This is a genomic window from Streptomyces sp. NPDC005805 (assembly GCF_040630445.1).
In the GTDB taxonomy this organism is placed as follows: domain Bacteria; phylum Actinomycetota; class Actinomycetes; order Streptomycetales; family Streptomycetaceae; genus Streptomyces.
This window is the reverse complement of sequence record NZ_JBEXXN010000008.1, coordinates 1-55,481: the sequence shown is the minus strand read 5'-3', so window position 1 is coordinate 55,481 and position 55,481 is coordinate 1. Positions and strand designations below refer to the sequence as shown.

The 55,481-nt window shown below is 73.9% G+C and carries 53 protein-coding genes (1 of these 53 running past the window's edge); 27 read left to right on the top strand and 26 right to left on the bottom strand.

Translation table 11 applies throughout. The features are described 5' to 3' along the window. On the bottom strand, positions 1 to 1,152 hold the 5' portion of the coding sequence (locus ABZ457_RS07125; protein ID WP_359154793.1) for an ROK family transcriptional regulator. Its footprint begins 30 nt before the window's first position; only the first 1,152 of its 1,182 coding nucleotides appear in the window; its start codon is at positions 1,150 to 1,152; its stop codon lies off the left edge, out of view. 370 nt (positions 1,153 to 1,522) lie between these two features. On the opposite strand from ABZ457_RS07125, the gene ABZ457_RS07120 reads away from it, so the two are divergent. Further along, positions 1,523 to 2,410, top strand: coding sequence for an AraC family transcriptional regulator (locus ABZ457_RS07120; RefSeq protein WP_359154791.1), 888 nt, complete (start codon positions 1,523 to 1,525; stop codon positions 2,408 to 2,410). A gap of 25 nt (positions 2,411 to 2,435) precedes the next feature. Here ABZ457_RS07120 and ABZ457_RS07115 read toward each other — a convergent pair whose 3' ends face one another. Together ABZ457_RS07115 and ABZ457_RS07110 are read right to left on the bottom strand one after the other, a co-directional pair. Then, on the bottom strand, positions 2,436 to 2,906 hold the full coding sequence (locus ABZ457_RS07115) for an NUDIX domain-containing protein (RefSeq protein WP_359154789.1): 471 nt from the start codon (positions 2,904 to 2,906) through the stop codon (positions 2,436 to 2,438). A 98-nt stretch (positions 2,907 to 3,004) separates the two neighbouring features. Then, positions 3,005 to 3,952: a beta-ketoacyl-ACP synthase III gene (locus ABZ457_RS07110; RefSeq protein ID WP_359154787.1), complete on the bottom strand. Its 948-nt coding sequence runs from the start codon at positions 3,950 to 3,952 to the stop codon at positions 3,005 to 3,007. A gap of 239 nt (positions 3,953 to 4,191) precedes the next feature. Between ABZ457_RS07110 and fdhD the strand changes: the two genes are divergently transcribed. After that, complete coding sequence (fdhD, locus tag ABZ457_RS07105; protein WP_359154927.1) at positions 4,192 to 5,031, top strand: formate dehydrogenase accessory sulfurtransferase FdhD; 840 nt, start codon at positions 4,192 to 4,194, stop codon at positions 5,029 to 5,031. Between the two features lie 24 nt (positions 5,032 to 5,055). On the opposite strand, the gene ABZ457_RS07100 is transcribed toward fdhD, so the two are convergent. Together ABZ457_RS07100 and ABZ457_RS07095 are read right to left on the bottom strand one after the other, a co-directional pair. Further along, positions 5,056 to 5,460: a (2Fe-2S) ferredoxin domain-containing protein gene (locus ABZ457_RS07100; protein ID WP_359154785.1), complete on the bottom strand. Its 405-nt coding sequence runs from the start codon at positions 5,458 to 5,460 to the stop codon at positions 5,056 to 5,058. A 467-nt stretch (positions 5,461 to 5,927) separates the two neighbouring features. Next, positions 5,928 to 7,103, bottom strand: coding sequence for a bile acid:sodium symporter family protein (locus ABZ457_RS07095; protein ID WP_359154783.1), 1,176 nt, complete (start codon positions 7,101 to 7,103; stop codon positions 5,928 to 5,930). Positions 7,104 to 7,174: 71 nt separating this feature from the next. Here ABZ457_RS07095 and ABZ457_RS07090 point away from each other — a divergent pair, with 71 nt between their 5' ends. The 4 genes from ABZ457_RS07090 (at position 7,175) to ABZ457_RS07075 (ending at position 11,836) form a co-directional block, all read left to right on the top strand. Then, complete coding sequence (locus tag ABZ457_RS07090; protein ID WP_359154781.1) at positions 7,175 to 8,068, top strand: LysR substrate-binding domain-containing protein; 894 nt, start codon at positions 7,175 to 7,177, stop codon at positions 8,066 to 8,068. Between the two features lie 310 nt (positions 8,069 to 8,378). Continuing rightward, on the top strand, positions 8,379 to 10,178 hold the full coding sequence (locus ABZ457_RS07085; protein WP_359154779.1) for a long-chain fatty acid--CoA ligase: 1,800 nt from the start codon (positions 8,379 to 8,381) through the stop codon (positions 10,176 to 10,178). Between the two features lie 166 nt (positions 10,179 to 10,344). Further along, positions 10,345 to 11,178: an aldo/keto reductase gene (locus ABZ457_RS07080; RefSeq protein ID WP_359154777.1), complete on the top strand. Its 834-nt coding sequence runs from the start codon at positions 10,345 to 10,347 to the stop codon at positions 11,176 to 11,178. Between the two features lie 202 nt (positions 11,179 to 11,380). Continuing rightward, positions 11,381 to 11,836 carry an RICIN domain-containing protein gene (locus tag ABZ457_RS07075; RefSeq protein WP_359154775.1) on the top strand — a complete coding sequence of 152 codons (456 nt, stop codon included), beginning with the start codon at positions 11,381 to 11,383 and terminating at the stop codon, positions 11,834 to 11,836. Between the two features lie 18 nt (positions 11,837 to 11,854). On the opposite strand, the gene ABZ457_RS07070 is transcribed toward ABZ457_RS07075, so the two are convergent. Both ABZ457_RS07070 and ABZ457_RS07065 read right to left on the bottom strand, forming a co-directional pair. Then, positions 11,855 to 12,157 (bottom strand): 4a-hydroxytetrahydrobiopterin dehydratase, encoded by a 303-nt coding sequence (locus ABZ457_RS07070; protein ID WP_359154773.1) that lies wholly within the window; start codon positions 12,155 to 12,157, stop codon positions 11,855 to 11,857. Between the two features lie 192 nt (positions 12,158 to 12,349). Further along, positions 12,350 to 13,891, bottom strand: a complete 1,542-nt coding sequence (locus ABZ457_RS07065; RefSeq protein ID WP_359154771.1) for an ATP-dependent DNA ligase — start codon at positions 13,889 to 13,891, stop codon at positions 12,350 to 12,352. Between the two features lie 206 nt (positions 13,892 to 14,097). Between ABZ457_RS07065 and ABZ457_RS07060 the strand changes: the two genes are divergently transcribed. From ABZ457_RS07060 to ABZ457_RS07050, 3 genes are all read left to right on the top strand, one after another. Beyond that, positions 14,098 to 15,159, top strand: coding sequence for a phosphatidylinositol-specific phospholipase C domain-containing protein (locus ABZ457_RS07060; RefSeq protein WP_359154769.1), 1,062 nt, complete (start codon positions 14,098 to 14,100; stop codon positions 15,157 to 15,159). 409 nt (positions 15,160 to 15,568) lie between these two features. Further along, positions 15,569 to 16,000, top strand: a complete 432-nt coding sequence (locus ABZ457_RS07055) for an SsgA family sporulation/cell division regulator (RefSeq protein WP_359154766.1) — start codon at positions 15,569 to 15,571, stop codon at positions 15,998 to 16,000. 67 nt (positions 16,001 to 16,067) lie between these two features. Continuing rightward, positions 16,068 to 16,892, top strand: a complete 825-nt coding sequence (locus ABZ457_RS07050; protein WP_359154764.1) for a helix-turn-helix transcriptional regulator — start codon at positions 16,068 to 16,070, stop codon at positions 16,890 to 16,892. Here the strand turns inward: ABZ457_RS07050 and ABZ457_RS07045 are convergent. Next, entirely contained in the window at positions 16,882 to 17,307 is a 426-nt protein-coding gene (locus tag ABZ457_RS07045; RefSeq protein ID WP_359154762.1) for a hypothetical protein, read from the bottom strand. The genes ABZ457_RS07050 and ABZ457_RS07045 overlap by 11 nt on opposite strands. A gap of 237 nt (positions 17,308 to 17,544) precedes the next feature. Beyond that, positions 17,545 to 19,656, bottom strand: a complete 2,112-nt coding sequence (locus ABZ457_RS07040; protein ID WP_359154760.1) for an alkaline phosphatase family protein — start codon at positions 19,654 to 19,656, stop codon at positions 17,545 to 17,547. A gap of 240 nt (positions 19,657 to 19,896) precedes the next feature. Here ABZ457_RS07040 and ABZ457_RS07035 point away from each other — a divergent pair, with 240 nt between their 5' ends. Together ABZ457_RS07035 and ABZ457_RS07030 are read left to right on the top strand one after the other, a co-directional pair. Continuing rightward, entirely contained in the window at positions 19,897 to 20,679 is a 783-nt protein-coding gene (locus tag ABZ457_RS07035) for an MBL fold metallo-hydrolase (RefSeq protein ID WP_359154758.1), read from the top strand. Beyond that, on the top strand, positions 20,676 to 21,329 hold the full coding sequence (locus ABZ457_RS07030) for a VTT domain-containing protein (RefSeq protein ID WP_359154756.1): 654 nt from the start codon (positions 20,676 to 20,678) through the stop codon (positions 21,327 to 21,329). The genes ABZ457_RS07035 and ABZ457_RS07030 overlap by 4 nt, the downstream gene beginning before the upstream one ends. 703 nt (positions 21,330 to 22,032) lie before the next feature. Here ABZ457_RS07030 and ABZ457_RS07025 read toward each other — a convergent pair. Next, positions 22,033 to 23,280 carry an aminotransferase class I/II-fold pyridoxal phosphate-dependent enzyme gene (locus ABZ457_RS07025; RefSeq protein ID WP_359154754.1) on the bottom strand — a complete coding sequence of 416 codons (1,248 nt, stop codon included), beginning with the start codon at positions 23,278 to 23,280 and terminating at the stop codon, positions 22,033 to 22,035. A 526-nt stretch (positions 23,281 to 23,806) separates the two neighbouring features. Between ABZ457_RS07025 and ABZ457_RS07020 the strand changes: the two genes are divergently transcribed. After that, a complete protein-coding gene (locus ABZ457_RS07020) occupies positions 23,807 to 25,315 on the top strand; it encodes a phosphatase PAP2 family protein (protein ID WP_359154752.1) in 1,509 nt (502 codons plus the stop codon). A gap of 226 nt (positions 25,316 to 25,541) precedes the next feature. Here the strand turns inward: ABZ457_RS07020 and ABZ457_RS07015 are convergent, their stop codons facing one another. Further along, complete coding sequence (locus ABZ457_RS07015; protein WP_359154750.1) at positions 25,542 to 26,009, bottom strand: protein phosphatase; 468 nt, start codon at positions 26,007 to 26,009, stop codon at positions 25,542 to 25,544. A 119-nt stretch (positions 26,010 to 26,128) separates the two neighbouring features. Here ABZ457_RS07015 and ABZ457_RS07010 point away from each other — a divergent pair, with 119 nt between their 5' ends. The 3 genes from ABZ457_RS07010 to ABZ457_RS07000 all read left to right on the top strand — a co-directional run bounded on the left by ABZ457_RS07010 (position 26,129) and on the right by ABZ457_RS07000 (position 27,927). Next, a complete protein-coding gene (locus tag ABZ457_RS07010; RefSeq protein ID WP_359154748.1) occupies positions 26,129 to 26,962 on the top strand; it encodes a methyltransferase domain-containing protein in 834 nt (277 codons plus the stop codon). 125 nt (positions 26,963 to 27,087) lie between these two features. Next, complete coding sequence (locus tag ABZ457_RS07005) at positions 27,088 to 27,510, top strand: hypothetical protein (protein ID WP_359154746.1); 423 nt, start codon at positions 27,088 to 27,090, stop codon at positions 27,508 to 27,510. 66 nt (positions 27,511 to 27,576) lie between these two features. Beyond that, complete coding sequence (locus ABZ457_RS07000; protein ID WP_359154744.1) at positions 27,577 to 27,927, top strand: VOC family protein; 351 nt, start codon at positions 27,577 to 27,579, stop codon at positions 27,925 to 27,927. A 19-nt stretch (positions 27,928 to 27,946) separates the two neighbouring features. Here the strand turns inward: ABZ457_RS07000 and ABZ457_RS06995 are convergent, their stop codons facing one another. The 11 genes from ABZ457_RS06995 to ABZ457_RS06945 form a co-directional block, all read right to left on the bottom strand. Next, positions 27,947 to 28,492: a GNAT family protein gene (locus tag ABZ457_RS06995; protein WP_359154742.1), complete on the bottom strand. Its 546-nt coding sequence runs from the start codon at positions 28,490 to 28,492 to the stop codon at positions 27,947 to 27,949. Continuing rightward, the gene (locus ABZ457_RS06990) at positions 28,489 to 28,698 is read right to left on the bottom strand and encodes a DUF397 domain-containing protein (protein ID WP_359154740.1); all 210 of its coding nucleotides are present in this window, start codon (positions 28,696 to 28,698) and stop codon (positions 28,489 to 28,491) included. Before ABZ457_RS06990 ends, ABZ457_RS06995 begins: the two co-directional genes overlap by 4 nt. Beyond that, positions 28,695 to 29,549: a helix-turn-helix transcriptional regulator gene (locus tag ABZ457_RS06985; protein WP_359154738.1), complete on the bottom strand. Its 855-nt coding sequence runs from the start codon at positions 29,547 to 29,549 to the stop codon at positions 28,695 to 28,697. Before ABZ457_RS06985 ends, ABZ457_RS06990 begins: the two co-directional genes overlap by 4 nt. Positions 29,550 to 29,696: 147 nt before the next feature. Further along, positions 29,697 to 30,668 (bottom strand): LD-carboxypeptidase, encoded by a 972-nt coding sequence (locus tag ABZ457_RS06980; RefSeq protein WP_359154736.1) that lies wholly within the window; start codon positions 30,666 to 30,668, stop codon positions 29,697 to 29,699. Then, positions 30,665 to 32,662 (bottom strand): prolyl oligopeptidase family serine peptidase, encoded by a 1,998-nt coding sequence (locus tag ABZ457_RS06975; protein ID WP_359154734.1) that lies wholly within the window; start codon positions 32,660 to 32,662, stop codon positions 30,665 to 30,667. The genes ABZ457_RS06980 and ABZ457_RS06975 overlap by 4 nt, the downstream gene beginning before the upstream one ends. Positions 32,663 to 32,672: 10 nt before the next feature. Beyond that, positions 32,673 to 34,034 (bottom strand): M20/M25/M40 family metallo-hydrolase, encoded by a 1,362-nt coding sequence (locus tag ABZ457_RS06970; protein WP_359154733.1) that lies wholly within the window; start codon positions 34,032 to 34,034, stop codon positions 32,673 to 32,675. Next, complete coding sequence (locus tag ABZ457_RS06965; RefSeq protein WP_359154731.1) at positions 34,027 to 34,863, bottom strand: M55 family metallopeptidase; 837 nt, start codon at positions 34,861 to 34,863, stop codon at positions 34,027 to 34,029. Before ABZ457_RS06965 ends, ABZ457_RS06970 begins: the two co-directional genes overlap by 8 nt. Before the next feature lie 116 nt (positions 34,864 to 34,979). After that, a complete protein-coding gene (gene rocD / locus ABZ457_RS06960; protein ID WP_359154729.1) occupies positions 34,980 to 36,203 on the bottom strand; it encodes an ornithine--oxo-acid transaminase in 1,224 nt (407 codons plus the stop codon). Continuing rightward, positions 36,200 to 37,030, bottom strand: a complete 831-nt coding sequence (ddaH, locus tag ABZ457_RS06955) for a dimethylargininase (protein WP_359154727.1) — start codon at positions 37,028 to 37,030, stop codon at positions 36,200 to 36,202. The genes rocD and ddaH overlap by 4 nt, the downstream gene beginning before the upstream one ends. Positions 37,031 to 37,192: 162 nt before the next feature. Continuing rightward, positions 37,193 to 37,714, bottom strand: a complete 522-nt coding sequence (locus ABZ457_RS06950; protein ID WP_359154725.1) for an Lrp/AsnC family transcriptional regulator — start codon at positions 37,712 to 37,714, stop codon at positions 37,193 to 37,195. A 713-nt stretch (positions 37,715 to 38,427) separates the two neighbouring features. Then, positions 38,428 to 38,874, bottom strand: coding sequence for an SRPBCC family protein (locus ABZ457_RS06945; protein ID WP_359154723.1), 447 nt, complete (start codon positions 38,872 to 38,874; stop codon positions 38,428 to 38,430). Positions 38,875 to 39,010: 136 nt separating this feature from the next. Here ABZ457_RS06945 and ABZ457_RS06940 point away from each other — a divergent pair, with 136 nt between their 5' ends. From ABZ457_RS06940 to ABZ457_RS06930, 3 genes are all read left to right on the top strand, one after another. After that, positions 39,011 to 40,057, top strand: coding sequence for an Rv2578c family radical SAM protein (locus tag ABZ457_RS06940; protein ID WP_359154721.1), 1,047 nt, complete (start codon positions 39,011 to 39,013; stop codon positions 40,055 to 40,057). 129 nt (positions 40,058 to 40,186) lie between these two features. After that, positions 40,187 to 40,702 (top strand): GNAT family N-acetyltransferase, encoded by a 516-nt coding sequence (locus ABZ457_RS06935; protein ID WP_359154719.1) that lies wholly within the window; start codon positions 40,187 to 40,189, stop codon positions 40,700 to 40,702. Positions 40,703 to 40,739: 37 nt separating this feature from the next. Next, a complete protein-coding gene (locus tag ABZ457_RS06930) occupies positions 40,740 to 41,126 on the top strand; it encodes a metalloregulator ArsR/SmtB family transcription factor (RefSeq protein ID WP_359154717.1) in 387 nt (128 codons plus the stop codon). Between the two features lie 24 nt (positions 41,127 to 41,150). Here the strand turns inward: ABZ457_RS06930 and ABZ457_RS06925 are convergent, their stop codons facing one another. The 4 genes from ABZ457_RS06925 to ABZ457_RS06910 all read right to left on the bottom strand — a co-directional run bounded on the left by ABZ457_RS06925 (position 41,151) and on the right by ABZ457_RS06910 (position 44,161). After that, positions 41,151 to 41,324: a DUF6126 family protein gene (locus ABZ457_RS06925; RefSeq protein WP_359154715.1), complete on the bottom strand. Its 174-nt coding sequence runs from the start codon at positions 41,322 to 41,324 to the stop codon at positions 41,151 to 41,153. Positions 41,325 to 41,332: 8 nt separating this feature from the next. Then, positions 41,333 to 43,054, bottom strand: coding sequence for a SulP family inorganic anion transporter (locus tag ABZ457_RS06920; RefSeq protein ID WP_359154713.1), 1,722 nt, complete (start codon positions 43,052 to 43,054; stop codon positions 41,333 to 41,335). After that, positions 43,051 to 43,437 carry a metalloregulator ArsR/SmtB family transcription factor gene (locus tag ABZ457_RS06915; RefSeq protein WP_359154711.1) on the bottom strand — a complete coding sequence of 129 codons (387 nt, stop codon included), beginning with the start codon at positions 43,435 to 43,437 and terminating at the stop codon, positions 43,051 to 43,053. The genes ABZ457_RS06920 and ABZ457_RS06915 overlap by 4 nt, the downstream gene beginning before the upstream one ends. Positions 43,438 to 43,591: 154 nt before the next feature. Then, positions 43,592 to 44,161, bottom strand: a complete 570-nt coding sequence (locus tag ABZ457_RS06910) for an adenylosuccinate lyase (protein ID WP_359154709.1) — start codon at positions 44,159 to 44,161, stop codon at positions 43,592 to 43,594. 336 nt (positions 44,162 to 44,497) lie between these two features. Between ABZ457_RS06910 and ABZ457_RS06905 the strand changes: the two genes are divergently transcribed. From ABZ457_RS06905 to pssA, 9 genes are all read left to right on the top strand, one after another. Then, a complete protein-coding gene (locus ABZ457_RS06905; protein WP_359154707.1) occupies positions 44,498 to 46,282 on the top strand; it encodes a 3-hydroxybutyryl-CoA dehydrogenase in 1,785 nt (594 codons plus the stop codon). A 97-nt stretch (positions 46,283 to 46,379) separates the two neighbouring features. Then, complete coding sequence (locus ABZ457_RS06900; RefSeq protein ID WP_359154704.1) at positions 46,380 to 47,243, top strand: TetR family transcriptional regulator; 864 nt, start codon at positions 46,380 to 46,382, stop codon at positions 47,241 to 47,243. Between the two features lie 442 nt (positions 47,244 to 47,685). Next, positions 47,686 to 49,023 (top strand): crotonyl-CoA carboxylase/reductase, encoded by a 1,338-nt coding sequence (gene ccrA / locus ABZ457_RS06895; protein WP_359154702.1) that lies wholly within the window; start codon positions 47,686 to 47,688, stop codon positions 49,021 to 49,023. A gap of 9 nt (positions 49,024 to 49,032) precedes the next feature. Further along, on the top strand, positions 49,033 to 51,054 hold the full coding sequence (locus tag ABZ457_RS06890; RefSeq protein WP_359154700.1) for a protein meaA: 2,022 nt from the start codon (positions 49,033 to 49,035) through the stop codon (positions 51,052 to 51,054). Then, a complete protein-coding gene (locus ABZ457_RS06885; protein ID WP_359154698.1) occupies positions 51,051 to 52,025 on the top strand; it encodes a CoA ester lyase in 975 nt (324 codons plus the stop codon). Before ABZ457_RS06890 ends, ABZ457_RS06885 begins: the two co-directional genes overlap by 4 nt. A 3-nt stretch (positions 52,026 to 52,028) precedes the next feature. Then, positions 52,029 to 52,553 carry a MaoC family dehydratase gene (locus ABZ457_RS06880; protein ID WP_359154696.1) on the top strand — a complete coding sequence of 175 codons (525 nt, stop codon included), beginning with the start codon at positions 52,029 to 52,031 and terminating at the stop codon, positions 52,551 to 52,553. 2 nt (positions 52,554 to 52,555) lie between these two features. Next, positions 52,556 to 53,761: an acyl-CoA dehydrogenase family protein gene (locus tag ABZ457_RS06875; RefSeq protein WP_359154694.1), complete on the top strand. Its 1,206-nt coding sequence runs from the start codon at positions 52,556 to 52,558 to the stop codon at positions 53,759 to 53,761. Positions 53,762 to 53,931: 170 nt separating this feature from the next. Next, positions 53,932 to 54,588, top strand: a complete 657-nt coding sequence (locus tag ABZ457_RS06870) for a phosphatidylserine decarboxylase (protein ID WP_359154692.1) — start codon at positions 53,932 to 53,934, stop codon at positions 54,586 to 54,588. After that, positions 54,581 to 55,429: a CDP-diacylglycerol--serine O-phosphatidyltransferase gene (gene pssA / locus ABZ457_RS06865; protein ID WP_359154925.1), complete on the top strand. Its 849-nt coding sequence runs from the start codon at positions 54,581 to 54,583 to the stop codon at positions 55,427 to 55,429. The genes ABZ457_RS06870 and pssA overlap by 8 nt, the downstream gene beginning before the upstream one ends. Positions 55,430 to 55,481 lie beyond the last annotated feature (52 nt).

Below are 55,481 nucleotides of genomic sequence, written 5' to 3'. Positions count from 1 at the left end.
CAGGCGGGACGCGCCGATGACTCCGGCCGTCGGGCCCAACTCCCCCAGGACGATGGGAAGATTACCCGTGGCCAGCGGCAGCGAGCGCCGGTAGACCTGGGTGCGGACGCTCGCCAGCAGGGTGTGCCCGAGGCCGGTGACGCCGCCGCCGATCACGACGAGTCCCGGGTTGAAGAAGCTCACCAGCCCGGCGATCACCTGGCCGACCCGGTTGCCTCCCTCCCGGATCAGGTCGAGCGAGGCGGCGTCCCCGGCGGCCGCGGCCGCGGACACGTCCGCCGCCGTCAGCACCCCGGCCGCCTCCAGCCGGGCCGCCAGTTCGGCCGACCGGCCCCCGCGCGCCGCGTCCTCGGCGTCGCGGGCGAGGGCGGCGCCGCTGAAGTGGGCCTCCAGACAGCCCCGGTTGCCGCAGGCGCAGTGCCGGCCGTCCGGGTCGACCTGGATGTGCCCGATGTCCCCGGCGCTGCCCGTCGTCCCCCGGTGGACCTCCCCGGAGACGACGATGCCGCAGCCGATGCCCGTGCCGATCTTGACGCAGAGGAAGTCGCCCACCGAACGTGCGACGCCCGCGTGCTGCTCCCCCATCGCCATCAGGTTCACGTCGTTGTCGACCATCACGGGGCAGCCCAGGTCCTGGCTGAGCGCCTCGCGGACCGGGAAGCCGTCCCAGCCCGGCATGATCGGCGGCGCGACCGGCACGCCCTCGGGGAACCGGACCGGGCCCGGCACTCCGATACCCGCGCCGTCGAACCCCTCGGCCAGCCCGGAGGCCTTGAGCTTCGCGGCCATCGCGAGGACCTGCTCGAAGACCGCGACCGGGCCCTCACGCACGTCCATCGGCTGGTTGAGGTGCCCCAGGACCTCCAGTTCGGCGTTGGTCACGGCGACATCCACGGAGGTCGCGCCGATGTCCACGCCGAGGAAGCGCAGGGCGGGGGCGAGCCGGATGTTGTGGGAGCGGCGGCCGCCGCGCGAGGCGGCGAGCCCGTCGGCGACCACGAGTCCGGTCTCCAGCAGCCGGTCCACCTCGACCGCGAGCTTGGAACGGGACAGGTCCACCAGGTCCCCGAGCTGTGCCCGGGAGTTGGGGCCGCCGTCGCGCAGCAGCCGGAGCAGCCGCGCCTGGTGCGCGTTCGCGGGTCGAGCTGTCATCCGTCTCACGTACCCCTCCCCTCCCCTGCGGTCTGTTCCGCGGCCCCGTTGGTCCCGGTGCCGTGTCGGCCGGGGTCGGTCCGGTGGAACAGGCCCTCGCCCGCCGGCTTGCGGCCTTCGGCGTGGGGAACCCCGGCCTTGTCCGTCGCTTTCGAGGGGGAACCTAGCAGCGCTTTGCCCGGCGGGGAAGAACTTGCGCAGAGTTCCGACCCCACTTTTTCCACACTCGGGACAAAGGGCGGTGGGGGGCCGGGGCCGGCACGCCGGCGGCCCCCGGCGGGCGCCGGAGGCGACCGGAGCGGGCAGGGACGGTCGGGTCCGGAAGGCCTGCCCCTCCCTAACGTGAAGGGCACACAGGAAGGAGACCGGAGTGCTGGACCGGCTGAACGAGGCCATGGAGCTCGTCGAGCGGAACCTCGCCGACCCCGGCGGGACCGTCGACGTGGCCGAACTGGCGCGGGTCACGCTGACCTCGGAGTACCACTTCCGGCGGCTGTTCTCGGCGCTGGCGGGCATACCCCTCTCCGCGTACGTACGGCGGCGCCGGCTCACGCTGGCGGGCGCCGAGGTGCTGGAGGGCCGGCGGGGCCTGCTGGAGATCGCCGTGCGGTACGGCTACGGCTCCCACGAGGCGTTCGCGCGGGCGTTCCGCGCGATGCACGGCGTCGGCCCGGCCGAGGCGCGCCGCGAGGGCGCGCCGCTGAGCGCCCAGTCCCGGTTGTCCTTCCGTCTCGTCGTCGAAGGGAGCAGCAGTATGCGGTACCGCGTCGTGGAGAAGGACGCGTTCTCGGTGGTGGGCAGGGTGGCACGGGTGCCCCTGGTGCACGAAGGGATGAACCCGGCGATCGTCTCGTTCGTCCGGGGTCTGCCGAAGGAGACCGTCCAGCGGATCGAGGCACTGTCCGACCAGGAGCCGCGCGGGACGGTGAACATCAGCGTGAACCTGGACGAGAGCCGCGTCGAGGGGACCGAACTCGACTACTGGCTCGGGGCGGTGACGGGGGCCCAGGCCCCGGCGGACCCGGATCTGGACCGGCTGCCGGTGGCGGCGGGCACGTGGGCGGTATTCTCGGGCTCGGGCCCGTTCCCGGAGACCGTGCAATACCTGTGGCGGGACGTGTTCACGCAGTGGTTCCCGTCCAACCCGTACCGGAGCCGGCCGGGGCCGGAGATGCTCGCGGCCCGTGTCTCGGCGGACGGCACGGAGGCGGAGGCCGAGCTGTGGATCCCGGTGGAACGGGACCCCGGCCGGGAGTGAACCGGGGCGGGCCCGCCCCCGGGGGTCAGTCGCCCAGCAACCGTTCCAGCCGGTCCAGGAACTCCCGCTGCCCCGCGACCAGCCGGGGCCGGGCCGCCTCCGGGGTCAGCCACTCGGCCCGGTCGATCTCCGGGAACTCGCGCCGGACGCCCGAACCGCGCGGCCACTCCATGGTGAAGGTCCCGGGCACCACCAGGGAGGTGTCCAGGTCGCCCTCCAGCGCCCAGACCACGACGAGCTTGCCGTTCGCCTGCCGGATCTCGCCCAGCGGGGACCACTGACCGGCGGGCGGCTGGAGCCCGAGTTCCTCCTCGAACTCCCGCCGCGCGGCCGCCGCCGGCTCCTCGTCCTCGGTGTACTCGCCCTTGGGGATCGACCAGGCGGCCTCGTCCCGGGAGGCCCAGAGCGGGCCGCCCATGTGCCCGATCAGCACCTCCCGGGTGCCGTCGTCCCGGCGGCGGTGGAGCAGGAGCCCGGCGCTTCGCTTCGTCGTCATGCCGCCCAGTGTGGCCGCGCCCGCCGGCCCCGTCAGGACGGCGCGGCGGGGCGCGCCGGGGCGGGCGGGGGCGGGCAGGGGCGACGCGGCGGGGTGCGTCAGGGGCAGCGGATGACCTGTCCCGCGTACGAGAGGTTCCCGCCGAAGCCGAAGAGGAGCACCGGATCGCCGGAGGAGATCTCGCCGCGCTCGACCAGCTTGGACAGGGCCATCGGGATGGACGCGGCGGAGGTGTTGCCGGACTCCACGACGTCCCGGGCGACGACCGCGTTCACCGCGCCGATCCGCTGCGCCACCGGTTCGATGATCCGCAGGTTGGCCTGGTGGAGCACGACGGCCGCCAGGTCCTCGGGGGTGAGCCCGGCCCGCGCGCACACCTCCCGGGCGATCGGCGGGAGCTGCGTGGTGGCCCAGCGGTAGACGGACTGGCCCTCCTGGGCGAAGCGCGGCGGGGTGCCCTCGATGCGCACCGCGTTGCCCATCTCGGGCACCGAGCCCCACAGCACGGGGCCGATCCCGGCCTCCTGGCCCTCCTCGACGGCCTCCACCACGGCCGCCCCGGCGCCGTCGCCGACCAGGACGCAGGTGGTGCGGTCGCTCCAGTCGGCGATGTCGCCCATCTTGTCCGCCCCGATGACCAGCGCACGGCGCGCGGCCCCGGCACGCAGGGTGTGGTCGGCGGTGGCCAGGGCGTGGGTGAACCCGGCGCAGACGACGTTGAGGTCCATCACGGCCGGGGAGCCCATGCCGAGCCGGGCGGCCACCCGGGCGGCCATATTGGGCGAGCGGTGCTCGGCGGTGGAGGTGGCGACGAGGACCAGGTCGATGTCGGCCGGAGTGAGGCCCGCGGAGGCGAGGGCCTTGGCCGCCGCGTGCGCGGCCAGCTCGTCCACCGGCTCGTCGGGACCGCCGATGTGGCGGGTCACGATGCCCACCCGGCTGCGGATCCACTCGTCGCTGGTGTCGACCAGGCCCGCCAGGTCGTCGTTGGTCAGCACCTTGGACGGCTGATAGTGGCCGACGGCGACGACGCGGGAGCCGGTCATGGTGGTTCTCCTCGGTACTGCGGGTGACATGCCAGGAACCAAACAGTCTTGGCTGCTACCACCGGGTACGGGGGCATGTGATCCCACAGCTTCGCGGCGCGCCTTTTGGAGGCTTCCCCTCCGCCCCCTGTGCCGCACCGGCCCCGGACGCGCCGGGGCCCGCACTCGCCGGCCCCGCTGGTGCTGGACAATGGCGGGACCGCCTGCACCGCCCCCGTTCAGAATCGGATGTGATCACCATGGGCCGGGTCACCGAGCGCCGCCGCACCGTCCGGATCCGGGGCGGGGCCGTGAACACCCGGCCGGACACCCTGGTCGCGGAGGAACCGCTGGAGATCCGCCTCAACGGGAAGCCGCTGGCCATCACCATGCGCACCCCGGGCGACGACTTCGCGCTGGCCGCCGGGTTCCTGGTGAGCGAGGGCGTGCTCGGCTCGGCCGCCGACCTGACGTCGATCGTGTACTGCGCGGGCGCGCAGGCGGACGGCTCGAACACATACAACGTGGTGGACGTGTCCCTCGCCCCGGACGTCCCCGTCCCGGACATCACCCTGGAGCGGAACGTCTACACGACGTCCTCCTGCGGGCTGTGCGGCAAGGCGAGCCTGGACGCGGTCCGCACCACGGCCCGTTTCCCGATCGCCGACGAGCCGCCGCTGCGGGTGACGCCCGCGCTGCTGTCCGCGCTGCCCGACCGGCTGCGCGCGGCCCAGGAGGTCTTCGACCGCACGGGCGGTCTGCACGCCGCCGCGCTGTTCTCCCCGGAGGGCGAGCTGCTGGACGTCCGGGAGGACGTGGGCCGGCACAACGCGGTCGACAAGCTGGTCGGCCGGGCCCTCCAGGACGACCGGCTGCCGCTGTCGCGGTCGATCCTGCTGGTCTCCGGCCGGGCCTCGTTCGAGCTGGCCCAGAAGGCGGTGATGGCGGGCATCCCGGTGCTCGCGGCGGTCTCGGCGCCGTCCTCCCTGGCGGTCGACCTCGCGGCGGAGACGGGGCTGACCCTGGTGGGCTTCCTGCGCGGGTCGGACATGAACGTGTACGCGGGGGCGGAGCGGATCGCGCTGGACGCGGTGGTCTGAGGGCGGGCCTCTGGTGTGCGCGCCTCAGCGCATACGGCGGCGGGCGTCCGAGGGCGGCGCGATCATCTGGAGGGTGAGCGTGGCGGGCGGTTCGGCGAGTCCCGGGCCGCCGGCCTCGGCCCAGCCGATCACGTCGTCCGTGGCGTCGTCGTCGAGGGCCCAGCCGATCCACGCGGCGCGGGCGCCGCGCCGACGCCCCTCGGCGGACGGCTGTACGACGATGACATTGGCCTGGCCGCAGGGCCCGAGGCAGTCGGTGGTGCGGACGGCGAACCGCCCGTCCGAGCCCTCGGCCGCCCGCCGCAGCCGGGCGAGCTGACCCGCGTGGTCGGTGCCGGGGTGTTTGCGGGCGTCACCGCAGCAGCAGCCCCGGCAGACGACCAGGGTGCAGGGGCGGGGGCCGAAGGGGCGTATCGCGAGCGTCGTCACCCGATGATCCTTTCAGCCGGACGGCCCACCCGGGAGGAGGCGTTCGTCACGGGGGCCGCCCGGGGGGCGGCGGGGACCGGGTTGCCTCGGCCGGGCTCCCGCCCCCGCGGGCACCCCACACCCTCGGGCAGCGGCCTTGGGCCCCCGACGCGGGCCCGCCCACCGGCGGGGCCGGAGCGTTCGCGTCCGCCGCGCCCACCGGATGGGCCGGGCCGACCGGCCCCCGGGCACGGCCTCGCCCACCCGACCGGCCGGGCCTCGTCGGCTCCCCCGGGTCGCCCTGCTCACGCCCGCGAGTCCGCCACGCCCTCGGCGGCCGGAGCCGCAGGCCAGGACTCGCCCACCGGCTCCACCGGATCGGCCATGCCGCCCGGGCCGACCGGCCCCCGGGCACGGCCTCGCCCACCCGACCGGCCGGGCCTCGTCGACTCCCCCGGGTCGGGCCGACTCCGCCACCTTCGCCCCGCTCACGCCCGCGAGCCCCCCACGCCCTCGGCGGCGGCCGGGGCCCCAGCCCAGGACTCGTCCACCGACTCCACCGACTCCACCGACTCCACCGGATGGACCGGGCCCCCCGGCGCAGCCGAGCCCCCCGAGCCGGACCGGGCCGCAGGGCCGGCCCGATCCACGTTCTCCCCCGGCTCCGCCGGGTCCGCCGCGCGGCGGCGGGCGATGACCGCGCAGACCATCAGCTGCATCTGGTGGAACAGCATCAGCGGCAGCACCGCCAGACTCGCCTCCGCCCCGAACAGCACCGCCGCCATCGGCAGCCCCGCCGCGAGGCTCTTCTTCGAGCCGGCGAACTGGATCGCGATCCGGTCCGCCCGCCCGAAGCCCAGCCGCCCTGCGCCGTACCAGGTCAGGGCCGGCATCACCGCGAGGAGCAGCGCCTCGACGCCCAGCAGCCCGGCCAGCCGCGCCGGGGTGACCTGCCCCCAGACCCCGGCCGTGACGCCCTCGCTGAAGGCCGTGTACACGACCAGCAGGATCGACGCCCGGTCGACGAGGCCGAGCACCCGGCGGTGCCGGGTGAGGAAGCCCGTCACCAGCGGACGCAGCAACTGGCCTGCCAGGAACGGCACCAGGAGCTGGAGGACGATCCGCAGCAGCCCGTCCGCCGAGAGTCCGCCCACCGCGCCGCCCAGCAGCAGGGCAGCCAGCAGCGGCGTGAGGACGATGCCCGCGAGGCTGGAGAAGGAGCCGGCGCAGATCGCGGCGGGGACGTTGCCCCGGGCCATCGAGGTGAAGGCGATCGAGGACTGGATCGTGGACGGGACCAGGCACAGGAAGAGGAGCCCGTTCGCCAGCTCCGGGGTGAGGAGCGGCGAGCCGAGTCCCCGGGCGGCGAGGCCCAGCAGCGGGAAGACCAGGAAGGTCGCGGCGAGCACGGTCAGATGGAGCCGCCAGTGCCGCAGCCCGTCCAGGGTCTCGCGGGTGGAGAGCCGTGCGCCGTAGAGGAAGAACAGCAGCGCGACGGCTCCGGTCGCGACTCCGCCCACCGCCTCGGCCGCCCCGCCCGACGCGGGCAGCAGGGCGGCCAGCCCCACGGTCGCCAGCAGGGCCAGGACGTAGGGATCGACAGGGACACGGAAGCGGGAGAAGCGGGAACGGAGTCGCGGACGGCCGCGGGGACGGCGGTTCATGGACTCATGATCCGGCCCGGTCACCCGATCAGGAATCCCGCATACCGTTCTCACTGTCATCACGTTTCACGATGACCGGCGCCCCGGACCGCCGTAGGCTCGTGACCGTGTACGACCCCACCCAGCTGCGGACCTTCCTCGCCGTGGCGCAGACGCTGAGCTTCACCCAGGCCGCGCGCCGGCTCGGGGTGCGCCAGTCGACGGTGAGCCAGCACGTCCGCCGGCTGGAGGAGGCGACCGGCCGGCCCCTGTTCACCCGGGACACCCACAGCGTCGAACTCACCGACGACGGCGAGGCAATGCTCGGTTTCGCCCGGACCATCCTCCAGGCCCACGAGCGCGCCTCGGCATGGTTCGGCGGCACGCGGCTGCGCGGCCGGCTGCGCTTCGGCGCCTCGGAGGACTTCGTCCTCACCCGGCTGCCGGAGATCCTGGAGTCCTTCCGCCGTGAGCACCCGGAAGTGGACCTGGAGCTGACGGTGGAGCTGTCGGGGACCCTGCACCGGAGGCTGGAGGCGGGGCGGCTGGACCTGGTGCTCGCCAAGCGGGGGCCGGGCGCGAGCCACGGGGAGCTGGTGTGGCGGGACCGGATGGTCTGGATCGCGGCGGAGGGTGTGCGCCTGCCGCCCGCCGACCGGCCGGTCCCCCTGATCCTCTTCCCGCCGCCCGCCGTCACCCGCGCCCGCGCGCTCGACGTCCTGGAGCGCGAGGGCCGCCCGTGGCGGATCGCCTGCACCAGCGGCAGCCTCAGCGGGCTGGTCGCCGCCGCCCGCGCCGGGCTGGGCGTGATGGCGCACACGCGCGGGCTGATCCCGCCGGGGCTCGCCGAACTGCCGGACCGGGCGGGGCTGCCGGAGCTGGGGACGGTGGACTTCGTGCTGCTGCACGGGCGGCGCCGGCCGGCCGCGCAGGAGGCCGCCGACGCCCTGGCCCGGGCGCTGCTGGCGGCGGGTGACCTGAAATGATCGCTCGGGCGCGGCACGGGCACGGACCGGGCCGCCACCAGGTCCGGACCAACACCCGGTCCGCGTAGAGCGAGGGTGATCGCCCGGTACAGATTCGGTGCAGATTCGGACCGACTGTACTTACCCGGGGGTCAGTTTGCCCCTCAACCGTGCTTTCCCGTCACGCGGTCACCTCCTTTGACCAGTGCCGATGCCGTTCGTCCACTCTTCGCACGGCCCCTCCCGCACAGGCGGGCCGTGGGGTACCGTCACCGGCGCTGTGCGGAGCGCCACAAGGAGCAGGCCATTGCGCGAGTTCACTGTCCCACCCATGGCCACGGCGCCTCAGGTCGGCGGTCTGGCGGATTCGGTCTTCGACCATGCCCTCGACGACCCGGACCGGGTGGTGCTCGGCCGCAAGGACGCGTCCGGCGCCTGGCAGGACGTGACCTCCGCGCAGTTCCGTGACGAGGTGCTCGCCCTGGCCAAGGGGCTCCTCGCGCACGGCGTCCGGTTCGGCGACCGGGTCGCCCTGATGAGCCGGACCCGCTACGAGTGGACCCTGTTCGACTTCGCGCTCTGGACGGTCGGCGCCCAGCCGGTCCCGATCTACCCGACCTCCTCGGCCGAGCAGGTCTACTGGATGCTCCATGACGCCGAGGTCACCGCCTGCATGGTGGAGCACGAGGACCATGCGATGACGATCGGCTCGGTGATCGACCGCCTCCCGAGACTGAAGCGCCTCTGGCAGCTCGACGCGGACGCGGTCACGGAACTCACCGGGGCGGGCGCCCAGATCGAGGACGAGGTGGTCCACCGGCACCGCCGCGCGGTCACCCCCGACTCCGTCGCCACGGTCATCTACACCTCGGGCACCACGGGCCGCCCCAAGGGCTGTGTGATCACCCACTCCAACTTCATGTTCGAGGCCGACACCATGATCGGCCGCTGGGAGCCGGTGTTCCACTCCCGGCCGGGCGACGAGGCGTCGACCCTGCTCTTCCTGCCGCTCTCCCATGTCTTCGGCCGGATGGTCGAGGTCGCCGCGATCCGGGGCCGGGTCAAGCTGGGGCATCAGCCGGTGCTCCAGGCCGCCGCCCTGCTGCCCGATCTCGCCGCGTTCCGGCCGACGTTCATCCTCGCGGTCCCGTACATCTTCGAGAAGGTCTTCCACGCGGCCCGCCGCAAGGCCGAATCGGAGGGGCGGGCGGGCCCCTTCGACAAGGCCGTCGAGGTGGCGGTGCGGTACGCCGAGGCGCTGGAGCACCGGGCCTTCGGCATCGGCCCGGGGCCCTCGGCGGGTCTGCGCGTCCAGCACCAGCTGTTCGAGAAGCTGGTGTACGCGAAGGTGCGGGAGGCGATGGGCGGCCGGGTGCGGCACGCCATGTCGGGCGGCTCGGCGATGGCCCGGCGGCTCGGCCTGTTCTTCGCGGGCGCGGGCGTCACCATCTTCGAGGGCTACGGGCTGACCGAGTCCACCGCCGCGGCCACCGCCAACCCGCCGGAGCGCACCCGCTACGGCACGGTCGGCCTGCCGATCCCCGGCACCACGGTGCACATCGCGGAGGACGGCGAGGTGTGGCTGCACGGCGCGCACATCTTCTCCCACTACCTCAACGACCCGAAGTCCACCCAGGCCGTGCTGCACGACGAGTGGCTGGCCACCGGAGACCTCGGCTCCCTGGACGAGGACGGCTATCTGACGATCACCGGCCGCAAGAAGGAGATCCTGGTGACCTCCGGCGGCAAGAGCGTCTCGCCGGTCGGCCTGGAGGAGCGGGTACGGGCGCACCCGCTGGTGGCGCAGTGCATCGTCGTCGGCAACGACCGCCCGTACATCGCGGCCCTGGTCACCGTCGACCAGGAGGCGGTGGACCACTGGCTGACGCTCCAGGGGCGGGCCCCGCTCTCGCCTGCGGACCTGGTGCGCGACCCGGACCTGGAGATGGAGATCCGGCGGGCGGTCGTCGCGGCCAACACCCTGGTCTCGCAGGCCGAGTCGATCCGGACCTTCCGCATCCTCGCCCACCCGTTCAGCGAGGAGCACGGCCTGCTGACGCCGTCGCTGAAGCTGAAGCGCCGGGCGATCGAGAAGGCGTACGCGGTCGAGGTGGACGCGCTCTACCGCTGAGCGCCGGTCCGCATCGTGTTCGGCATGGGCCCGCATCGTGTTCGGCATGGTGGTCGGCATGATGTGCTGACGTGCGGGAATGTGTGCGGCTGTGTGATCGTTGTGCCTTGGAGCAGCCCGAACGGTCCGATGCGACCATCGACGACGACGTAAGGATCGACCCCTCGTGAGCAAGGTCCCCTCCATCACCCTCAACAACGGTGTCGCCATGCCGCAGCTCGGCTTCGGCGTCTGGCAGGTCCCGGACGACGAGGCGACGAAGGCGGTGGCCACGGCCCTGGAGGCCGGGTACCGCAGCATCGACACCGCGGCCGTCTACGAGAACGAGAAGGGCACCGGCCGGGCCATCGCCGCCTCCGGCGTCCCCCGCGAGGAGCTGTTCGTCACCACCAAGCTGTGGAACAGCGACCAGGGGTACGACGCGACGCTGCGCGCCTTCGACGCCTCCCTCGACAAGCTCGGTCTCGACCATGTCGACCTGTATCTGATCCACTGGCCGATGCCCGCCAAGGACGCCTATGTGGACACCTACCGGGCGTTCGAGAAGATCCTCGCCGACGGGCGCGCCCGGGCGATCGGCGTCTCCAACTTCCTTCCGGAGCACCTGGAGCGCCTGATCGGCGAGACCCCGGTGGTGCCCGCGGTCAACCAGATCGAGCTGCACCCGCAGCTCCAGCAGGCCGAGTCCCGCGAGACGCACGTCGCGCACGGCATCGCCACCGAGGCGTGGTCGCCGCTCGGCCAGGGCAAGGGCCTGCTGGACGTGCCCACGGTGGTCGCGGTGGCCCGCAAGCACGGCCGCACCCCGGCGCAGGTGGTGCTGCGCTGGCACCTCCAGACGGGCAATGTGGTCATCCCCAAGTCCGTGACGCCGTCCCGGATCGCGGAGAACATCGACGTCTTCGGCTTCGAGCTGGACGCGGACGACCTCGCCGCCTTCGCGGCCCTGGACGAGGGCAAGCGCCTCGGCCCGGACCCTGCGCGGTTCGAGGTCGTCTGACAGCGCCCTACCCCGCATCGGCCCCGCCCGCCGGGAAGTCCCCCGGCGGGCGGGGCCGTTCGCGTCCGCGCGTGCCCGGCGCCGTCGTCCGCGCGTCCCCCGGCACTGTCAGTGGCCGGTGCGAGGATGGGCCCGTCGTCGCAGGTCGCGGCGCGCGGGCGGCACGGGATACGGAAACGGGACACGGAGAGGGGCGGAGGCCGTGAGCGGGGTGCTGGAGCCGGGTGTCTACCTGGTGCGCAACGTGGGCAGCGGGCTGGTGCTGGAGGTGGCCGGCGGCGCGCGGGGCAGCGGCGCCCCCGTCCGGCAGGCGAAGGAGACCGGGGAGCCCCGCCAGCGCTGGCACATCAGCCCCGTGCCGAACGGCGGCGGACTGCACCACGTGGTCAGCGAGGTGAGCGGCAAACGCCTCGACGTCGCCGGCGCGTCCACCGAGAACGGCGCCCGTGTGCAGCAGTGGAAGGCCAACAACTTCGGCGCGCAGGAGTGGACCTTCGAGGAGCATCTCGACTCCCCCGGCACCTTCGCCCTGGTGAGCTTCGTCAGCGGGCTGCTGCTGGAGGTCGCCGACGCCTCGGCCGAGGAGGGCGCGGGGGTCCGCCAGTGGGAGGACACCGACGGTCCCCATCAGTGGTGGCGGCTGGAGCCCGTCCGGTAGTGAGGCAGGCCCCGCGTCTCAGCTCGCGCCGTGCCCCGGTGCGATGTCCGCCACCCGCTGGGCGAGGGCGAAGTCCCGTTCGGTGAGGGCATCGGCGTCGTGCGAGTGGACGGCGAAGCCGACCGAGTCGTAGCCCAGGGTCAGGTCGGAGTGGTGGTTCAGCTCCTCCTGGATCTGCGCGATGTGCACGACCAGGGCGGTCGCCGCGAAGTGCGACCCGAGACGGTACGCGCGGGTCAGCCGCCCGTCCGCCACGGACCAGCCGGGCAGCTCCCTCAGCCGGTCCTCGATCTCCTTCTGCGACAGCGGTTCGTTGGGCATGGCCGTGATCCTTCCGAGCGGGCGGCAGCGGGCGACGGACGGGGACACCATAGGTCCGATGCCCCGAAAACCGGGTGCTGCCACCCGGGACACCCCGGGTGCGTTCCACCGAGTGGAACCGCTGACCGACTCGCCGGGGACATACCTCCGCGCGGACCCGGACCGCCGCCTCCGGCCGGCCCCGCCCCCGGTTCACCGTTCCGACGCGGCCAGCACCTGCCCGATCGTGTCGGCCTCGGCCGTGCTCTTGTCCGGGCGGTGGCGGACCACCCGGGCGAAGCGCAGGGCGACGCCCGCCGGGTAGCGGGAGGAGCGCTGGAGGCCGTCGTAGGCGATCTCGACGACCAGTTCGGGCCGGACGGTGACGGTCCAGCCGTCGTCCCCGACCGACAGCCCGCCCAGGTGGTCCGTCTGCCACCGCAGCATCTCGTCGGTGAGCCCCTTGAACGTCTTGCCGAGCATCACGAAGCCGCCGTCCTCGCCGCGCGCCGCGAGGTGGAGGTTGGACAGCAGCCCGGTGCGCCGCCCGCTGCCCCGCTCGACCGCGATCACCACCAGGTCCAGGGTGTGCACGGGCTTCACCTTGAGCCAGGACCGGCCGCGCCGCCCCGCGCTGTAGGGGGCGTCCAGCGCCTTGACGACGACGCCCTCGTAGCCGGTGCCCAGGGTCCGCGTGAAGAACTCCTCCGCCTCGGCGACCTCTGCCGCCGCTCCCGGGTCGGTGACGGTCGTACGGCCGACCCGCATCGTCTCCGGCACCAGCCGGGCCAGCCGTTCATGGCGTTCGCGGCCGGGCAGGTCGAGGAGTTCCTCGCCGTCGGCGGCGAGGACGTCGAAGTACACGGGCGCCACCGGCAGGGCGGCGCGGGCGGCGGCCACGTCGACGCGGGAGCCGACCCGGGAGGCGATGTCCTGGAAGGGGACCGGACGCCCCTCGGGGGAGAGGGCGATGACCTCGCCGTCCAGGATGAACCGGTCCCCCGCCAGTTCCCGCGCGCCGTCGGCCACTTCGGGCAGCCGGTCGGTGATGTCGTCGAGGGAGCGGGTGTAGACGCGGACCGCGTCGCCGTCGCGGTGGACCTGGACCCGGATGCCGTCGAGCTTCTGCTCCACCGCGCAGGGCTCCCCCAGCGTCTCGACGGCCTCGGTCACGGACCGGGCGGTGTGGGCCAGCATCGGCTGCACGGGGTTGCCGACCCGGAGCCGGAACAGGGCCAGGGCCTCGGGCCCGTCCGCGAGCAGGGCGCGGGCGACGCGCGGCAGGGAGCCGTCCAGCATCACGGCCCGCCGTACGTCGGCGGCCACCGCGCCGGAGGCCCGGGCGGCGGCTTCGAGGGCGACGGCGTCCAGGGCGCCCTGGCGCACCTCGCCGGTGAGCAGCCGGGCGAGGAAGCCCTGCTCCTCCTCGGTCGCGGCGGCCAGCAGGGCCCGGACCGCCTCCTTGCGCGCGGTCGCCGAGCCCGGTCCGGTGAGACCGGCGAGGCCGGTGAGCGCGGCATCGGTCTCGGTGACGGTGAGCCCGGGTTCGGTGGCGGGCGGCACGTCCTGGCGGAGCAGCTGCCGTCCGACGCCGATCCGGCCCTGGGGCACCCGGCCCGAGAGGTAGGCGATGACGGTGGCCACGTCCTCGGGCCTGGCCTCGCGGAAGAGGTCCGCGAGGAGTTCGGTCTTGCGGGAGCGGGCGGAGGTGGCGGCGACCTCGCGGGACACGGCGGCGACGCGGGCGAGCAGCATGCGGCCATGGTGCCCCGGCCGTCCCGGGCGCGCAGCGCGGCACGCGGCGCCGCGGCGCGGGGCCGGAGCGGTGGACCGGAACTCCGGTGAAGGCATGGCGGCCCCTCCCGGACACCGGACGGCCGGTCGCGCCCTCCCCAACGTTCACGCAACTCCCCTAATGTGCAGGCGACTTGACCACGTCGACCACTTCAGGGGACGCATCCATGGGGAAACTCGCCCGCGCCACGGCCGTGCTCGCCGCCTCCGCCGGACTGCTCGGCGCGGCCCTCGCACCGGCCGGGGCCGCGCCCGCCGCACCGGATCCGGGGGCGGCGCCGTACTCGGCGACCACCTCGGTCGGGGTGCACAACGCCTATGAGCAGGGCACCTTCCCCTACTTCGCGGACGCCCTGGACTCAGGCGCCGGGATGCTGGAGCTGGACGTCTGGACGAACGCCTTCGGCAGCTCGTGGCGCGTCTCGCACAGCAACCCGCTGGGCAACGCCAACAACTGCGTCGGGGCGGCGAACCCCGGGGAGCTGCGCACCAAGTCCCGCAACCGCGATCTGGCGGGCTGCCTCGCGGACATGCGCGTCTGGCACGACGCGAACCCGGGCCACCGTCCGGTCCTGGTGAAGATCGAGCTGAAGGACGGCTTCCTGGACACCTCCCGCCGGGGCCCGGACGAGCTGGACGCGCTGCTGCGGTCGCGGCTCGGCGACGCCCTGTTCCGGCCGGCCGATCTGCTGGGCGGTCACGGAGACCTGGACGCGGCGGTGCGGGCGGACGGCTGGCCGGCCCGCCCGGCGATGGCGGGCAAGTTCGTGGTCGAGCTGATCCCGGGCACGCTGGAGCAGGACAACCCCTTCGACACGCTGTGGACCGACCGGGAGTACGCGCAGCATCTGCGCGATCTGAAGGCGGCGGGCCGGATCGGCGAGGCGGGCGCGTTCCCGGCGGTGCTGAAGGCGGCGGCCGGTGATCCGCGCACCCGGTACGCGGACGCCTCGATCCGCCCCTGGTTCGTGGTCTTCGACGGGGACGCGGTCGTCTACACGGGCGGCACCGTGGACACCTCCTGGTACGCGCGCAACAACTACCTCGTCGTCATGACGAGCGCGCACTCCGTCGCCCCGGCGATCGACGCCCGGAACCCGACCGAGGCGCAGGCCCGCGACCGGGTGGCGCTGCTGGCGGACCGGCACGCGAGCGTGGTGTCCTCCGACTGGTCGCGGCTGCCGTCGGTGCTCTCCCAGGTCGTCCCGCGCGGCACCGCCCAGCCGTAGACCCACCCCCCCAGCCCTACCCAAAGCCTCACCCGCTGTTAGGTGGGTCACATCCGGGAGGCCTCGCGTCCCACCATGCGGATTGATGGTTTACCGTTCACATATTGCCCGGCCGAAAACCCCCGTTCGGCCGGGGCTTCTCGCTGCCCGGAGCGGCCGCACAAGGACCCCGGAACGGCCTCGAACACACGATCCCCCCGGTTTCCCCGCCCACCCCTTTCCGGATCCGACCGGAACCCACACGAACGGGCGGTAACACCCCACCCGGCGGACACGCACGGACATCGGACCGCTACGCGGTGAAATCCGTGGGCGCAAAGGTCTGGCCATTCGGCGCCGAGAGTTCGAAGGTGGGTGATGCAGGTCACACCCACCACTGGTGTAGCTCACGCAGCAGGAGGAGCGAGCGATGTCACCCTCCATCGAGCGATCCGTCGAGCAGTCCGTCCTGGCCCGTCTCATCAGCGACGCGCCCCACCCCTCGGCGGTACCGGTGGTCCTGCGCTACCACCGCGCCGACCCCCTCGCGGTCCGCCTGGCCTTCCCGCCCGAGGTCTGCCTCGACGACGCGGGCGTGACCTGGACCTTCGCCCGCAGCCTGCTCGACGCGGGGCTGCGCGCCCCGGCCGGCGACGGCGATGTGCACATCTGGCCGTGCGGCCCGGCGCAGACGATGATCGAGCTGCGCTCGCCGGAGGGGGTGGCGCTCCTCCAGTTCGGCACCGAGAGCCTGAGCCGCTTCCTGCTCCACTCCTACGCCGCCGTGCCCGCCGCCCAGGAGTGCACGAGCCTGGACGTCGAACGGGCGCTCGCGGCGCTGTTCGGCGAGGCGAAGGGCTGACCCGGCGAGCGCGGACCGGGCCCCGGCCGCGTCCGCCGGCCCGACGCGCCCGTACTACGGTCACCCCATGACAACTGCCGTGCCCCGTACGGAGGTGGGCCCGCTGCTGCGCAGCTGGCGGGAGCGCCGCCGGGTCAGCCAGCTCGAACTGGCCCTGCGCGCCGACTCCTCCGCCCGCCACATCAGCTTCGTGGAGACCGGCCGCTCCCGCCCCAGCGAGGAGATGGTCCTCCGGCTCGCCGAGCACCTCGACGTGCCGGTGCGGGAGCGCAACGCCCTGCTGCTGGCGGCCGGTTACGCCCCGCGCTACGCGGAGACCCCGGTCGACGCGCCCGCCCTCGGCGCCCTGCGGGAGGGGATCGACCAGCTGCTGACGGGCTACGAGCCGTATCCGGCGCTGGTCGTGGACGGCACGTACACGGTCGTCGCCGCCAACCGGGGCATCACCATGATGCTCGACGAGGTACCCGCCCATCTGCTCGCGCCGCCCCTGAACGCGATGCGCCTCACCCTCCACCCCGAGGGGCTGGCCCCGCGCATCCGGAATCTTCCGGAGTGGCGGGGGCATCTGCTGGAGCAGATGGAGCGTCAGATCGCCCTGTCCCGCTCGGCCGCGCTCCGCGCACTCTACGAGGAGGTCGCCGCCTACCCGCTGCCCGCGACGGCGGAAGGGACGGGAGAAGTGGGCGGCGAGGAGCCCCGGGACGAGCGGCCGTACCCGTACTTCGCGCTGCCGCTGCGGATCGAGTACGACGGCCGGGTGCTCTCCTTCGTCTCGTCCATCTCCACGTTCAACACCCCGCTGGACGTGACCGTCGCCGAGCTGGCCATCGAGACCTTCCTCCCGGCCGACCCGGAGACGGTCGCCTATCTGCGGACCCTCAGCGCCTGACCGCCGCCGTCGCCCGGTGGGCGGTGAAGAACGCGGCCGCGAAGGCGGCGGAGACCAGCGCCTGGGCGGGGATCCACACCGCGCCCGCGGTCGTCGGCTCCAGCCACAGCACCACGGCCGCCACGCTCAGCACGCTCCAGAGCAGGTTGGTCTCCACGGCGAGGCGCACCGGCAGCGCGGGCGGTTCGGCGCGGGAGGCGAGCAGGCCCAGGGCGGACCCGTAGACGGCGAGGAAGATTCCGAGCCCGAGGAGCAGCCCGGCGTCCATGCCGAGGAGCCGCCCGACCGGTCCGGGCAGCACGGCGCAGACGAGGCCGCCCGCGGCGGTGACGACCGCGTCGAGGGCGAGGACGCGGCGCAGGGCGGTGAAGGGCTCGGTGGTGCGGGAGAGACCGGCGAGCAGGGCCTGGGACATGACGGATCGACCTCCGGCGGGAGTGGCCGGACGGCGTCCGGCGGCGGTGTGGGCCCGGGGACCGGACGGAGTGCGCCGCCCGGTTCCCGGTGCCCCTCAGCCTGCCGGGCGCGGCGGGACGGGTCGATTACGTCCGGGGTAATGCCACCGCTACGTCCGGGCTAATGCCACCGCCCGCCCCGGCCCGAGGTGAAGCCCCCGGGCCCGTTCCACCCGCCCCGCCCCGGCCCGGTCGGGTCAGGCGGGCGGGCCGGGGACGGGTCCGCCCGTGGGCCGCGCCCGGTCGGGCACGCCGATCGGGACCTGCGGCCCCTGCCCCTCCCGCAGCCAGCGCCGCAGCACCCGGTGCACCTGCTCCGCGCCCACGAGCTCGCGGCCCGGCTCGGTCGGTGGCGACAGCTCGAACGGGGAGAGCAGGAAGGCCCGCCCCTGCTCGCCGCCGAGCCCGCCGTGGGAGCCGATCTGCTCCTCGAAGGCGTGCACCACCCCCGTACGCGGATCGTGCATCGAGTTCACCATCACATCGGCGACGTGCTCGAAGCCGTCGGTACGGCGCACCGCGTCCGCCGCGCCCGGCCCGAAGGCGGCCAGCGTGCCCCCGTCGCCGTCCTTCAGATCGGCGAGCGGCACGCGGGCGCCGTCCGCCGCGAGGACCACCGACCCGTGCTCCTCGTCGCGGACCAGCAGAAAGCCGATGCCGGGGTGGCTGGCGAGGGTGGAGAGCAGGGCCGGGTGGCGGCGGTCGATCTCCTGCCGGCTCATCCGGTGCGGCACGTCCGGGAAGGAGATCAGCGCGAGGTTCCCGGAGGCCAGCACGATCGGCTCGGACCCGGTGTCCGGGAGGACCTCCTCGCCGTCCTCCCCGACCTCCCGGTGCAGGGCGGTGCGCAGCGCGTCCCGCGCCGCGTCCCGGGCCTCCGCGCCGCTGCGGGAGCGCCGGGCGCTGCGCGGGACGGGCAGTCCGCAGCCGGCCCGCACCAGATCGCGCAGGGTCAGCCCGTAGGCGCCCGCGAAGGTGGTGCCGGGGCTCTGCCCGTGGTCGGAGAGCAGCACGATCCGGTACGGGCGGGGCGCGTGGTCGGCGACCTTGGCGAGCAGGGCCAGGGACCGGTCCAGGCGCTCCAGCACATCCTGCGCGTCCCGGCTGTGCGGGCCGGAGTGGTGGGCCACCTCGTCGTAGGCGACCAGGTCGGCGTAGACGGCGGCGCGCCCGGCGAGCATGTCCCCGATCACGGCGGCGACCACCACGTCCCGCTCCACGACGGTCGCGAAGGCCCGGATGAACGGGTAGAGCCCGCCCCGGCTCACCCGGGGCTCGTCGCCGCGCACCCGGGCGCGCACCGACTGGCCGATCTCGCGGCACACCTCGGCGGCGAAGGAGCCGGCGGTGCGCACCGCGTTCGCCGGGTCCGAGAAGTAGGCGAAGTACCCGGCGCGGGAGCGGTGGCCGGGGCCCCGGCGGGCGGCGACGGAGAGGACCAGGGCGAGCTGGTCGGCGCCGCCGCTGAAGAGGTTGCCCCGGCTGGCGCCGTCGAGGGTGAGCAGTCCGCCGTCGGCGGTGCGCGCGACGGCCCTGCGCTGGAGTTCGGCCGCGCTCGCCGGGCGGTTGCTGACCACGATCCGCCGGGTGTCCTTCTCGTACCAGCGGAAGGCGGGCACGTCGTGGTTGGTGCCGTGCAGGATGCCGAGCTGGCTGGCGCCGGTCTGGCTGGACCAGTCGGTGCGCCACGGGGTGAGCCGGTGTGTGTCGCCCAGCCAGCTCGCGACGGTCGGCATCACCCCGCTCTCGGCCGCGTTGCGCAGCACCTCGTGGCCGACGCCGTCGAGCTGGACGAAGACCGTGCCGGGCGTGGCACTGCGCGCCCCGTCGGGTCCCCGGCCGCGCCGGCGGCGGTGGGCGAGCCGGGACAGGCGCCGCCGGTAGGCGTCGTCGTCGCGCACGGCCAGCGCGGTGGAGGTGGCGGAGGCGACGGCGGACATCACGGCGGCGACCACGACGGCGGTCTCGGGGTTGGCCGTCCCGCGCCCGTCGGGGATCAGCCAGAGGGCGATCAGCAGCAGCGAGCCGTTGAGGAAGAACACCAGCAGCCCGAGGACGAGGGCGGGCACCAGCAGCAGGGCGCGGACGATCACCGGCCAGACCAGCGCCCCGAGGAGGCCGAAGGCGCCCGCGCCCCAGGCCGCGGTGAGCGCGGTCCGGGTGATGGACTCACCGTCGCCGGACTGGAGCCGGAAGTCGGGCAGCGCCCCGGCGAGGACCAGCATGGTCAGCGTGGACACCGCCCACACGACGACCACCCGCAGGACCGCGCTCCCCGCGGTGCGCCACCGCCACCGCCGTTCAGCCACGCGCGTTCACCTCACCCCTCCGGAACCCCTCCGACCAGGCACCCAGCCTGTCACAGCGGCCGGACGGGGACGGGCGGCCCCGGGCCCGGTCCCCCGTGTGGGTGGCGCCGCGCCCGACCGCGCGCCCGCACTCGGGGGCCAACTACCCTCGGACACGTACGGCGGGGCGGGCCGGGCAGTCTCGGGGCGGGGCGGCGGCCCGGGTGCCGTTCCGCCCGACGACGGCGAGGAGGTCGCACGGTGCCGGTGGAAGTCACCTGGTGGGGTCATGCCACCTGCACGGTCGAGGACTCCGGGGTCCGGGTGCTCACCGACCCGCTCCTGGTGCGGCGCCTCGCGCATCTGCGCCGCCGCCGGGGCGATCTGCCGCCGCCCGAGGCGACGGTCGCGGACGCGGTCCTCGTCTCGCATCTGCACTCGGACCATCTGCATCTGCCGTCCCTGGCCCGGCTCGCGCCCGGGACCCGGCTGGTCGTGCCGCACGGCGCGCTGCGCGCGGTCCGGGGGCTGCGGAGGGTGGCGGCGGTCGGCGGACTCGCGGTGACCGAGGTCGCGCCGGGGGACGAGGTGCGCGTGGACGGCCTGCGCGTCCGGGCGGTGACTGCGGCCCACGACGGGCGCCGCGTCCCGGTCGGCCCGCACCGCTCGCCCGCGCTGGGCTATGTGATCAGCGGCGAGGCCGACACCTACTTCGCGGGCGACACCGGGCTGTTCGACGGGATGGCCGAGGAGGTCGGCCCGGTCGACGTGGCGCTGCTGCCGGTCGGCGGCTGGGGCCCGTACCTCGGCCACGGGCACCTGGACGCGGGCCGGGCGGCACAGGCGCTCGCCGCGCTGTCGCCGCGGGCGGCGGTGCCGGTGCACTACGGCACGTACTGGCCCATCGGGATGGACGCGATCCGGCCGCACGAATTCCACGCGCCGGGCGACGAGTTCGTGCGCAAGGCGGCGCTGCTCGCGCCGAAGGTGACCGTGCACCGGCTCGGCCACGGCGAGCGCGTCAGACCGGAGGCGGGTCGGTGATCGCGGAACTCTCCGACCTGGTCGGGCGGTTGGGCGAGGCGGCCGGTCAACTGCCCCCGGAGTCCACCCAGCAGGCGGTCGGCTACCCGTCCCTGTTCCTGCTGGTGTCGCTGGGCGCGCTGGTACCGGTGGTGCCCACGGGGGCGGTGGTCAGCTCGGCCGCCGTGGTGGCCTTCCACCAGACCGCGCCGCTGGCGCTGCTCTTCGTCTTCCTGGTCTCCTCGCTGGCCGCGTTCGCCGGCGACGTGGTGCTGTACTGGCTCGGCAGCCGGGGCGTGCGCTCGAAGAACGGCTCCCGCTGGCTGGAGGCGCTGCGGTCCCGTGCCGCGCCGGACCGCCTCGACCAGGCGCAGCGCAAGCTGTCGGAGCACGGGGTGACCGTCCTGGTCCTCTCCCGCCTGGTCCCGGCCGGGCGCATCCCGATCATGCTGGCGTGCCTGCTGGCCCGGATGCGCCTGCGCGATTTCGTCCGCGGCGACGCGCCCGCGTGCCTGGCCTGGGCGGCCACCTACGCGCTCATCGGCATCCTGGGCGGCTCGCTGTTCCCCGAACCCTGGCAGGGCGTGGTCGCCGCGGTCGCCCTGACCGTCCTGGTCGGCACCGCCCCCGCCCTCTGGCGCCGCGTCCGCCGCCCACGCCACGCGGGGTGACGGGCGGGGGCGCCGGGGGCGCCGAGGGCGCCCGGCTCGGGGGTCAGCGCGGCGGCGGACGGCCCGGGCGGCCCGGGCGGCCACCGGGCTTCCGGGCCCAGAAGGGGTGGCCGATCGCGGCAGGGACGGCCAACCGCAGCCGGGTACCGGGGCGCCCGGCCTCGGAAAGGCACCGGTCCCGGCGGGACGGCTCGTTCGGGTGAGCTCGAACCCGTCAAGCCGATCCGTGGTGGCGATCGCGCCCCCTGCGTGCGGCGGGCGAACGCCCCCGGGAGCGCGGGTGCCCGCTCCCGTCGCCCGGGACGCGGGACGCTCCCTGGCTGCCGAACCTTCCCTGGTTTCGAGGTGCCGCGCCCGGAAGGCCGCCGGCCACCGAGCCGACCAGTCTCGGCGGGACGGTCGGCCACAGGCCGCAGCCCCGCCCTGAAAGGGCGGCCCGGTGCACGGCTGTCAGCACGTCGGCGGTGGGCGTCGCACGTCCCGGGCGGGGGCGGTCAGCGCTCCGGGCGCGGTGGGCCAACCCCGGGCCCGACCCGGAAGCGCGACCGTCCCGAAGGGCAGCGGCAGGAAGACGCGCGAGCGCTGCGGCGGCCCGGCCCGGGTGGTCAGCGCTCCGGACACGGCGCGCCCGGACCGGCCGGCCCGAGGGCCGGGCAGCCAGCGCGACGGCGGCGGGCGTCGCACGTCCCCGTGGCCCGGGCGGTCAGCGCTCCAGGCCCGGACCGGGCCCCGCGTCGCCCAGCTCGTGGAGGACGCCCGCGAGCCGGCCCAGCGCCGCGTCCACGTGCGGGAGGCGGAGGACGTCCGGGGCGGTCAGGGCCGCGTGCTGTTCGTCCGGGGTGCTGCCCAGCAGCGGGCCGGTCGACAACCGGACGCGCAGCGCGCCGAGTTCGTCGCCGAAGCGGTGGCCGCCGGGGACCGAGGTGCCGAGGAGGCCGCCGAGGTGGTCCTCCAGCTCCATGGAGTCCCCCACGCCCCGCTCCGCGAGCCCGGCCCGCAGCGGGCCGAGGTCCGCGTACAGGTGCCGGCCGGCCTGTGGCGGGAGGGCGAGCGCCCCGGCCGCGAGGACGGCCCGGTGCACGGCGGCGGCCAGCCGGGCGTGCACCGCGACCGCCCGTACCGCCCGCTCGGCCACCGCCTCCGGCTCACCGAGGACGTACGCGGCGGCCGCGGCGAGCGGTGCCGGGACGACCGCGCCGAGCGCGGTGATGAAGTCCAGCGTCCGGGCGCGCCGGGCGGCCGCGGCCGCCCCCTGCGGGAACCGGGCCACGGCGACGGGCCACGACTCGGGGGTGAGCGCGCCGACGAGATCGCTGATCACGGTCACGTCCCCGGGGCACATCTCGGCGGGGCTCAGCAGCACGGTCGCGGCCGGGGCGTGCAGGGTGTCCCGCCAGGTCTCGTCGCTGATGATGTGCAGCCCCTCCCCGACGGCCGCCTCGCAGGTCTCCCGCAGGGTCTCCGGCGGGGCCACGGTCGCGGTCGGGTCGTCGGCGACGGAGAGCAGCAGGATCCGCGGCCGCCCGCCCTCGGCCCGGACCCGGCGCACGGTCTCCAGCAGGGCGAACGGGTCCGGTACGCCGCCGCACTCGGCCGGTGTGGGGACGTGGTAGGCGGGCCGCCCCAGCAGCCGGGCCTGCGGGACCCACCACGCGGGGCACGGCCGGGGCACCAGCACATCGCCGTCGTACGCGCCGAGCAGCGCGAAGAGCAGCGGCTGCGCGCCGGAGGCGGCGACCACCTCGTCCGGGCCGCAGTGCAGTCCGCGTCGCGCCCAGTAGCCGCAGGCCGCCTCCCGCAGGGCCGCCCCGCCGCCCGGGGGCTCGCCCCGGACCGCACCCGCGGCCGAGGCGAGCACCGCCGCGCTCCCGTCGTCCACGGGCAGCCCGGTCGGCGGCACCGGCGGCCCGTACCGTACGGGCCCGCGCCCGGCGGGCTCACTGCCCTGCATCCGCCACCTCCGTGACCGGCCCGACCGAGGCGCCGGGCGGGCTTCGGCGCCCGGCCCCCGAAGCCCTTTATACGGAGCTTCCCCGGTGATCGCCCGGGGGAGCGGGGCCGAGCCCCGGCCCCGGGGCCTCCCGAGCCGCCGGGCCGTCCGGCCCGCGCCGTCGCCAGACGGCCGGCGGGCGCGGGCGCGTGCAGCAGCGCCAGGGGCGGGCAAGCAGGACGGGCCGCGGCCACCCGGGGGCCGGGGGGCCTGGGGACCTGGGGACCTGGGGGCAGCCTCGCCCGGCGACTCCCCCGTCACCGACGGGAATCGTCCCGGACCCGGCAGGAACGGGCACGACGTGCCCCGGGCAGACGGCGGCACCGGCCCACCCCCGGGGGGCGGGCGCGACCGTGCCCGGGCGGGTCCGGACGTTCCCAAGGCGGGGGGCAACACGCCCCGGGGCGGGGCCGGGGCCCGCGACACGGACGGCCCCACCCCTCACCAGCCCCGCGTAGCCCCCACCCCCGCGGGGTAGGCGGCTCGCATGGCAACCCTCCGTAGACAGCCCGCGCCGCCACCGTCCCTGCGCGCCCGGGCCTCCGCGCTGTTCGGCGCATGGGACCGGGCGGTGTTCCACACCGTGGCGAGCCGGGAGTGGCCCGGTGCCGAGCCGGTGCTGCCCCGGCTGAGCCGCGGTGCGAACCACGGGCTGCTGTGGTTCGGCGCGGCGGCCGGTATCGCCGCGCTCGGGCGCGGTGCCCGGTCCCGGCGCGCGGCCGTGCGCGGCGTGGCCTCCCTCGCCGTCGCCTCCGCCGTGATCAACACCGTGGGCAAGCACTCCGTGCGCCGGGCGCGCCCGATCCTGGACGGCGTGCCGGTGATACGGCAGCTCAAGCGGCAGCCGATCACCACCTCGTTCCCGTCCGGGCACTCCGCCTCCGCCGCCGCGTTCGCGACCGGCGTGGCCCTGGAGTCGAAGGGGTGGGGCGCGGTCGTCGCCCCGGTCGCCGCCTCCGTGGCCTTCTCCCGCGTCTACACCGGGGTGCACTACCCGAGCGATGTGCTGGTGGGCGCGGCGCTCGGCGTCGGGGCCGCGTTCGCGGTGCGCGGTCTGGTGCCGACCCGGTCCCAGCTTCCGCCGCCGGGCCGCCCCCGCGAGAGCGCGCCCGCGCTGCCGGAGGGCGAGGGCCTGGTGGTCGTCGTGAACCGCGAGTCCGGTACGGCGGACTGCGCCTCGGCCGTCCGGTCCGCGCTCCCCCTCGCCGAGGTCGTCGAGTGCGCCCCGGACGAGCTGTCCGAGCAGCTGGCGAAGGCCGCCGAGGGAGCGAGGGCGCTGGGCGTCGTCGGGGGCGACGGGACGGTCAACCTGGCCGCCACCGTGGCCGTGACGCGCGGTCTGCCGCTCGCCGTGTTCCCCGGCGGCACGCTCAACCACTTCGCCTACGACCTCGGCATAGAGGATGTCGTGGACACCTGCCGCGCCGTGGCGGCGGGCGAGGCGGTCGGGGTGGACCTGGGGCGCTTCCGGCCCGGTCCGGGCGGCCGCGGCGACGCGGGCTACTTCCTCAACACGTTCAGCCTGGGTGTCTACCCCGAGCTGGTGCGCATCCGGGAGCGCTGGTCGCCGAGGATCGGCGCCTGGCCGGCCGGGGTGCTGGCCGCGAGCCGGGTGCTGCGGGGCGAGCACCCGCTGACGGCGGACGTCCAGGGCGAGCGCCGCCCGATGTGGCTGATCTTCGCGGGCAACGGCGTCTACAAGGGCGTCGGCCCCACCCCCGGCCACCGCCTCGACCTCGCGGACGGCCTGCTGGACGTGCGCGTGGTGCACGGCGGCCGGCTGCCGGGGCTGCGGCTGCTCGGCGCGGCGGTGGCGGGCAAGCTCCAGCGCTCGCCCGTGCACGCGGCCCGGCAGTTGCAGGAGCTGCGGATCGGCGGCCTCGAACCGGGGACGCTGCTCGCCTTCGACGGCGAGGTGGCCGAGGCGCCGCGCGAACTGGTCGTGGACAAGTTGGTGGACGGGCTGACCGTCTACCGCCCGCTGCGGCTGCTCTAGAAGCCGTCGGGACACGGCCCGCGCCCACCGAAAAAAACGGATCGACGCGGGGCCCGCACCCCCACCACCATGGTCGTACCGCCGGGAGCGGCCGGCCACGGGGGTGCCGGTCGCCCGGCGGCTCCCGCGCGGCCGTGTGCCCGCGGGGCCTCGGCCTGTCCGGCCCCACCCACGACGCCGGCCCACCCGCCCCGGCCGTCACCGGCGCCAGGTGCGGCCGGGAGGTTCACCCCGTGCCGTGCCCCTGAGACGCGAAAGCGCGGACGTACCGCCGCTGCCACGGCGTCTCCACCGCGTGCCGGTCGTAGTGCCGGCGGACGTACGCGACCGCCTCCGCCGCCGGGACCCCGTCGACAACCGCCAGGCAGGCGAGGGCCGTTCCGGTGCGTCCCCGGCCGCCGCCGCAGGCGAACTCGACGCGTTCCACCGCCGACCGCCGCCATGCCTCCGTGAACAACTCCCGTGCCAGGGCACGGTCCTTGGGCAGCCGGAAGTCCGGCCACGGCAGCCAGCGCGCCTCCCAGGGCACGGGGGGCGGCTCCTTGCCCAGCAGATAGACGGCGAACTGCGGTTCCGGCCCGTCCGGCAGCGGCCGCCGCAGCCCGCGCCCCCGCACCGTGCGGCCTGAGGGCAGCGCCAACACCCCGTCCCCCGCCGGGTCCCAGGTCTCCGCCACCTCGCGCTCCTCCGCCATGACCCCATCCTGTCAGTCCAGTATGCGATACGCGGGTCTCGTATCGCGATACGCGGGCGTACGGTGGAAACCGCCGCCCGGCTCCCGCCGGACACTCCCAGGGAAGGGGTACCTCCGCCATGCCGGAAGAAGCCGTGGACACCGCGCGGGAGACCGCCGTCTACACGCACGGGCACCACGAGTCCGTGCTGCGCTCGCACACCTGGCGCACCGCCCGGAACTCCGCCGCGTACCTCCTCGGCGAACTGCGTCCGGGGCTGGCCGTCCTGGACGTGGGCTGCGGGCCGGGGACCATCACCGCCGACCTCGCCGCGCTCGTCGCGCCGGGCGGGAGCGTCACGGGCGTCGACGCGGCGGAAGGCGTGCTCCGCACGGCTCGCGCCACGGCGGAAGAACGCGGCCTGGACGGCGTCCGGTTCGACGTCGCGGACGTCCACGCGCTGCCGTTCCCGGACGACTCCTTCGACGTGGTGCACGCGCACCAGGTCCTCCAGCACGTCGGCGACCCCGTGCGGGCGCTGCGCGAGCTGCGGCGGGTGTGCCGGCCGGGCGGGGTGGTGGCGGCCCGCGACAGCGACTACGGCGCGTTCACCTGGTACCCGCGGTCCCCGGCGCTCGACGGCTGGCTGGAGCTGTACCGGACGGTCGCCCGCGCCAACGGCGGTGAGCCGGACGCCGGACGGCGCCTCAAGTCCTGGGCGAGGGCCGCCGGCTTCACCGACATCACCGCCACCGCGACGAACTGGTGCTTCGCCACCCCGGAGGAACGCGCCTGGTGGAGCGGCCTCTGGGCGGACCGCACGACCGCCTCCGGCTACGCCCGCCTGGCAGTCGACGGCGGCCACGCGGACGAGGCGCGCCTCGCGGCGATCGCGGACGCCTGGCGGGCGTGGGGCGCGGACGAGGACGGGTGGTTCATGGTCCCGCACGGCGAGATCCTCTGCCGGGTGTGACCGGGCCGCGCCGGTGACGCGGCCGTACTCCGCAAGGTCCATACTCCGCACCGGTGTTCACCTGTGCCGGTGGTCCCGGCCCGATCCCGCCCCGGCGGCCGGTCCGCCTGCGCCAGGGTGGGCGGATGCGCCGCACCCCGTTACCGCCCGCGATCCCCGCCGCCGTGCTCACCGTGCTCGTGCTCGGCACGGCGGTCACCGGCTGTGTGTCCCTCCCGCCCCCGCCGGAGCGCCGCCCCTCGCCTTCCCCGTCTCCGTCCCCGTCCCCCTCTCCTTCGTGGCGGATGCCGACCCAGTCCACGGCCCGGGAGGCCCTGCTGTCCACGGCGCCCCGCGAGCCGAGGCCCACGCCCCCGCCCGTCCGGCGGGCCGCTCCCCCACCGGCCTGGACCCCGCCTCCACGCCCGGTACCGCCCCCGGCCCCCGCCCCACCGCGACAGCCGCCGCGCACCGGCCACGACTCCACCATGCGCGAGCTGTGCCGTGCCTCCGACGGGGTGACCGACTCGTCCGTCACGGCCCTCTGCCGGGCCGCCTTCGGCCGCTGAGCCCGGCCGGCGGCCGTCCCCGACCGCCCGTGTCCCTCACGCACCCGGCCAACTACCCTCGCCCGTATGGAGATCCTCGGAACCACGCTCCGCGTCTGCGTCGACGACCTGGACGCCTCGGCCGCCTTCTACGAACGCCTCACCGGCGCCCCGCCCCTGCGCTTCGAGCGCGGCGGGGTGTCCGTCGCCGCCGTCGGGTGCTTCCTGCTGATGAGCGGCCCGGCGGAGGAGCTGGAGATCCTGCGCAAGGTGTCCGCGACCATCGCGGTGACGGACGTGGACGAGGCCCACCGGACCCTCACCGCCAACGGCGCCCACATCCTCGCGGGCCCCGTCCCCACCCCCGTGGGCCGGAACCTGGTCGCCCTGCACCCGGACGGCTCGGTTTTCGAGTACGTGGACCGCAAGGGGGAGTGACGCGTCGGCGGGCCCGCGTTCAGCGCACGCGGGCGCGCATCTCCCGGGTGACCGCCCAGCGTTCGTGGTCCCGCCAGGCGCCGTCGATGAGCAGGAAGCCGGGCGAGAACCCCTCCAGCCGGAACCCGGCGGAACGGACGAGGGCGAGGGAGGCGGTGTTGCCCGGCTGGATGTTGGCCTCCAGCCGGTGCAGGCCCCGGGGCCCGAAGGCGTGGTCCAGGACCAGCCCCAGCGCCTCCCCCATCAGCCCCCGGCCCGCCGCGTGCGCGAACGCGCCGTAGCCGAGGGCCCCGCTCAGGAACGCGCCCTCGACGATGTTGTTGATGTTGACGAAGCCCGCGATGCGGCCGGTGGCGCGCTCGACCACCAGGAACCCGGCCCGCGCCGGGTCCTCGATCAGCCGGGTCGCGTACCCGGCGTACGCCTCGTCCGTCTGCGGCGGGAACAGCCACGGCCGGTGCAACTCGGTGCTCCGGCGCGCGTGCGCGGTGAACTCGGGCCCGTCGGCGAGGGTGAACGGCCGCAGCCCCACCCGCTCGCCGATGGCCGTACAGCGTGCGCTCAACGCGGCAGGCGGACAGCGCCGTCCAGGAAGCACGCCCAGCTGTCCGGCGACACGGCCAGGCCCCGGCGCGCGGTGTCCTTGGAGTCCCTGACGTGCACGGCGCCGGGAGTGACGGCGACCTCCACGCAGTCGCCGCCGTCCGATCCGCTGTAGCTGCTCTTCACCCAGACCAGCCGCGAGCCGCGCTCGCTCCATTCGTTGCTCATGCGTCCGCTTCTCCTGCCAGCCGCGCGATCCGACGTGCCGGCTCCTCGGCGTTCAGAGCCTGCGAACGCAGCTTGCCATATCGAAGCCCCAGGCCGCTGACCTTGTCCGCGTCACCGACAACGTGCCCCACGCCCTGCGACTCGAAGTACCCCACATGCCGGTGCTCCACCGACTCCACGAGCACGAAGCCGCCGTTCAGCCCGGGGTGGAAGCCGCGGCCGGACGGCATCACCTGGATCTCGACGTTGCGCGTGGCGCCCACCTTCAGCAGATGCCGCATCTGCCTGCGCATCAGCTCCGGTTCACCGACCGGGTTCGTGAGCGCCGCGTCCTCGATGACGAAGGACACCTCGACCAGCGGCGTCCGCGTCAGGATCTTCTGCCTGCTCAGCCGCGCCTCGGTGTGCTGCTCCACGATCTCCTCGTGCAGCGGCGGGCAGTGGCCCGCGAACAGGGCCCGGATGTACTCCTCGGTCTGGAGCAGGCCCGGTACGAGCAGCGGGTCGTAGGCGAAGCGGCTCACCGCCTCGGTCTCGATGAGGGCGAAGTCCTGGAAGAAGGCGGGCAGTTTGGCCCGGTCCACGTCGTCCTGGAGGACGGCGAGCGCACCGCCCGCGTCCAGGAAGCGTTCCGCCGCTTCGGTGAACGCGGACTTCGCCGGGCGGCGGCCCTGTTCCACGGAGGCGGTCTGCTCCAGCGAATAGCCGATGGCCACGGCCAGTGCCTGCTGGGTGACGTTCGCCCGTTCGCGGAAGAGTTTGAGCAGCTTTCCGTAACCCACCCAGATGACCGGGCGGTCGTCTTCCTTGTCCTTGTCCTTGCCCTGCTTGTTCCTGCGGCTGTTCGCCATGTGTCACGTCCCCACCGTGTCCACGCTCCGACGCCTGTGTTGCCTCCGGTCAGGGAACGCCGGGCGCGGGGCGTCCGTCACGGGGCAGGACCCGTACAACGACCGGGCCCACCCGTACAACGGCCGACCCCTACAACGCCCGCGCCCTCAGCTCAGGGCCGGCTGATCCACCGTCAGTGTCCTCGCGTCCGCGTCCAGGACCGCCCGGACGCCCAGGGGCACGGTCAGGGACCGGTCGCCGTGGCCGAAGCCGAACTCCTCGACGACCGGGACGCCCAGCGGGCCGAGGCGGTCGGCGAGGACGGCGCGGAAGTCCTCGTAGGGGCCGCAGTCGGCCCAGGAACCGAGGAGGACGCCCGCGACGCCCTCCAGCCAGCCGGCGCGCAGGAGTTGGGTGAGCATGCGGTCGACGCGGTAGTCCTCCTCGCCGACGTCCTCCAGGAGGAGGAGCCCGCCCCGGGCCGAGGCGCGGCCGTGCGGGGTGGCGAGGTCGGCGGCGAGGAGGGCGAGGCAGCCGCCGAGGGTGACACCGGCGGCGCGGCCGGGGGTCAGGGTGCGGGCGCCGGGCAGGGCCTCGATCGTGCGGACGGTCTCGGGGGCGAAGAGGGTGGCCCGCAGGGCTTCCTGGGTGCGGGTGTCCTTGAGGAAGACGGCGGTGCCGCACATCGGCCCGTGCAGGGTGGCGACGCCCGCGCGGACGGCGAACGCCTCGTGCAGGGCGGTGATGTCGCTGTAGCCGACGAGGGGCTTGGGCGGGGCCGCGCGCACCGCGTCCCAGTCGACGAGGTCCACCATCCGCTGGGCACCGTAGCCGCCGCGGGCGCAGAGCACGGCCGCGTACGCGGGGTCGCACCAGGCGTCGGTCAGGTCGCGGGCGCGGGCCGTGTCGTCGCCCGCGAGGTAGCCCAGACGGGAGTGGGTGTCGCGGACGTGCGGCAGGACGACCGGGTCGAGGTCCCAGCCGCGCAGGATGTCGAGGCCCGCGTCGAGCCGGTCCGCGGGGACGGGCCCGCTGGGCGCGACCACGGCGACCCGGTCGCCGGGGACCAGCCGGGGCGGCCGGAGGAGCGCGGGCACGGGCACGGGTACGGAGGCATCCGGTGAGGACGGCGGGGTCATGTGCGCAGCTCCAGTTCCGGCACGTCCTCACGCGCCAGCCCGAACACCCTGCTGTAGAGACCGAGTTCCGCCTCCAGCGCCGCCACCATGGTCTCCGCCCGCCGGAACCCGTGCCCCTCCCCCTCGAAGGCGAGATAGGCGTGCGGGACGCCCCGCCCGGCGGTCTCCGCGAGGAAGCGCTCGCACTGCTCGGGCGGGCAGATCACGTCGTCCAGGCCCTGGAGGATCAGGAACGGCGCGGTGATCCGGTCGACGTGGTTCGCGGGCGAGCGCTCCCGGTAGCGGCCGGGGACCTCGGCGAGCGGGCCGACCAGGGTTTCGAGGTAGCGGGACTCGAAGTCGTGCGTCTCCCCCGTGGCCCAGGCGTACAGGTCCAGGATCGGGTAGACGATCACACCGCAGGCGTACACATCGGTGCCGGTCAGGGAGGCCGCCGTCGTCCAGCCGCCCGCGCTGCCGCCGCGGATCGCGAGGCGGGCCGGGTCCGCGGTGCCCTCGTCGGCGAGGGCGCGGGCGACGGCCGCGCAGTCCTCCACGTCCACGACGCCCCACTGCTCGCGCAGCCGCTCCCGGTAGGCGCGCCCGTAGCCGGTGGAGCCGCCGTAGTTCACCTCGGCGACGCCGATGCCGCGCGAGGTGAAGTAGGCGATCGCCAGGTCGAGGACGAGCGGGGCCCGGCCGGTGGGCCCGCCGTGGGCCCACACCACATAGGGCGGCAGCTCCTCGCCGGGCGCGACCCGGTCGGGGCTGTGCGGCGGGTAGACATGAGCGTGGATCTCCCGGCCGCCGGGGCCGGTGAAGGTGCGGATCTGCGGCTCGGGGTAGTACGCGGGGTCGACCGGGTCCGCGTGCGGGCTGCCGGCGACCCGGGCCCGCCCGGTGCGGGTGTCGAGTTCGACGACCTCGGGGGCGCTGCGCGGGCTGGCGGCGACGCCGAAGACCCGGTCGCCGCAGACGGCGAGGGTGGCGGCCCACTCGGTCCAGGGGCCCGGCGCGTCGACGAGTTCGCCGCTCTCCGGGTCCAGTATCCCGAGGGCGGTGGCGCCCCGGCCGTGGACGACGGCGAGCAGTCCGCCGGGCAGGACGGCGAACCAGCGGGAGCCCGGCTGCCAGAGTGGCCCGCCGAACTCCTCCTGCCGTCCGGGGCACAGGGCCTCGGCGGGGGCGAAGCCGTCGCCGGCCGGGCGGGCGCGGCGGACCTCCCACCAGCCGCCCGCGTCGGAGACGTACAGCAGGGACCCGTCGGGCGCCCAGTCCACCTGGCAGACGGACTCCGTCGCGCTCCCGGCCACCGCGCGCACGGCGGTGAGGGTGCCGTCCGGGCCGAGGTCGCCGACCATCACCTCGGTGCCGTCCCACGGCATCCGGGGGTGGTCCCAGGCCAGCCAGGCGGCGCGCCGGCCGTCCGGGGAGAGCCGGGGTCCGGTGAGGAACCGGTGCCGGTCGTCGGTGAGTTCGCGGATCGCGGCCCGGTCGGCGGCGGCCGAGCCGTCGAGCGGGACGGCGGCGAGGACCCGGCGGACATCGGTGGGCCCCTCGCCCGTGAACTCCTCCAGGACGCACCACACCTCGCCCCGCTCCGGCAGCACCAGCGGCTCCATCCAGCGCAGCCCGCCCCCGGTGGCGGACACGGGGGTGAGCGGGCGGGGCTCGGCGCCGGGGGTGTCGGGCTCGTACGCGTAGAGCCGCTGGTCGGGGAAGTGGACGAAGACCACCAGCGGGCCGGACCCGGCGCGGGGGACGCCCGCCCAGGGCAGGCCGCCGTACTCGTGGACGCGGCTGCGCACGTTCCACGGCGCGGGCAGCGCGGTCTCCTCGCGGCCGTCCGCGCGCAGCCGCACCAGGGTGCGCCGGCCGCCCTCCTCCGGGCGGGGCGCGGTCCACCACACCTCCTCGCCGACCGTGCCGAGGTGGTCGGGCCGGCCGTCGTGCGCGGCGGCGAGCTCCGCGCCGATCGGGGAGGGCCAGGTTCCGTACGGTCCGGTGGGTACCAAGGGGGGTCTCCTAAGCGGACCGGAGGAAGTGGTCGAGGACGCGGACGCCGAAGTGGAGGGCGTCGACGGGGACGCGCTCGTCGACGCCGTGGAAGAGGGCGTTGTAGTCGAAGCCGGGCGGCAGCTTGAGCGGGGTGTAGCCGTAGCCGGTGATGCCGAGCCGGGAGAAGGCCTTGGCGTCGGTGCCGCCGCCCATGCAGAAGGGGACGGTGCGCGCGTCCGGGTCGAAGCGTTCGACGGCGGCCCGGAGCCTGGCGAAGGTGGGGGTGTCCACCGGTGCCTGGAGGGGGATCTCGCGGTGGTAGTAGTCCCAGTCGACGTCCGGGCCGGTGAGTTCGTCCATGGTGGCGGCGAACTCCTCCTCGGCTCCGGGGACCATCCGCCCGTCGACATGGGCGCGGGCGTGGCCGGGGATCACGTTCACCTTGTAACCGGCGTCCAGCATCGTCGGGTTGGCGCTGTTGCGCACGGTGTTCTCGACGATCCGGGCGGCCGGGCCGAGGCGTTCCAGGAGGGCGTCCACATCGAAGGCGGGGTCGTCCAGGTCGGCGTCGAGGCCGTGCAGGGCGGCGAGTTCGGTGAGGGCGGCGCGGACGGTCGGGCTGAGGCGGACGGGCCAGCGGTGCTCGCCGATGCGGTGGACGGCGGCGGCGATCCGGGTGACCGCGTTGGCGCGGTTGACCTTGGAGCCGTGCCCGGCGCGGCCGTTGGCGGTGAGCCGGAGCCAGGCGGTGCCGCGTTCGCCCGCGCCGATCGGGTAGAGGGACATGCCATTGGCGTGCAGGGTGTACGCGCCCGACTCGCTGATGCCCTCGGTGCAGCCCTCGAAGAGGTGCGCGTGCTCGCCCGCCAGGAAGCGGGAGCCGTCGATCGCGCTGTCCTCCTCGTCGGCGGTGTACGCGAGGACGATGTCCCGCCGGGGGCGCACCCCGTGGCGGGCCCAGGCGCGGACGACGGCCAGGACCATGGCGTCCATGTTCTTCATGTCGACCGCGCCCCGGCCCCAGACGACGCCGTCGCGGACCTCGCCGGAGAACGGGTGGACGCTCCAGTCGCCGGGTTCGGCGGGGACGACGTCCAGGTGGCCGTGGACGAGGAGGGCGTCGGCGGACGGGTCGGTGCCGGGGACGCGGACGACGAGGTTGGCGCGGCCGGGGGTGCGTTCCAGGAGCACCGGGTCGAGTCCGGCGTCGGTGAGCCGCTGCGCGCAGTACTCGGCGGCCGGGCGCTCCTTGCAGTCGCCGCCGCCCCGGTTGGTGGTGTCGATGCGGATCAGCTCGGAGGTGAAGGCGACCACCTCGTCCAGCGCCCTCGCGTCCACGGGGTCCGCGGACGGGGTCGGGAGCGGGTCGGGAATCGTCGGCTCAGCCATACTGCTCCTCCACGGCCGCGGAGACGATCGTGGTGACCGCCTTGAACGTGCGGATGCCTTCGTACATGGTCGGGCTGGTGTAGGCGACCCGCCGCTCACCGGGCGCGGGCGCGACCCCGGGGACGACGGTCGCGGCGGCGGCGAGGTGGGCCGCGTCGAACTCGATCTCCACGGTGAACGGGCCGTCGCTCGCGGGCTCGTGACGGACGGCCAGGGCGGCGGCCTCCCGGGCGGCGGCGCGGATCTCGGCGGCGGTCCGGGTGGGGGTGCGGCAGACGGCCGCGTACCGGGAGACATGGTCCTTGACCGCGACCTTCAGGGCGCCGGGCGCGTAGCCGAGGGCGTCCTCGCAGGTCAGGTCGTCCCCGGTGACCAGGACGACGGGGACGCCGTACTCGGCGACCACGCGCGAGTTGAGCAGGCCCTCACTGGCGCGGACGCCGTCCAGCCAGACGCCGGTGACGGAGTTGGCGAGATAGGTGTGGGCGAGGACGCCCTCGTCGCCGGCGCCGGTGTGGTAGCCGACGAAGGCGATGCCGTCGACGTCGCCGTGCTGCACGCCCTCGACCATGGAGAGGGCCTTGTGCCGGCCGGTGAGCATCTGGACGCGCTCGTCGAGCTGTTCGAGGAGGAGGTTGCGCATGGTCCAGTGCGCCTCGTTGACGAGGACCTCGTCGGCGCCGCCGTCGAAGAACCCGAGGGCGGCGGCGTTGACGTCGGAGGTGAACAGCGTACGGCAGCGTTCCCACTGGGGGGTGCCCGGCAGCACATCGGCCGGCCAGGTCACACCTGTGGTGCCCTCCATGTCGGCGCTGATGAGAATCCGCACGGCTCGCTCTCCGTTCGACGGTGCCACGAACGGCGAGTCTAGACGTGGGAGGGGCTGGCGGGGCGCGGGTGGAGGGTGGTGCGGCCCGGCCGGGTGGCCGGACCGCACCGGGTGGGTCAGTGCAGCGCCTTCTCCAGGGCGGCGAGCGCCGAGGCGAGTTCGTCCGCCGTGATGGTCAGCGGCGGGGCGATGCGGATGGTGGAGCCGTGCGTGTCCTTGACGAGGACGCCCTCGGCCATCAGGCGTTCGCTGATCTCGCGGCCGGTGCCGATGGCCGGGTCGATGTCGACGCCCGCCCACAGTCCCCGGGCGCGGAAGCCGACGACACCCCGGCCGAGGAGCGCGGTGAGCCCGTCCCGCAGGCCGGTGCCGAGGTCGGCGGCGCGGGCCTGGAACTCGCCGGTGGCCAGCAGGTCCACGACGGCCGAGCCGACGGCCGCCGACAGCGGGTTGCCGCCGAAGGTGGAGCCGTGCTCGCCGGGCCGCAGCACGGACATGACGTCCCGTCGGCCGACGACCGCGGAGACGGGCACGATGCCGCCGCCGAGGGCCTTGCCCAGGAGGAGCAGGTCGGGGCGGACGGACTCGTGGTCGACGGCGAGGGTGGTGCCGGTGCGGCCGAGGCCGGACTGGATCTCGTCGGCGATGAAGAGGGTGTTGGTGCGGGCGGTGATCTCCCGTACGGCGGCGAGGTAGCCGTCGTCGGGGATGAGGACGCCCGCCTCGCCCTGGATGGGCTCGATGAGGACGGCCGCGGTCGTCTCGTCGATCGCGGCCTCCAGCGCGGCCGGGTCGTTGTACGGGACGACCCGGAAGCCGGGGGTGAAGGGGCCGAAGCCGGCGCGCGCGGTCTCGTCGGTGGAGAAGCTGACGATGGTGGTGGTGCGGCCGTGGAAGTTTCCGTCCGCGACCACGATGGTGGCCCGGTCGGGGGCGACGCCCTTCACCTCGTACGCCCACTTGCGGGCGATCTTGACGGCGCTCTCGACGGCCTCGGCGCCGGTGTTCATCGGCAGGGTCACATCGAGGCCGGTGAGGGCGGCGAGGCCCTCGGCGAAGCCGGCGAGGCGGTCGTTGTGGAAGGCGCGGGAGGTGAGGGTCAGCTCGTCGAGCTGGCGGTGGGCGGCCGCGATCAGGCCGGGGTGGCGGTGGCCGAAGTTGAGGGCCGAGTACCCGGCGAGGAGGTCCAGATAGCGCCGGCCCTCCACGTCCTCCACCCAGACGCCCTCGGCGCGGGCGACGACCACGGGCAGCGGGTGGTAGTTGTGCGCGAGGACGTCCTCCTCGGCGCGGATGAGCTCGGCGGAGGAGCGCCGGGTGCGGTCGGGGGTGAGGGTCATGCGCGGATCTCCTGGGTGCAGCACTTGATGCCGCCGCCGGCCTTGTGGAACTCGGACAGGTCGACGGGGACGGGGTCGTAGCCGTGCTCGGTGAGCCGGGCGGACAGGCCGGTCGCCTGGGGGGCGACGATGACGTGCTTACCGTCCGAGACGGAGTTGAGCCCGAAGGCCATGGCGTCCTCGCGGGTCGCGGTGACGGCGTCGGGGAACATGCGGGTCAGCACCTCGCGGCTGCCCGGCGAGAAGGCGTCCGGGTAGTAGCAGACGTTCGCCTGCCCGTCGCCGTGGCCGTCGTCGAGGACGAAGAGCGCGGTGTCGAGGTGGTAGAAGTACGGGTCGACCAGGGTCAGCCCGATGACGGGCGTGCCGAAGAACTCCTGCGCCTCGCGGTGGGCGTCGGGCGTGGTGCGGAAGCCGTGGCCGGCGAGGACGAAGCCGCCGACGGGCACCAGGTCGCCCTCGCCCTCGCAGACCGACTCGGGCCGGTGGACGACATAGCCGGCGTTCTTGAACCAGGCTTCGAAGGCGGCCTCCTCGCCCCGGCGCTGCGGCGCGTGGAAGCGGGAGCCGAAGACGCGCCCGCCGAGGACGAGGGCGCAGTTGGCGGCGAACACCATGTCGGGCAGCCCGGGTTCGGGCCGGGCGTGCTCGACGGTGTGGCCGAGGTCGCGGTAGGTGCGGACGAGGGTCTCCCACTGGGTGCGGGCGAGGGCCCGGTCGACCGGGGAGTCCTCGCTCATCCAGGGGTTGATGGCGTACTGCACGTCGAAGTACCGGGGTTCGCAGACCAGGTAGCGCCTGGCACGGGGCACACGCATGAGAGACACCGAAGGGATCCTCCTGCTCGACTCGATATCCGGTGACGCATGTCCGGTGACAGCTCAACGGTAGGAATCGGGGTGGAGGGGCGACAAGAGCGGACGGCTGCGCGTACGCGCAGGAATGCTGCGTTGTCGGGGCGCGCTGCGAAGGATTCCGTCCCGGGCCGGTCAGAGGGTCCCGGTGGCGGACCCACCGGCCGCCGGGTCCGCGGGGGCGGCCTGGGCGGCGCCGGCCTCGGGGCTGGCCGTGAGCAGATGGGAGAGGACCATATAGCTGATCGTCTTGCGGATGAACGGCTCGGTCCGGATGCGCTCCAGGACCTCCTCGAAGTGCTCCACGTCGCGGGCGCGGACGTGCAGCAGGGCGTCCGCGCCGCCGGTCACGGTCATGGCGGCCATGATCTCCGGGTAGTCGCGCACGACCTCGGCGAGGCGCCGGGGCGGGGCGGCGCCCTCGCAGTACACCTCGACATACGCCTCGGTGCGCCAGCCGAGGGCCGAGGGGCGGACGGTGGTGGTGAAGCCGGTGATGACGCCGTCCTCGCGGAGCCGGTCCACACGGCGTTTGACGGCGGTGGCGGAGAGGCCGATGGCGGCGCCGATCTCGGTGAAGCTGGTGCGCGCGTTCTCCACCAGGGCGGCGACGATCCTGCGGTCGAGGTCGTCGAAGGACAGGGGCCTGTGGTTCATGGCGTGGGTCTCTCCGTTCGGGCCGGGGGGCGCGGAGCGGGCGCGGATCACGGGGCGCGCCCATGGAACCATCCCGGACGGGCGGCCCGGGGCCCTCGGGCGCGCGCCCGGGTGGCCGGTCGGGGCGGTCGGCCCGGCCACCCGGGCGGCCGGTCGGGGCGTGTCGACGACATTGCCGGCCGCGTCCAGCAGGGTCACCCGCGCGTCCTCCACGGTGCGCCCGTCCCCGGCGCGGACCGTGCCCCGCAACACCGCGCCGCCCGCCAGTTCGATGTCCTGCCGGGTCTCGCGGGAGGGCTGGACGCTGACCGGGTGGGCGGCCGGGCGGAAGGCGGGGGTCCGGCGGGGGCGTCACCGGCCGGTGCGGTCTCGTCCTTCACCAGCGTGCTGCCGCCCACGGAGCTGCCCCCCTCATCGCCTCACGTGCAGGGTGATCGCCCCGCACGCGAGGGTCATTCTTCGCATCACGCGCAAAGGGGGAGCAAGTCGGGCAGTGCGCCCCCGGACCGCCCAACAGGGCCGCGCGGGGGCGCACTTGGGGCGCTCATCAGGGGCTTTCCAGCCGGGGTGCACGCCGGTGGCGGGCGGACGGGGCGCCGCGAAACCACCCGCTCCGGTGAGGGGCGCGCACCCCGGGGCAACGCGCCCTGCGCCGCGCCGCACACGCCGGGAGCGCGCCGCCCACCCGGGACCCGGCGCGCCCCGCGCTCCCGTCAGCCCCGGGCGACGTGCGCCGCGAGGTTGGCGAGCAGCGCGTCGTAGATCCGGGCGAGGCCCTTGGGCGCGAAGGTCTTCTCGAAGAAGCCGCCGATGCCGCCCGCGCCGTTCCAGACGGTGGTGACGACGACGCGCGACTGCCCCTCCCCGGCCGGGGTGACCCGCCAGGTGGTGACCATCGAGGAGTTGCGGTCCTTCTCGACGAGTTCGCCGTCGGTGGGCTCGGTGACCTCCAGCAGGCAGTCGCGGATGCGCTTGCTGGTGGCCTGGAGCTTCCAGTGGACGAGGGTGCCCTCGCCGTCGCCGCCCTCGCGGACCTCGTACTCGCTGAAGTGCTCGGGGAGGACCTTCGCGCGGGTGCCCGCGTAGTCGGCCAGTGCGTCGAACACCGTCTCCGCGTCCGCCGGGATGATCCGTTCCGTGGTCGCCTCGACCTGCGCCATTCCTGTTCCTCCAGCACTCGCTCCAGCGGGTCGCCCCCAACCCAACCACCTCGCTCACCCCCGCCCAAATCCGCCTTGCATCGATCATGGGAACAGGTGTTCTATTCTGGGAACGGCGGTAACGAGGAGGCACACGATGCGCTGGGACAATCTGGCCGAAGGCCCCGCGGCGAGCGGGGACGGAGCCCTCTTCGGCACCTCCGCGGTGACCACCCGGACCTTCGACACCCCCGAGTTCCGGGGGATCACCTTCCACGAGGTCCGGGCCCGTTCGATCCTCAACCGGGTGCCGGGCGCCTCCCGGATGCCGTTCGAATGGACGGTGAACCCGTACCGGGGCTGCACCCATGCCTGCGTCTACTGCTTCGCCCGCAGGACGCACAGCTATCTGGACCTCGACACCGGTCTCGGTTTCGACTCGCAGATCGTGGTCAAGGTGAACGCCCCCGAGCTGCTGCGCCGCCAGCTCGCCTCCCGCCGCTGGCAGGGCGCGCACATCGCGATGGGCACCAATGTGGACTGCTACCAGCGGGCCGAGGGGCGCTACCGGCTGATGCCCGGCATCCTCGCGGCGCTGCGCGACCACGCGAATCCCTTCTCGATCCTCACCAAGGGCACCCTGATCCTGCGCGACCTCGATCTGCTGGTGCAGGCGGCACAGGTGACCGAGGTGGGCATCTCCGTCTCCGTCGGCTCCACCGACCGGGAGCTGTGGCGGACGGTGGAGCCGGGCACCCCCTCCCCCGAGCGGCGGCTCGACGTGGTGCGCACCCTCGCCGATCACGGGATCGGCTGCGGGGTCCTGATGGCCCCGGTGATCCCCTTCCTCGGCGACGGCCCCGAGCAGCTGCGGGAGACCGTCCGGGCCATCGCGGCGGCGGGCGCCACCTCGGTCACCCCGCTGGTACTGCATCTGCGGCCGGGGGCGCGCGAGTGGTTCATGGCCTGGCTGGGCGAGCACCACCCGCATCTGGTCGCGCGCTACGAGCGCATGTACGAGGGGGGCGCGTACGCCCCCACCTGGTACCAGCGCCGGATCACCCGGCGGGTGCACGAACTCGCCGCCGAGTACGGCATCGGGCCGTCCTCGCCCGGCGCCCACCGCACCCCGCGCCGGCCCGCCGCGTCCCCGGAGGCGGCGGAGGCGGCGGAGCCCGGGGCTACCCAGCTCACGCTGCTGTGACCGGTGTGCCACCAGGGGTCCGGGAAGCGTTCACACCACTCCGACGGCCGGTCCAGTAGCTTTTCTCAGTAGCGTGAACAAATCCGCGGGGCCAGGGTGGTGGCCACCGGTGCGGGGAGGGGCGCGGAGATGACGGTGAAGGTACGGGACATGGCCACGGCGGACTGCGCGGCGGTCGCCGCGATCAGAGTGGGCGGCCGGCGGCACGCGTACGCCGGGCTCGTGCCCCAGCCGTACCTGGACGGGATGGACACCGCGGCCGACGCGGCCCGCCACCACGCCTATCTGGCCGACGGCTCGGGCTCGGTGAACGTGGTGGCCGAGCAGCACGGCGAGGTGATCGGCTGGGCCTGCTTCGGCCCGTCCCGCTCCCCGGGCGCCGGTCCGGGCACCTGCGAGCTGTACGCGATCTACGTGCTGCCGGAGCGCATCTCCTCGGGCGTGGGCCACGCGCTGATGGCCGAGGTCACCGGTCGCGCCCGCGCCGCGGGCTTCGCGCGGATGGAGCTGTGGGTCCTGAAGGAGAACGCCCGGGCCCGGCGCTTCTACGAACGCGCCGGCTTCCTGCCGGACGGCACGGAGGAACCTTTCGACGTGGACGGGACGCCCGTCCCGGAGGTCCGCTACGCACGTCACCTGGCCTGAGCGCCCGGCCGGACCCGGCAGCCGGGAGGATGGGGGCATGACGAGAGGCCCTGGAGGGGGAAGCGCCGGCAGCCCCCCGCTGTACCAGCTCAAGGCGGAGTTCTTCAAGACGCTCGGGCACCCGGTGCGCATCCGCGTGCTGGAGCTGCTGAGCGAACGCGACCACGCCGTCTCCGAGATGCTCCCCGTGGTCGGCGTGGAGCCCGCACATCTGTCGCAGCAGCTCGCCGTCCTGCGCCGGGCGAACCTGGTGACCGCGCGGCGGGAGGGCTCGGCCGTGCACTACTCGCTGACCAGCCCCCGGGTGGCCGAACTGCTGCGGGTGGCACGGGGCATCATCGGCGGTGTGCTGGCGGGGCAGGCGGAACTGCTGGAGGACCTGCGGGCGGGCGGGGGCGGCCCCGGCACCGATCCGGAACGCTGAACCGAGCGGCCCCGGCCCGCGCCGTCACTTCTGCGCCTGCTCCCCCACGTAGAACAGCAGCCACACGAACCCCGCGAAGAGATGGGTCGCGAAGACGTACACGAAGACGCGCAGCATCACACCGCGCTCCTTCCAGCGCTCCAGGTCCCTCTCCGCGTCCTTCGCCCGCTCCGCTTCCGTCCGCTCCGCTTCGGCCATGGTGTCTCTCACTTCCTCGTCGGGACGGAGGGGTTCCCCGCCCCGGGCAGCAGTCCGGCCTCGTGCAGCCCGGACCGGGCGGCCGCGACGGCCTCGGCGGTGGTCGGGAACTCGCCGCCGGACGCCGCGAGGGCGCCGAGCACCCCGACGGAGCCGAGCACCCGCCGCTGTTCGGGCCGGATCCCGGACGCCATGACGACGACGCCGCGCCGGGCGAGCCGTTCGACGGCGTCCCTGAGGACGAGGGCGCCGGTCGCGTCGACGGTGAGGACCCGCGACATGCGCAGTACCACCACCCGTACGTCGGTGGCGGCCTCGGCCGGCTCCAGCAGGAAGCGGTGGGCGCCCGCGAAGAACAGGGGCCCGTCCAAGCGGTAGGCGACGATGTGCTCGGCGAGCAGCGCGTGTTCCTCCTCGGTGTGGTCCCCGGGCAGGGCGGGCCGCAGGTCCACCCGGTCCACGCGGGCCTGCCGGGCGACGGCGGCCAGGGCCAGCGCCCCGGCCACCAGCAGGCCGATGATCACCGCCTGGACCAGGTCGAGCAGGAGGGTGGCGAGGGCGGTCAGCACGAGGACGAAGGCGTCGGACCGGGTCGCCCGTGCCATGGCCCGCAGGGCGCCGACCTCGACCATGCGGACGGCGGTGGCCAGCAGCACCCCGGCCAGGGCGGCCAGCGGGATACGGGACACCAGCGGGGCGGCGGCGAAGACGACGACGGCGAGCACGGCCGCGTGCGAGAGCGCGGCGAGCCGCGAGGAGGCGCCGCAGCGGACGTTGACGGCGGTGCGGGCGATGGCCGCGGTGGCGGGGACGCCGCCGAACAGCGGGGCCGCGAGGTTGGCCAGCCCCTGTCCGAACAACTCCCGGTCGGGGTCGTGGCGTTCGCCGTCCGTCATGCCGTCGGCGACGGACGCGGAGAGCAGTGACTCCAGGGCGGCGAGGGCGGCCACCGCGACGGCGGGCGCGAGCAGCGGTCCGACGGCCGACAGGTCCAGGAAGCCGAGCGAGGGCGCGGGCAGTCCGGCGGGCAGCTCGCCGATCGGCCGCACCCCGTCGAGCCCGGCGAGGGGGACGACGGCCGTGGCCGCGGCGACGGCGAGGACGGAGAACGGGACGGTGGGACGCCGGTGGGCCCCGGCGAGCACGATCGCGGCCACGCCCAGGGCGACCGCGAGGGAGGCCCACGCGGGCGAGGCGGCGAAGTCCCGTACCGCGCGCCAGGCGACCACCAGCACCCGGTCGCCCTCGGGCGTGCTCACGCCCAGCGCGCCCGGGACCTGCTGGAGCGCGATGACGCCGGCGATGCCGAGGGTGAAGCCCTCGACGACGGGCGCGGGGATGTAGCGCACACAGCGTCCGGCGCGGAGCAGCGCGAGGGCGAGCAGCAGGACGCCGGCGAGCAGTCCGACGGTCAGCACCCCGCCGGGTCCGTGCTCGGCGACGATGGGCACCAGCACGACGGTCATGGCCCCGGTCGGGCCGGACACCTGGAGGTTGGAGCCGCCGAACACGGCGGCGAGCGCGCCCGCCACGACGGCGGTCGCGAGCCCGGCCTCGGCCCCGAGCCCGGAGGAGACGCCGAAGCCGAGCGCGAGCGGCAGGGCGACGACGGCGACGGTGAGCCCGGCGAGCAGGTCGCGCTTCGGGTCGCGGCGGGCGGCGTCGAGGTCGGCCCGCCCCGGCAGCAGCGGCCGGACCCGGCCCCAGGCCCGTGCGGCGGCCCCGCTCACCGCCCTGCCCCCACGGCCCGCCCGGCCGGGTGCTCCTCGGGGGCGGCGGGGAGGTCGCCGGTGCCGCGCAGTTCGGCGAGGAGTTCGCCCTGGCCGGTGAGGACCTCGGTGAGGATGCGCCGGGCGGCGCGCATCAGGTCGGCGACGTCGCCGCCGGCAAGTGCGTAGACGACGGTCGGGCCCTCGCGGCGGGAGACGACGATGCCGGAGCGGCGCAGGACGGCCAGTTGCTGGGAGAGCGCGGGGGCCTCCACCCCGATGGCGGCGAGCAGCCGGTGCACGGGCTGCGGGCCGTCCTGGAGGAGTTCGAGGACACGGATGCGCACGGGGTGGCCGAGCATCCGGAAGAAGTCGGCCTTGGCCTGGTACAGCGGCACCGGCACGTCGGTGGTCTCCTCTCTCGCCTCTCCGCCGCGTCTGCGCTCTTCGCCGCACGGGTCCGGAGCACGGTCAGCGGGTTAAGCATGTAGTGAATTGCGAAATTCTGCAATTAACGAAGCCGTGCGGGCCCCGGGAGACCCGGGGCCGAGGGGACCCTCAGCCCTCCAGCCGGGCCAGCGCGGCCGACGCGGCCGCGGCCAGCCGGGGGTGGGGCAGCGCCGCGCGGACGGCCGGGGCCGTCTCCCGGGCGCCGAGGGCGCCCAGGCCCTCCACGCAGGCGAGCGCCACCCGCCAGTGCGCGTCCCCGGGGGCGAGGCGGCGGCCGAGGACGGTGGCGAGGGCGGGGGCCGACTCCGGGGCGCGCAGGCGGGTCAGCAGCCGGATCGGGGTGAGGGCGTAGGCGACGCGGAGTTCGTTGGTCGCCAGGGCGGCCGCGGCGCGCGGGGTGCGCGGGTCGGCCAGGAGGTAGAGCGCGTGGGCTGCGGAGACGCAGCGCTCGGGGTCGCGGTGGTTGAGGAGGAGGACCAGGGACTCGAAGGCGCGCCGGTCCCCGGCGCAGCCGAGGCGGAAGGCCGCCAGCTCCCGTGCCCACAGGGGCTGTTGCGGCTCGGTGAGGACGCCGGCCAGCTCCTCGCGGTCGCCGGTGGTCAGCAGCCGCTCGCAGGCGGGCCCGCCGCCCGACTCCTCGCGTAACCGGTGTGCGAGCGACCGCAGTTCCTCGTCCATGGCGCCAGGCTAGCGGCGCGGTGGGCGACGCAGATCACATCCGGCGGCTTCCGCACGGGGCTGGCGCGCTCAATACCCGCGAGTTAACCTCATGTGAGCGGGTCAACCCCGCGCCCCGCAGCGGCCTGGTGACGCAGCCGCACGCGGGGGCTGGTCGGTTCGGCAGTTCTGCCGTGCAGTACGACGTGACTGGGGACAGAGTCCGTCGGCTCTTGTGAACGCTCGCGCGCCCCGCGCCGCCCGGTGTCCCTCGCACCGGGTCCACGGCGCCGGTGCCGGGCCCGTCGCGCTCCCTCGCGCGCTCCCCTCAGCCGTCACTCACTCTGGAGTCCCGTGATGGACACCCCTCTCCACACCGTCGCCGTGGTCGGCCTCGGCACCATGGGCACCGGCATCGCCGAGGTCCTGGCCCGGGCAGGCCGCGAGGTCATCGGCATCGACGTCAGCGATGCCGCCGCCCGCCGGGCCACCGCCGCCCTGGAGGCGTCCACCGCCCGTGCCGTGGACCGCGAGCGGATCACCGAGAAGGAGCGCGGCGACGTCCTGGCGCGTTTCCGCACCTTCACGGAGCTGCGGGCCGCGGCCGACGCCGACCTGGTCATCGAGGTCGTGCCCGAGTCCTACGAGATCAAGCAGCTGGTCTTCCGCGAGCTGGACGCGGTGGTCCGCCCCGACACCATCCTCGCGACCGGCACCAACGCCCTGTCGGTGACCCGGCTGGCCGCCGAGTCGCAGCGCCCGGAGCGGGTGCTCGGCCTGCACTTCTTCAACCCGGCCCCGGCGATGAAGCTGGTCGAGGTGGTCTCCTCGGTGCTGACCTCGCCCGCCGCCGTGGAGTCGGTGACCTCCCTCGCCCGGGAGCTGGGCAAGGAGCCGGTCGCGGTCGGCGACCGCCCGGGCTTCGTCGCGGACGGCCTGCTGTTCGGCTACCTCAACCAGGCGGCGGCGATGTACGAGTCGCGGTACGCCTCCCGCGAGGACATCGACGCGGCGATGAAGCTGGGCTGCGGCCTCCCGATGGGCCCCCTCGCCCTGCTCGACCTCATCGGCATCGACACCGCCCGCACGGTCCTGGACGCGATGTACGCCTCCTCCCACGACCGCCTGCACGCCCCCGCCCCGATCCTCGGCCAGCTCGCCGAGGCGGGCCTGACCGGCCGCAAGGCGGGCCGCGGCTTCTACACCTACGCCGAGGCGGGCTCCGCCGAGGTGGTCCCGGACGCGCTGACGCCGCTGCCGGGCACGGCGGGCACCGCCGCGCCCCGCGAGGTGGCCTCGGTCGGCGTGGCCGGCTCGGGCACCATGGCGAGCGGTATCGCCGAGGTCTTCGCCAAGGCGGGCTACGACGTGGTGCTCGCCGCGCGCAGCGCGGAGAAGGCGGAGAACGCCAAGGCCCTGATCGCGAAGTCGCTGGCCCGTTCGGTCGCCAAGGGCCGGCTGACCGAGGAGGCCCGGGACGCGGTGCTCGCCCGGATCACCCCGGCCGGTTCGCTGGACGCCTTCGCCGGGGTCGACCTGGCCGTGGAGGCGGTGGCCGAGGACCTGGAGATCAAGCAGCAGCTCTTCCAGACCCTGGACAAGGTCTGCAAGCCGGGCGCGGTGCTCGCCACCACGACCTCCTCGCTGCCGGTGATCGCCTGCGCCCGCGCGACCTCGCGCCCGCAGGACGTGATCGGGATGCACTTCTTCAACCCGGCCCCGGCGATGAAGCTGGTCGAGATCGTGCGCACGGTCCTGACCTCGGACGAGGTCCACGCCACGGTCCGCGGGGTCACGGAGAAGGTCCGCAAGCACCCGGTGGACTGCGGCGACCGGGCCGGGTTCATCGTCAACGCGCTGCTCTTCCCGTACCTCAACAACGCGATCAAGATGGTCGAGGAGCACTACGCCTCGCTGGACGACATCGACGCGGCCATGAAGCTGGGCGGCGGCTACCCGATGGGCCCGTTCGAACTCCTCGACGTGGTCGGCCTGGACGTCTCGCTCGCCATCGAGAAGGTGCTGCACCGGGAGTTCCGCGACCCGGGCCTCGCTCCGGCGCCGCTGCTTGAGCACCTGGTGGCCGCGGGCTGCCTGGGCCGCAAGACGGGCCGGGGCTTCCGCGAGCATGCCCGTCGCTGATCACGGCGCGGGGTGGGGCGGGCTGCTCGGTCCGGGCGGCCCGCCCCGGGCACCGGCGGACGACGGAGGCGGCCCGCGGGAGCGTGAGGGGCCGGGGATGGAGTACGTTCAAGTCATGCCGCAGCCTGCTGATCCCGCCGTCCGCCGTCCCGTCCGCGCCGGTTCCGTCCCCGACGCCGGCGAGAGCGCGGCAGGGTCGAAAGCCGCCGCGCAGCGGCTGCGGATGCGCCGTGAACTGGCCGCGGCGGCCATGGAGTTGTTCGCGACCAAGGGCTACGAGGCCACCACGGTCGACGAGATCGCGGCGGCGGCCGGGGTCGCCCGCAGGACCTTCTTCCGCCACTTCCGGTCCAAGGAGGAGGCGATCTTCCCGGACCACGACGACACCCTGGTCCGCGCGGAGGCCGTGCTGAACGCGGCCCCGCCCCACGAGCACCCGCTGGACACGGTGTGCCGGGGCATCAAGGAAGTCATGAAGATGTACGCGGCGGCCCCCTCGGTCTCGGTGGAGCGCTACCGCCTCACCCGCGAGGTGCCCACCCTCCGGGAGCGCGAGATCGCCTCGGTGGCCCGCTACGAGCGCCTGTTCACCCGCTATCTGCTGGGCCACTTCGACGAGCGGGACCACCACGACGGCAACGACGACCCGCTGCTGGCCGAGGTGGCCGCCTCCGCGGTCGTCACGGCCCACAACCACGTCCTGCGCCGCTGGCTGCGCGCCGGGGGCCAGGGGGACGTGGAGGCGCAGCTCGACCACGCCTTCGCGATCGTCCGGGACACCTTCGGCACCGGGATCGGGGCGGGCCGCAAGGCGGGGCAGCACCCCGCCGAGCCGGCCCCCGTGGCGGCGGCGGTGCGCTCCGAGGGCCCGGAGGGCGAGGTCCTGGTGGCGGTGGCGCGCACGGACGCGCCGCTGACCGAGGTCATGCGCACGATCGAACAGGCCCTCAAGGAGGCCTGACCCCGCTCCTGGGATCCGTTCCCGCACCCCGCCGATGGCCACCCGATTCGGGTGGCCATCGGCCGTTTCGCACCCCTTTTTCCAGCCGCTCACAGGCGACCGCGATCGATCATCGCTCATATGTGTCCAGTGGATTGCATCTGAGAGAAATTCTTGGCACGGAGTGTCTTGCGGGCTGGCACGGGGTGCCATACGTTGATGTTGTCCGGGCGGCCGGCGTGCAGAGCACACTCGTACGCCGGCTGTCCCAGCAACCCTCCGCGGTTGCCCCGCCCGGACGCCTGCGTCACAGGCATCCCCGCGCACACCAGCGCCGCCAGAAGCACCACCGCCGAACCGACGGCACACCTCCACAGCAGCACCGCGTACGACCCGCCCCTCGGCGTCCCCTGGGGCGCTCCCCTCCCCCGGTCCCTCCCGGGGGCATCCTGGAGGCAACACCGTGAAGGACATCCTGGACGCGATCCAGTCTCCGGAGGCCACCTCCGCGGACTTCGCCGCTCTGCCGCTCCCCGAGAGCTACCGCGCGATCACCGTGCACAAGGACGAGACGGAGATGTTCGCGGGCCTGGAGACCCGCGAGAAGGACCCGCGCAAGTCGATCCACCTGGACGACGTGCCGGTCCCGGAACTCGGCCCCGGCGAGGCCCTCGTCGCCGTGATGGCCTCCTCCGTCAACTACAACTCCGTGTGGACCTCGATCTTCGAGCCGCTCTCCACCTTCGGGTTCCTGGAGCGCTACGGCCGGCTCTCCGAGCTGACCAAGCGGCACGACCTGCCGTACCACGTCATCGGCTCCGACCTGGCCGGCGTCGTCCTGCGCACCGGACCGGGCGTCAACGCCTGGAACCCCGGTGACGAGGTCGTCGCGCACTGCCTCTCGGTCGAGCTGGAGTCCTCGGACGGCCACAACGACACGATGCTCGACCCCGAGCAGCGCATCTGGGGCTTCGAGACCAACTTCGGCGGCCTCGCCGAGATCGCGCTCGTCAAGTCCAACCAGCTGATGCCGAAGCCCAAGCACCTGAGCTGGGAGGAGGCGGCGGCCCCCGGCCTGGTCAACTCCACCGCGTACCGCCAGCTGGTCTCCCGCAACGGCGCCGGGATGAAGCAGGGCGACAACGTCCTCATCTGGGGCGCCAGCGGCGGACTCGGCTCCTACGCCACCCAGTTCGCCCTCGCGGGCGGCGCCAACCCCATCTGCGTGGTCTCCTCGCCGCAGAAGGCGGAGATCTGCCGGTCCATGGGCGCCGAGGCGATCATCGACCGCAACGCCGAGGACTACAAGTTCTGGAAGGACGAGCGGACCCAGGACCCGAAGGAGTGGAAGCGCTTCGGCAAGCGCATCCGCGAGTTCACCGGCGGCGAGGACATCGACATCGTCTTCGAGCACCCCGGCCGCGAGACCTTCGGCGCCAGCGTCTACGTCACCCGCAAGGGCGGCACCATCACCACCTGCGCCTCCACCTCGGGCTACATGCACGAGTACGACAACCGCTACCTGTGGATGTCGCTCAAGCGCATCATCGGCTCCCACTTCGCCAACTACCGCGAGGCGTGGGAGGCCAACCGCCTGATCGCCAAGGGCAAGATCCACCCCACGCTCTCCAAGGTCTACTCCCTGGAGGAGACCGGGCAGGCCGCGTACGACGTCCACCGCAACCTCCACCAGGGCAAGGTCGGCGTCCTCGCGCTGGCCCCCGAGGAGGGTCTGGGCGTCAGCGACCCCGAGCTGCGGGCGAAGCACATCGACGCCATCAACCGCTTCAGGAATGTCTGAGGTCCACCGATGACCGAGCGCAAGAAGGACCGGCCCTGGCTCATGCGGACGTACGCCGGCCACTCCACGGCCGAGGCGTCCAACGAGCTGTACCGGCGCAACCTCGCCAAGGGCCAGACGGGTCTGTCGGTGGCCTTCGACCTGCCGACCCAGACCGGTTACGACCCCGACCACATCCTCGCCCGCGGCGAGGTCGGCCGGGTCGGCGTGCCGGTCTCCCATCTGGGCGACATGCGCCGGCTGTTCCAGGACATCCCCCTGGAGCAGATGAACACCTCGATGACCATCAACGCCACCGCCATGTGGCTGCTGGCGCTGTACCAGGTGGTCGCCGAGGAACAGGGTGCGGACATCACCAGGCTCCAGGGCACGACGCAGAACGACATCGTCAAGGAGTACCTGTCGCGCGGGACGCACGTCTTCCCGCCCGGTCCCTCGCTGCGCCTGACCACCGACATGATCACGTACACGGTGGCCAACATCCCCAAGTGGAACCCCATCAACATCTGCAGCTACCACCTGCAGGAGGCCGGGGCCACCCCGGTGCAGGAGATCTCGTACGCGATGTCCACCGCGATCGCGGTGCTCGACGCGGTGCGCGACTCCGGCCAGGTCCCGGCCGAGCGGTTCGGTGACGTGGTCGCGCGCATCTCGTTCTTCGTGAACGCGGGCGTCCGCTTCATCGAGGAGATGTGCAAGATGCGCGCCTTCGGCCGCATCTGGGACCGGGTCACCCGTGAGCGGTACGGCATCGAGAACGACAAGCAGCGCCGCTTCCGCTACGGCGTCCAGGTCAACTCCCTGGGCCTGACCGAGGCCCAGCCGGAGAACAACGTCCAGCGGATCGTCCTGGAGATGCTGGCCGTCACCCTCTCCAAGGACGCCCGCGCCCGGGCCGTCCAGCTCCCCGCCTGGAACGAGGCGCTGGGCCTGCCCCGGCCCTGGGACCAGCAGTGGTCGCTGCGCATCCAGCAGGTCCTCGCGCACGAGAGCGACCTGCTGGAGTACGAGGACATCTTCGCCGGCTCGCACGTCATCGAGGCCAAGGTGGACGCCCTGGTCGAGGAGTGCCTGGCCGAGATGGCCCGCATCGAGGAGATGGGCGGCGCGATGGCCGCCGTCGAGTCCGGCTACCTCAAGTCGCAGCTGGTCTCCTCGCACGCGGAGCGCCGGGCCCGGATCGAGGCGGGCGACGAGAAGATCGTCGGCGTCAACATCTTCGAGACGACCGAGGACAACCCGCTCACCGCGGACCTGGACACGGCGATCATGACCGTGGACCCGGCGAACGAGGCCCGGGTCGTCGCCAAACTGCACGAGTGGCGGGTGGGACGCGACGAGTCCCGTGCCGCCGAGTCCCTCGCGGCGCTGAAGAAGGCCGCGGCGGGCACCGAGAACCTGATGGCGGCCACCGTCGAGTGTGCGCGTGCGGGCGTCACCACCGGCGAGTGGGCCTGGGCGCTGCGTGACGTCTTCGGCGAGTTCCGTGCGCCGACGGGCGTCAGCAGCGCCCCGGTGGCCGTCACGGCGGAGGCCGGCACCCCACTGGCCGTCGTCCGTGAGAAGGTCGCCCGGACGGCCGAGGAGCTCGGCACCGGGCGGCTGCGCCTCCTGGTGGGCAAGCCCGGTCTGGACGGGCACTCCAACGGCGCCGAGCAGATCGCCGTACGGGCCCGCGACGCCGGCTTCGAGGTGGTCTACCAGGGCATCCGGCTCACCCCGGAGCAGATCGTCTCCGCCGCCCTCGCGGAGGACGTGCACTGCGTGGGCCTGTCGATCCTCTCCGGCTCGCACGCCGAGCTGGTCCCCGATGTGCTGGACCGCCTCCGTGAGGCGGGCGCGGGGGACATCCCGGTGATCGTGGGTGGCATCATCCCCAACGCCGACGCCGTCTCCCTCAAGGCGGCCGGCGTGGCCGCCGTCTTCACGCCGAAGGACTTCGGCATCACGGAGATCATCGGCCGTATCGTCGACGAGATCCGCCAAGCGAACAAGCTCAGCCCCCTTGAAAGTACGGAGGTCCCCGCATGAGCACGCCCGTGCACCCGGTCAACCGCCTGCGCCCGCGGCGCTCCTGCCTGGCCGTGCCCGGCTCGAACCCGCGGTTCCTGGAGAAGGCCCAGGGCCTCCCCGCCGACCAGGTCTTCCTGGACCTGGAGGACGCCTGCGCGCCCCTCGCCAAGCCGGACGCGCGCCACACCATCGTGAAGTTCCTCAACGAGGGCGACTGGACCGGCAAGACGCGCGTGGTGCGGGTCAACGACTGGACCACCCACTGGACCTACCGGGACGTCGTCACCGTGGTCGAGGGCGCCGGCCCGAACCTCGACTGCATCATGCTGCCGAAGGTGCAGGACGCCCAGCAGATCGTGGCGCTGGACCTGCTGCTCACCCAGATCGAGAAGACCATGGGCTTCGAGGTCGGCCGCATCGGCATCGAGGCGCAGATCGAGAACGCGCAGGGGCTCAACAACGTCAACGCGATCGCCCAGGCGTCCCCGCGGGTGGAGACCATCATCTTCGGCCCGGCCGACTTCATGGCCTCCATCAACATGAAGTCCCTGGTCGTCGGCGAGCAGCCGCCGGGCTACCCGGCCGACGCCTACCACTACATCCTGATGAAGATCCTGATGGCCGCCCGCGCCAACGACCTCCAGGCGATCGACGGCCCCTACCTCCAGATCCGCAACATCGACGGCTACCGCGAGGTCGCCCAGCGGGCCGCCGCGCTCGGCTTCGACGGCAAGTGGGTGCTGCACCCCGGTCAGGTCGAGGCGTCCAACGAGATCTTCTCGCCCTCCCAGGAGGACTACGACCACGCCGAACTGATCCTGGACGCGTACGACTACTACACGTCCGAGGCGGGCGGGAAGAAGGGCTCGGCGATGCTCGGCGACGAGATGATCGACGAGGCCAGCCGCAAGATGGCGCTGGTGATCTCCGGCAAGGGCCGGGCCGCCGGGATGCGGCGCACCAGCACGTTCGAGATCCCGGAGGCCTGAGCCATGCAGTTCGGACGCACCTACGAGGAGTTCGAGGTCGGGGCCGTCTACAAGCACTGGCCCGGGAAGACGGTCACCGAGTACGACGACCACCTCTTCTGTCTCCTGACCATGAACCACCACCCCCTCCACATGGACACCAACTATGCGGAGAAGACGACGGACTTCGGGAGGAACGTCGTCGTGGGCAACTACATCTACTCGCTGCTGCTCGGCATGTCGGTGCCGGACGTCTCCGGCAAGGCCATCGCCAACCTGGAGATCGAGTCGCTGCGGCACGTGGCGCCGACCTTCCACGGCGACACGATCTACGGCGAGACCACGGTCCTCGACAAGACCCCGTCGAGGTCGAAGAACGACCGCGGCATCGTCTACGTCGAGACCAAGGGCTACAAGCAGGACGGCACCCTGGTGTGCGTGTTCCGCCGCAAGGTGATGGTCCCCACCGAGACGTACATCAAGGAGCGGGGCGGGGAGCAGCCCGGCCGGCCGGAGCTCGTCGAGCCCCCGAAGAAGGCGGAGAAGTAGTCATGGCGCGACTCGCCCAGACCCACGGTCTGACCGATGTGCAGCAGGAGATCCTGGCCACGGTCCGGGACTTCGTCGACAAGGAGATCATCCCGGTCGCGACGGAGCTGGAGCACAAGGACGAGTACCCGACCGAGATCGTCGAGGGCCTGAAGGAACTCGGCCTGTTCGGGCTGATGATCCCGGAGGAGTACGGCGGCCTGGGTGAGTCCCTGCTCACCTACGCGCTGTGCGTGGAGGAGATCGCCCGCGGCTGGATGTCGGTCTCCGGCATCATCAACACGCACTTCATCGTGGCGTACATGCTCAAGCAGCACGGCACCCAGGAGCAGAAGGACACCTTCCTGCCGCGGATGGCGCTGGGCGAGGTGCGGGGCGCCTTCTCGATGTCGGAGCCGGGCCTCGGCTCGGATGTGTCGGCCATCACGTCCAAGGGTGTGAAGGACGGTGACGAGTACGTCCTCAACGGCCAGAAGATGTGGCTGACGAACGGCGGCACGTCGACTCTGGTGGCGGTTCTGTGCCGGAGTGACGAAGGACACCCCGAGGGGACCGCGCCCCACAAGTCGATGACGACCTTCCTGGTGGAGAAGGAGCCCGGTTTCGGTGAGGTCCGGCCCGGACTGACCATCCCCGGGAAGATCGACAAGATGGGCTACAAGGGGGTCGACACCACCGAGCTCATCATGGACGGACTGCGCATTCCGGCCAATCGGGTCCTCGGCGGGACCACCGGCCGGGGCTTCTACCACATGATGGACGGTGTCGAGGTCGGCCGGGTGAATGTCGCCGCCCGTGGCTGCGGTGTCGCGCAGCGTGCCTTCGAGCTGGGTGTGAGCTACGCCCAGCAGCGCCACACCTTCGGCAAACCGATCGCCGCCCACCAGGCGATTCAGTTCAAGTTGGCCGAAATGGCCACCAAGGTCGAGGCCGCACATGCCATGATGGTGAACGCGGCACGCAAAAAGGACTCCGGGGAGCGAAACGACCTGGAGGCAGGGATGGCGAAGTACCTCGCCTCCGAGTACTGCAAGGAAGTCGTCGAGGACGCCTTCCGTATCCACGGCGGCTACGGCTTCTCCAAGGAGTACGAGATCGAGCGCCTCTACCGCGAGGCGCCGATGCTGCTGATCGGCGAAGGTACCGCCGAGATCCAGAAAATGATCATTGGCCGCCGGCTGCTGGAAGAGTACCGAGCGCAGGGCTGAATGTCGGATTCGGGTCGGTAACGGCCGGAAGATGATCACACCCTGTCATCATCTTCCGGCCGTCGACTCGGCTTCTGGCTTTCCCAGTTGCGGGTCGTAACCGATAACATCGATCGGAAAGCCGCCGTCCCCCGTTGCCAGCGCGGCATCATCCGCTACGAAGGTCATCCATGCCCCACAGCCAAACCTCTGCATCTCGCGACAGCCTCCGTGGCGTACGTATCGCTCGCGGAGCATCGCCGTGGCTTCTGCCGACCGTCGCCACCGCCGCACTCAGCCTGGCCCGTTCGCGCCGCTCCCGGCGCGCCGCGGCCCTGGCCGTGCCCGCCACCGCGCTCGCGGCGGGCATGCTCTGGTTCTTCCGTGACCCGGAGCGTGAGATCGCCCGGGGCCGGGTCATCTCGCCGGCCGACGGCGTGGTGCAGAGCATCATGCCGTGGAAGGACGGGCGCACCCGCGTCGCGATCTTCATGAGCCCGCTCAACGTTCACGTCAACCGCGCGCCGCTGGCCGGCACGGTGACGTCCGTGGAGCATGTGCCCGGTGGCTTCGTTCCCGCCTTCAACAAGGAGAGCGAGAACAACGAGCGTGTCGTCTGGCACTTCGACACCGAGCTCGGCGACATCGAGATGGTCCAGATCGCCGGCGCGGTCGCGCGGCGCATCGTCCCCTACATCCCGCAGGGCACCAAGGTCGAGCAGGGCGACCGCATCGGCCTGATCCGCTTCGGGTCGCGCGTCGACATCTACCTTCCGGAGGGTGTGGACGTCGCCGTCGAGGTCGGACAGACCACGACCGCGGGGGTGACTCGCATTGACCGTGATTGATCCCGACACACAGGCGTCGAACTGGACCGAGGACGGCGAGGACGACGCGGAGGAGATGCCGCTCAGTCTGCGTCTGTCGATAGCGGACACCCTCACCCTCGGCAACGCGACGTGCGGTTTCATGGCGGTGTACTTCACCACCACCGGCATCCTCATCCCGCACCTCCAGGGCAGCCAGGAGACCGGCATGGCGCGGCACAGCGCCGCGACCGCCGTGATCCTGATGCTGCTCGCGGCGATCTTCGACCTCTGCGACGGGCTCGTGGCGCGCAAGCTGCGGTCCTCGCCGATGGGCGCGGAGCTGGACAACCTCTCCGACCTGATCAGCTTCGGCCTCGCGCCGGCGTACTTCGTGCTGGTCTACGGGATGGTCGCCGACGACGCCCACCAGCGGGTCTCGGCGGTCGCCGCGATCGTGGTGCTGCTGGCGGTGGTGCTGCGGCTCGCGAGATTCTCGTGCGTGTCCGTGAAGGACGGCATGTTCCAGGGCATGCCGAGCCCCTTCGGGGCGCTGACCGTGGTCTCGATCGTCCTGCTCGAACTGCCGTTCATCCCGACGCTGCTGGCGATCATCGGCACGGCGTGGCTGATGGTGAGCCGGGTCGAGTACCCGAAGCCGCGGGGTGTCCTCGCGGTGGCGATGCTCGGCTGGATCGTCTCGGCGATGGGCATGCTGGCGGCCTGGGCCTTCGACGCGCCGGGCGGGCAGGTGCTCCTCCAGACGGGCTGCGCCCTCCAGATCGTGATGGCGGCGACGATTCCGCTGTTCGCGACGGCTCGTCGCGTGAACACGTTCCGCGACAACCGTCGCGAGAGCCGCGCGGCCCGCGCGGCACAGTAGGACCGGATAGGGGTGGGGCCGGCGCGAGGCGCGGGTCGAAGTAGGACGGCAG

Excerpts from the sequence above, each read along its gene's own strand:
- ABZ457_RS06930 (WP_359154717.1), top strand. The coding sequence starts at position 40,740 with ATGACGAGAGGCCCTGGAGGGGGAAGCGCCGGCAGCCCCCCGCTGTAC.
- rocD (WP_359154729.1), bottom strand. The coding sequence starts at position 36,203 with ATGACCCTCACCCCCGACCGCACCCGGCGCTCCTCCGCCGAGCTCATC.
- ABZ457_RS06875 (WP_359154694.1), top strand. The coding sequence starts at position 52,556 with ATGGCGCGACTCGCCCAGACCCACGGTCTGACCGATGTGCAGCAGGAG.
- ABZ457_RS07085 (WP_359154779.1), top strand. The coding sequence starts at position 8,379 with ATGGCCACGGCGCCTCAGGTCGGCGGTCTGGCGGATTCGGTCTTCGAC.
- ABZ457_RS06985 (WP_359154738.1), bottom strand. The coding sequence starts at position 29,549 with ATGGCGAACAGCCGCAGGAACAAGCAGGGCAAGGACAAGGACAAGGAA.
- ABZ457_RS07065 (WP_359154771.1), bottom strand. The coding sequence starts at position 13,891 with ATGCTGCTCGCCCGCGTCGCCGCCGTGTCCCGCGAGGTCGCCGCCACC.
- ABZ457_RS06950 (WP_359154725.1), bottom strand. The coding sequence starts at position 37,714 with ATGAACCACAGGCCCCTGTCCTTCGACGACCTCGACCGCAGGATCGTC.
- ABZ457_RS06910 (WP_359154709.1), bottom strand. The coding sequence starts at position 44,161 with ATGGACGAGGAACTGCGGTCGCTCGCACACCGGTTACGCGAGGAGTCG.
- ABZ457_RS06880 (WP_359154696.1), top strand. The coding sequence starts at position 52,029 with ATGCAGTTCGGACGCACCTACGAGGAGTTCGAGGTCGGGGCCGTCTAC.
- ABZ457_RS06945 (WP_359154723.1), bottom strand. The coding sequence starts at position 38,874 with ATGGCGCAGGTCGAGGCGACCACGGAACGGATCATCCCGGCGGACGCG.
- ABZ457_RS07070 (WP_359154773.1), bottom strand. The coding sequence starts at position 12,157 with ATGCCCAACGAACCGCTGTCGCAGAAGGAGATCGAGGACCGGCTGAGG.
- ABZ457_RS07000 (WP_359154744.1), top strand. The coding sequence starts at position 27,577 with ATGGAGATCCTCGGAACCACGCTCCGCGTCTGCGTCGACGACCTGGAC.
- ABZ457_RS06970 (WP_359154733.1), bottom strand. The coding sequence starts at position 34,034 with ATGGCTGAGCCGACGATTCCCGACCCGCTCCCGACCCCGTCCGCGGAC.
- ABZ457_RS06905 (WP_359154707.1), top strand. The coding sequence starts at position 44,498 with ATGGACACCCCTCTCCACACCGTCGCCGTGGTCGGCCTCGGCACCATG.
- ABZ457_RS06980 (WP_359154736.1), bottom strand. The coding sequence starts at position 30,668 with ATGACCCCGCCGTCCTCACCGGATGCCTCCGTACCCGTGCCCGTGCCC.
- ABZ457_RS06900 (WP_359154704.1), top strand. The coding sequence starts at position 46,380 with ATGGAGTACGTTCAAGTCATGCCGCAGCCTGCTGATCCCGCCGTCCGC.
- ABZ457_RS06885 (WP_359154698.1), top strand. The coding sequence starts at position 51,051 with ATGAGCACGCCCGTGCACCCGGTCAACCGCCTGCGCCCGCGGCGCTCC.
- ABZ457_RS07095 (WP_359154783.1), bottom strand. The coding sequence starts at position 7,103 with ATGAACCGCCGTCCCCGCGGCCGTCCGCGACTCCGTTCCCGCTTCTCC.
- ABZ457_RS07010 (WP_359154748.1), top strand. The coding sequence starts at position 26,129 with ATGCCGGAAGAAGCCGTGGACACCGCGCGGGAGACCGCCGTCTACACG.
- ABZ457_RS06990 (WP_359154740.1), bottom strand. The coding sequence starts at position 28,698 with ATGAGCAACGAATGGAGCGAGCGCGGCTCGCGGCTGGTCTGGGTGAAG.
- ABZ457_RS07110 (WP_359154787.1), bottom strand. The coding sequence starts at position 3,952 with ATGACCGGCTCCCGCGTCGTCGCCGTCGGCCACTATCAGCCGTCCAAG.
- fdhD (WP_359154927.1), top strand. The coding sequence starts at position 4,192 with ATGGGCCGGGTCACCGAGCGCCGCCGCACCGTCCGGATCCGGGGCGGG.
- ABZ457_RS07050 (WP_359154764.1), top strand. The coding sequence starts at position 16,068 with ATGACAACTGCCGTGCCCCGTACGGAGGTGGGCCCGCTGCTGCGCAGC.
- ABZ457_RS06940 (WP_359154721.1), top strand. The coding sequence starts at position 39,011 with ATGCGCTGGGACAATCTGGCCGAAGGCCCCGCGGCGAGCGGGGACGGA.
- ABZ457_RS07115 (WP_359154789.1), bottom strand. The coding sequence starts at position 2,906 with ATGACGACGAAGCGAAGCGCCGGGCTCCTGCTCCACCGCCGCCGGGAC.
- ABZ457_RS07090 (WP_359154781.1), top strand. The coding sequence starts at position 7,175 with ATGACCGGCGCCCCGGACCGCCGTAGGCTCGTGACCGTGTACGACCCC.
- ABZ457_RS06870 (WP_359154692.1), top strand. The coding sequence starts at position 53,932 with ATGCCCCACAGCCAAACCTCTGCATCTCGCGACAGCCTCCGTGGCGTA.
- ABZ457_RS06925 (WP_359154715.1), bottom strand. The coding sequence starts at position 41,324 with ATGGCCGAAGCGGAGCGGACGGAAGCGGAGCGGGCGAAGGACGCGGAG.
- ABZ457_RS07055 (WP_359154766.1), top strand. The coding sequence starts at position 15,569 with ATGTCACCCTCCATCGAGCGATCCGTCGAGCAGTCCGTCCTGGCCCGT.
- ABZ457_RS07045 (WP_359154762.1), bottom strand. The coding sequence starts at position 17,307 with ATGTCCCAGGCCCTGCTCGCCGGTCTCTCCCGCACCACCGAGCCCTTC.
- ABZ457_RS06890 (WP_359154700.1), top strand. The coding sequence starts at position 49,033 with ATGACCGAGCGCAAGAAGGACCGGCCCTGGCTCATGCGGACGTACGCC.
- ABZ457_RS07025 (WP_359154754.1), bottom strand. The coding sequence starts at position 23,280 with ATGCAGGGCAGTGAGCCCGCCGGGCGCGGGCCCGTACGGTACGGGCCG.
- ABZ457_RS07005 (WP_359154746.1), top strand. The coding sequence starts at position 27,088 with ATGCGCCGCACCCCGTTACCGCCCGCGATCCCCGCCGCCGTGCTCACC.
- ABZ457_RS06935 (WP_359154719.1), top strand. The coding sequence starts at position 40,187 with ATGACGGTGAAGGTACGGGACATGGCCACGGCGGACTGCGCGGCGGTC.
- ABZ457_RS07060 (WP_359154769.1), top strand. The coding sequence starts at position 14,098 with ATGGGGAAACTCGCCCGCGCCACGGCCGTGCTCGCCGCCTCCGCCGGA.
- ABZ457_RS07020 (WP_359154752.1), top strand. The coding sequence starts at position 23,807 with ATGGCAACCCTCCGTAGACAGCCCGCGCCGCCACCGTCCCTGCGCGCC.
- ABZ457_RS07015 (WP_359154750.1), bottom strand. The coding sequence starts at position 26,009 with ATGGCGGAGGAGCGCGAGGTGGCGGAGACCTGGGACCCGGCGGGGGAC.